This is a genomic window from Candidatus Didemnitutus sp. (assembly GCA_019634575.1).
GTDB lineage: Bacteria > Verrucomicrobiota > Verrucomicrobiia > Opitutales > Opitutaceae > Didemnitutus.
In genome coordinates, this window is sequence record JAHCAY010000004.1 from 213,015 (window position 1) to 270,685 (window position 57,671).

Annotated in this window: 47 protein-coding genes (2 of these 47 cut by a window edge); 35 read left to right on the forward strand and 12 right to left on the reverse strand. The window is 65.6% G+C overall.

Annotated features, from left to right (window positions below):
- Together KF715_20885 and pcp are read left to right on the forward strand one after the other, a co-directional pair.
- A protein-coding gene (locus KF715_20885; protein ID MBX3739156.1) for a DUF979 domain-containing protein crosses the window boundary here: on the forward strand, window positions 1-343 show its 3' portion. Its footprint begins 623 nt before the window's first position; 343 of the gene's 966 nt are visible here — the last part of the coding sequence; the start codon falls outside the window, past its left edge; the stop codon is at window positions 341-343.
- Window positions 344-516: 173 nt separating this feature from the next.
- Window positions 517-1,155 (forward strand): pyroglutamyl-peptidase I, encoded by a 639-nt coding sequence (gene pcp / locus KF715_20890; GenBank protein ID MBX3739157.1) that lies wholly within the window; start codon window positions 517-519, stop codon window positions 1,153-1,155.
- A gap of 141 nt (window positions 1,156-1,296) precedes the next feature.
- On the opposite strand, the gene KF715_20895 is transcribed toward pcp, so the two are convergent.
- The 3 genes from KF715_20895 to KF715_20905 form a co-directional block, all read right to left on the reverse strand.
- Window positions 1,297-2,895, reverse strand: a complete 1,599-nt coding sequence (locus KF715_20895) for a SpoIIE family protein phosphatase (GenBank protein MBX3739158.1) — start codon at window positions 2,893-2,895, stop codon at window positions 1,297-1,299.
- A 215-nt stretch (window positions 2,896-3,110) separates the two neighbouring features.
- Complete coding sequence (gene ychF / locus KF715_20900) at window positions 3,111-4,214, reverse strand: redox-regulated ATPase YchF (protein MBX3739159.1); 1,104 nt, start codon at window positions 4,212-4,214, stop codon at window positions 3,111-3,113.
- A 54-nt stretch (window positions 4,215-4,268) separates the two neighbouring features.
- Window positions 4,269-5,042, reverse strand: coding sequence for a hypothetical protein (locus KF715_20905; GenBank protein ID MBX3739160.1), 774 nt, complete (start codon window positions 5,040-5,042; stop codon window positions 4,269-4,271).
- 209 nt (window positions 5,043-5,251) lie between these two features.
- Between KF715_20905 and rpsP the strand changes: the two genes are divergently transcribed.
- From rpsP to KF715_20950, 9 genes are all read left to right on the forward strand, one after another.
- Window positions 5,252-5,509, forward strand: a complete 258-nt coding sequence (rpsP, locus tag KF715_20910; protein ID MBX3739161.1) for a 30S ribosomal protein S16 — start codon at window positions 5,252-5,254, stop codon at window positions 5,507-5,509.
- A gap of 200 nt (window positions 5,510-5,709) precedes the next feature.
- Entirely contained in the window at window positions 5,710-6,390 is a 681-nt protein-coding gene (gene trmD / locus KF715_20915; GenBank protein ID MBX3739162.1) for a tRNA (guanosine(37)-N1)-methyltransferase TrmD, read from the forward strand.
- The gene (gene rplS, locus KF715_20920; GenBank protein ID MBX3739163.1) at window positions 6,387-6,755 is read left to right on the forward strand and encodes a 50S ribosomal protein L19; all 369 of its coding nucleotides are present in this window, start codon (window positions 6,387-6,389) and stop codon (window positions 6,753-6,755) included. Before trmD ends, rplS begins: the two co-directional genes overlap by 4 nt.
- A 127-nt stretch (window positions 6,756-6,882) precedes the next feature.
- Window positions 6,883-8,877: a transketolase gene (gene tkt, locus KF715_20925; GenBank protein ID MBX3739164.1), complete on the forward strand. Its 1,995-nt coding sequence runs from the start codon at window positions 6,883-6,885 to the stop codon at window positions 8,875-8,877.
- 206 nt (window positions 8,878-9,083) lie between these two features.
- Window positions 9,084-9,656: a MarR family transcriptional regulator gene (locus KF715_20930; GenBank protein ID MBX3739165.1), complete on the forward strand. Its 573-nt coding sequence runs from the start codon at window positions 9,084-9,086 to the stop codon at window positions 9,654-9,656.
- Window positions 9,657-9,692: 36 nt separating this feature from the next.
- Entirely contained in the window at window positions 9,693-10,808 is a 1,116-nt protein-coding gene (locus KF715_20935; protein ID MBX3739166.1) for an efflux RND transporter periplasmic adaptor subunit, read from the forward strand.
- A gap of 138 nt (window positions 10,809-10,946) precedes the next feature.
- Window positions 10,947-14,270, forward strand: a complete 3,324-nt coding sequence (locus KF715_20940) for an efflux RND transporter permease subunit (protein MBX3739167.1) — start codon at window positions 10,947-10,949, stop codon at window positions 14,268-14,270.
- A 14-nt stretch (window positions 14,271-14,284) separates the two neighbouring features.
- Complete coding sequence (locus tag KF715_20945; GenBank protein MBX3739168.1) at window positions 14,285-15,649, forward strand: TolC family protein; 1,365 nt, start codon at window positions 14,285-14,287, stop codon at window positions 15,647-15,649.
- Between the two features lie 109 nt (window positions 15,650-15,758).
- Window positions 15,759-19,325: a hypothetical protein gene (locus KF715_20950; GenBank protein MBX3739169.1), complete on the forward strand. Its 3,567-nt coding sequence runs from the start codon at window positions 15,759-15,761 to the stop codon at window positions 19,323-19,325.
- Here the strand turns inward: KF715_20950 and KF715_20955 are convergent.
- Window positions 19,322-19,678 carry a hypothetical protein gene (locus tag KF715_20955; GenBank protein ID MBX3739170.1) on the reverse strand — a complete coding sequence of 119 codons (357 nt, stop codon included), beginning with the start codon at window positions 19,676-19,678 and terminating at the stop codon, window positions 19,322-19,324. The two genes, KF715_20950 and KF715_20955, sit on opposite strands and share 4 nt — an antisense overlap.
- A gap of 247 nt (window positions 19,679-19,925) precedes the next feature.
- Between KF715_20955 and KF715_20960 the strand changes: the two genes are divergently transcribed.
- The 7 genes from KF715_20960 to KF715_20990 all read left to right on the forward strand — a co-directional run bounded on the left by KF715_20960 (window position 19,926) and on the right by KF715_20990 (window position 28,141).
- A complete protein-coding gene (locus KF715_20960; GenBank protein MBX3739171.1) occupies window positions 19,926-22,031 on the forward strand; it encodes an elongation factor G in 2,106 nt (701 codons plus the stop codon).
- Between the two features lie 163 nt (window positions 22,032-22,194).
- The gene (locus KF715_20965) at window positions 22,195-23,037 is read left to right on the forward strand and encodes an ABC transporter permease (GenBank protein ID MBX3739172.1); all 843 of its coding nucleotides are present in this window, start codon (window positions 22,195-22,197) and stop codon (window positions 23,035-23,037) included.
- The gene (locus KF715_20970) at window positions 23,034-24,056 is read left to right on the forward strand and encodes a spermidine/putrescine ABC transporter substrate-binding protein (protein ID MBX3739173.1); all 1,023 of its coding nucleotides are present in this window, start codon (window positions 23,034-23,036) and stop codon (window positions 24,054-24,056) included. The genes KF715_20965 and KF715_20970 overlap by 4 nt, the downstream gene beginning before the upstream one ends.
- A gap of 105 nt (window positions 24,057-24,161) precedes the next feature.
- Complete coding sequence (locus KF715_20975; GenBank protein ID MBX3739174.1) at window positions 24,162-24,965, forward strand: ABC transporter permease; 804 nt, start codon at window positions 24,162-24,164, stop codon at window positions 24,963-24,965.
- Window positions 24,962-26,050 carry an ABC transporter ATP-binding protein gene (locus KF715_20980; GenBank protein MBX3739175.1) on the forward strand — a complete coding sequence of 363 codons (1,089 nt, stop codon included), beginning with the start codon at window positions 24,962-24,964 and terminating at the stop codon, window positions 26,048-26,050. Before KF715_20975 ends, KF715_20980 begins: the two co-directional genes overlap by 4 nt.
- A 188-nt stretch (window positions 26,051-26,238) precedes the next feature.
- Window positions 26,239-27,243: an AAA family ATPase gene (locus KF715_20985; protein ID MBX3739176.1), complete on the forward strand. Its 1,005-nt coding sequence runs from the start codon at window positions 26,239-26,241 to the stop codon at window positions 27,241-27,243.
- A gap of 253 nt (window positions 27,244-27,496) precedes the next feature.
- Complete coding sequence (locus KF715_20990; protein MBX3739177.1) at window positions 27,497-28,141, forward strand: hypothetical protein; 645 nt, start codon at window positions 27,497-27,499, stop codon at window positions 28,139-28,141.
- Here the strand turns inward: KF715_20990 and KF715_20995 are convergent.
- The gene (locus KF715_20995; protein ID MBX3739178.1) at window positions 28,129-28,632 is read right to left on the reverse strand and encodes a hypothetical protein; all 504 of its coding nucleotides are present in this window, start codon (window positions 28,630-28,632) and stop codon (window positions 28,129-28,131) included. The genes KF715_20990 and KF715_20995 overlap by 13 nt on opposite strands.
- Window positions 28,633-28,745: 113 nt before the next feature.
- Here KF715_20995 and KF715_21000 point away from each other — a divergent pair, with 113 nt between their 5' ends.
- The 3 genes from KF715_21000 to KF715_21010 all read left to right on the forward strand — a co-directional run bounded on the left by KF715_21000 (window position 28,746) and on the right by KF715_21010 (window position 34,510).
- Complete coding sequence (locus tag KF715_21000) at window positions 28,746-32,222, forward strand: MFS transporter (GenBank protein ID MBX3739179.1); 3,477 nt, start codon at window positions 28,746-28,748, stop codon at window positions 32,220-32,222.
- A 72-nt stretch (window positions 32,223-32,294) separates the two neighbouring features.
- Window positions 32,295-33,731, forward strand: a complete 1,437-nt coding sequence (locus tag KF715_21005) for an FAD-binding protein (protein ID MBX3739180.1) — start codon at window positions 32,295-32,297, stop codon at window positions 33,729-33,731.
- A gap of 149 nt (window positions 33,732-33,880) precedes the next feature.
- Window positions 33,881-34,510 (forward strand): LysE family transporter, encoded by a 630-nt coding sequence (locus tag KF715_21010; protein MBX3739181.1) that lies wholly within the window; start codon window positions 33,881-33,883, stop codon window positions 34,508-34,510.
- Between the two features lie 9 nt (window positions 34,511-34,519).
- On the opposite strand, the gene KF715_21015 is transcribed toward KF715_21010, so the two are convergent.
- On the reverse strand, window positions 34,520-35,038 hold the full coding sequence (locus tag KF715_21015; GenBank protein MBX3739182.1) for a hypothetical protein: 519 nt from the start codon (window positions 35,036-35,038) through the stop codon (window positions 34,520-34,522).
- 101 nt (window positions 35,039-35,139) lie between these two features.
- A complete protein-coding gene (gene mnmA, locus KF715_21020) occupies window positions 35,140-36,336 on the reverse strand; it encodes a tRNA 2-thiouridine(34) synthase MnmA (protein MBX3739183.1) in 1,197 nt (398 codons plus the stop codon).
- Between the two features lie 139 nt (window positions 36,337-36,475).
- Here mnmA and KF715_21025 point away from each other — a divergent pair, with 139 nt between their 5' ends.
- The 6 genes from KF715_21025 to KF715_21050 all read left to right on the forward strand — a co-directional run bounded on the left by KF715_21025 (window position 36,476) and on the right by KF715_21050 (window position 44,504).
- Window positions 36,476-37,405, forward strand: coding sequence for an alkaline phosphatase family protein (locus tag KF715_21025; GenBank protein ID MBX3739184.1), 930 nt, complete (start codon window positions 36,476-36,478; stop codon window positions 37,403-37,405).
- A 3-nt stretch (window positions 37,406-37,408) separates the two neighbouring features.
- On the forward strand, window positions 37,409-39,862 hold the full coding sequence (locus tag KF715_21030) for a glycoside hydrolase family 1 (protein ID MBX3739185.1): 2,454 nt from the start codon (window positions 37,409-37,411) through the stop codon (window positions 39,860-39,862).
- 164 nt (window positions 39,863-40,026) lie between these two features.
- Entirely contained in the window at window positions 40,027-41,088 is a 1,062-nt protein-coding gene (gap, locus tag KF715_21035; GenBank protein ID MBX3739186.1) for a type I glyceraldehyde-3-phosphate dehydrogenase, read from the forward strand.
- Between the two features lie 89 nt (window positions 41,089-41,177).
- Window positions 41,178-42,422: a phosphoglycerate kinase gene (pgk, locus tag KF715_21040; protein ID MBX3739187.1), complete on the forward strand. Its 1,245-nt coding sequence runs from the start codon at window positions 41,178-41,180 to the stop codon at window positions 42,420-42,422.
- A gap of 66 nt (window positions 42,423-42,488) precedes the next feature.
- Window positions 42,489-43,283, forward strand: coding sequence for a triose-phosphate isomerase (tpiA, locus tag KF715_21045; GenBank protein ID MBX3739188.1), 795 nt, complete (start codon window positions 42,489-42,491; stop codon window positions 43,281-43,283).
- Between the two features lie 219 nt (window positions 43,284-43,502).
- Complete coding sequence (locus KF715_21050) at window positions 43,503-44,504, forward strand: hypothetical protein (protein ID MBX3739189.1); 1,002 nt, start codon at window positions 43,503-43,505, stop codon at window positions 44,502-44,504.
- A gap of 3 nt (window positions 44,505-44,507) precedes the next feature.
- On the opposite strand, the gene KF715_21055 is transcribed toward KF715_21050, so the two are convergent.
- Window positions 44,508-44,981 carry a hypothetical protein gene (locus KF715_21055; GenBank protein MBX3739190.1) on the reverse strand — a complete coding sequence of 158 codons (474 nt, stop codon included), beginning with the start codon at window positions 44,979-44,981 and terminating at the stop codon, window positions 44,508-44,510.
- 2 nt (window positions 44,982-44,983) lie between these two features.
- Window positions 44,984-45,886 (reverse strand): polyprenyl synthetase family protein, encoded by a 903-nt coding sequence (locus tag KF715_21060; GenBank protein MBX3739191.1) that lies wholly within the window; start codon window positions 45,884-45,886, stop codon window positions 44,984-44,986.
- A 116-nt stretch (window positions 45,887-46,002) separates the two neighbouring features.
- Here KF715_21060 and KF715_21065 point away from each other — a divergent pair, with 116 nt between their 5' ends.
- Genes KF715_21065 through KF715_21080 form a run of 4 tightly spaced genes read left to right on the forward strand, consistent with a single transcriptional unit; the run spans window position 46,003 to window position 48,875 of the window.
- A complete protein-coding gene (locus KF715_21065) occupies window positions 46,003-46,272 on the forward strand; it encodes a zinc ribbon domain-containing protein (protein MBX3739192.1) in 270 nt (89 codons plus the stop codon).
- Window positions 46,273-46,280: 8 nt separating this feature from the next.
- Window positions 46,281-47,018 (forward strand): hypothetical protein, encoded by a 738-nt coding sequence (locus KF715_21070; protein ID MBX3739193.1) that lies wholly within the window; start codon window positions 46,281-46,283, stop codon window positions 47,016-47,018.
- A gap of 7 nt (window positions 47,019-47,025) precedes the next feature.
- Window positions 47,026-48,597, forward strand: a complete 1,572-nt coding sequence (gene murJ, locus KF715_21075) for a murein biosynthesis integral membrane protein MurJ (protein ID MBX3739194.1) — start codon at window positions 47,026-47,028, stop codon at window positions 48,595-48,597.
- Complete coding sequence (locus tag KF715_21080; GenBank protein ID MBX3739195.1) at window positions 48,594-48,875, forward strand: N-acetyltransferase; 282 nt, start codon at window positions 48,594-48,596, stop codon at window positions 48,873-48,875. Before murJ ends, KF715_21080 begins: the two co-directional genes overlap by 4 nt.
- 244 nt (window positions 48,876-49,119) lie before the next feature.
- Here the strand turns inward: KF715_21080 and rpmB are convergent, their stop codons facing one another.
- Together rpmB and KF715_21090 are read right to left on the reverse strand one after the other, a co-directional pair.
- Window positions 49,120-49,350: a 50S ribosomal protein L28 gene (rpmB, locus tag KF715_21085; protein ID MBX3739196.1), complete on the reverse strand. Its 231-nt coding sequence runs from the start codon at window positions 49,348-49,350 to the stop codon at window positions 49,120-49,122.
- A gap of 85 nt (window positions 49,351-49,435) precedes the next feature.
- Window positions 49,436-50,425 (reverse strand): SAM-dependent methyltransferase, encoded by a 990-nt coding sequence (locus KF715_21090; protein ID MBX3739197.1) that lies wholly within the window; start codon window positions 50,423-50,425, stop codon window positions 49,436-49,438.
- Window positions 50,426-50,459: 34 nt separating this feature from the next.
- Between KF715_21090 and KF715_21095 the strand changes: the two genes are divergently transcribed.
- From KF715_21095 to KF715_21110, 4 genes are read left to right on the forward strand one after another with little or no spacing between them, the layout of a single operon-like run.
- On the forward strand, window positions 50,460-51,752 hold the full coding sequence (locus KF715_21095; protein ID MBX3739198.1) for a S41 family peptidase: 1,293 nt from the start codon (window positions 50,460-50,462) through the stop codon (window positions 51,750-51,752).
- Between the two features lie 16 nt (window positions 51,753-51,768).
- The gene (tsaD, locus tag KF715_21100; protein ID MBX3739199.1) at window positions 51,769-52,827 is read left to right on the forward strand and encodes a tRNA (adenosine(37)-N6)-threonylcarbamoyltransferase complex transferase subunit TsaD; all 1,059 of its coding nucleotides are present in this window, start codon (window positions 51,769-51,771) and stop codon (window positions 52,825-52,827) included.
- A complete protein-coding gene (locus KF715_21105; GenBank protein MBX3739200.1) occupies window positions 52,824-54,962 on the forward strand; it encodes a hypothetical protein in 2,139 nt (712 codons plus the stop codon). The genes tsaD and KF715_21105 overlap by 4 nt, the downstream gene beginning before the upstream one ends.
- Window positions 54,959-56,224, forward strand: coding sequence for a hypothetical protein (locus tag KF715_21110; protein ID MBX3739201.1), 1,266 nt, complete (start codon window positions 54,959-54,961; stop codon window positions 56,222-56,224). The genes KF715_21105 and KF715_21110 overlap by 4 nt, the downstream gene beginning before the upstream one ends.
- A gap of 112 nt (window positions 56,225-56,336) precedes the next feature.
- Here the strand turns inward: KF715_21110 and uvrA are convergent, their stop codons facing one another.
- Window positions 56,337-57,671: the 3' portion of an excinuclease ABC subunit UvrA gene (gene uvrA / locus KF715_21115; GenBank protein ID MBX3739202.1), read on the reverse strand. It continues 4,635 nt past the right edge of the window; the window shows 1,335 of its 5,970 coding nt (coding positions 4,636-5,970); the start codon falls outside the window, past its right edge — the gene reads right to left on this strand; its stop codon occupies window positions 56,337-56,339.

A 57,671-nucleotide genomic window follows, 5' to 3' on the forward strand; every position in this document is an offset into this window, starting at 1 on the left:
GTATCCGTTCGTGGCGGTGGCGGCGTATTGCGTGGGTATGGCGCTGTTCACGATGTGCATGGGTAACGCGTTCGCGGCGTTTCCGGTGATCACGCTGGGCATCGGGTTGCCGCTGATCGTGCAACAGCATCACGGCAACGTCGCGATCATGGCGGGCATCGGGATGCTTTCGGGCTATTGCGGGACGCTGATGACGCCGATGGCGGCGAACTTCAACATCGTGCCCGCCATGCTGCTCGAGTTGCGCGACAAGAACGCCGTCATCCGCGCGCAGGTGCCGCTGGCGCTGACGATTCTCGCGGCGAACATCGCGATCATGTATCTGTGCGTCTTTCGCTTTTGAGACGCGAAACGGCAGGAACCACAGATGGACACAAATTCACACAGATGGGCGTGAGGGATGACCGCGTGGCCTTGCATCAAGCTGCAGAGAACCGATGGCGGCAGGGAAATTTCTGAGTTCGTATCCGTGTCCATCTGTGTTCATTTGTGGTTGGTTCCTCTTCGATTACCCCAATGCGAAATATCCTGCTGACTGGTTTTGAACCGTTCGACGGCCAAGCACTCAACCCCTCGGAGGAGATCGCGCGCGAGATCAACGAGGCGAAGATTGCGCGTCACCGGATCGTCGGCGCGCTGCTGCCGTGCGTGTTCGGTTCCGCGATCAAGGAGCTGAAACACCAGATCAAGCTGCACGATCCGGACATCGTGATCTGCCTCGGTCAGGCTGGCGGACGCGCCGAGATCACGCCGGAGCGCGTGGCGATCAACATCGACGACGCGCGCATTCCCGACAACGCCGGGCAGCAGCCGATCGACAAGCCGATCGTGAAGGAGGGACCGGCGGCGTATTTCTCCACGCTGCCGATCAAGGCGATCGTGCAGGAACTGCGGAAACACGACATCCCGGCGGCGGTCTCGCAGAGCGCGGGGACGTTCGTCTGCAATCACGTTTTCTACGGGCTCATGCACGAGCTCTCGATGCATCGCGCGGATGTGCGCGGCGGGTTCATCCATGTGCCGTTCGTGCCGGAGCAGACGACGGATCAACCGAGTTTGCCGTTCGAGAAGATGACAGAGGCGGTGCGCCTCGCGATCGCGGCGTGTGTTGATTATCGCCGCGACATCAAGAGCGTGGGCGGGCAGGTGAGCTGAGCGCGGAGGACCGAGAACTGACTTTCGGAGACCGGGCCTCGTTCCGGGGGATGGTCTTTGTGGGAGCGAGCTTGCTCGCGACGAATCGTGTGCCTAGTCGCGAGCAAGCTCGCTCCCACAAGTGAACGCCTGATTAGCGAACTATGGTTTTCCCGTGACTTCCATCGCGACGATGCACACGTCGTCGGCGAGGGCGCCGGTGCCGCCGGTGTAGTCGCGCACGGTGCGGAGCAGCTGGGTGCAGATGCTGTCGAATTTCGCCGACGCGCATTGCCCGAGCAGGAAACAGAGGCGGTCTTCGCCGAAGAACGAACCGCTGGGATTCGTCGCCTCGATCAATCCGTCCGTGAATGCGAAGAGCCGGTCGCCCGGGCCGAAGGCGATGCGGCCGGAGGTGTAGGAGAATTGAGAAATGAGTCCGGCGGCGGGCTCGGGATCGGGGAGGGCGAGGCGGTCGATTTCGTTGCTGCGGCGGATGACGATCGGCGGCGGATGGCCGGCGTTGGCGTAGTGCAGTGTGTGCGTCTCGAGGTCGACCAGCGCGAAGAACGCCGAGGCGAACATGGCCTGACCGGACTGCTCGGCGATGGGGCAGAGCGCGGCGTTGATCTCGCTCATGACGTGCGCGGGGTCGGCGGCGCGCGGACCCATTTCCTGGAACACGCCGCGGATCATCGCGGTGAGGAGGCCGGCGCGCACGCCGTGGCCCATGACGTCGCAGATCAGCAGGCCGCAGCGCGTGTCGGAGAGTTGGAGGAGATCGAAGAAATCGCCGCCGAGTGTCGTGGCTGGGACGTAGCAGTGGGCAAAGCGGAGCGCGCTCGAGTCCGGCGCGGCGCCGCGCGGAAAAACCGGGTAGGGCCGCGAGAGGAGGATTTCCTGGAGCTGACGCGCCATGAGGACGTCGGCTTCCATTTCCTCGGTGCGGTGCGCGAGTTCCTGCTCGGCGAGTTTGCGCTTCGTGATGTCGTGGCTGATGCCCACGAGTCCGGCGATCTGGCCGCGGAGGTCGCGCAGCGGGACCTTGGTGGTGAGCGACCAGCGGACGGTGCCGTCGTCGAGCGTGGCCGATTTCTCGTTGCTGAGGATCGGCTCGCCCGTGGCCATGACTTCGCGGTCGTCGGCCATGGCGATCTCGGCGCGTTCGCCGGGGAGAACTTCGCGGAGCGTGTGGCCGAGGACCTGTTCCTGGGATTTGTGGCCGAGGCTGGCGAGGTGGGCGCGGTTGTTGAGCAGGTAGCGCGAATCGAGATCCTTGACGTAGATGCGCGCGGGCAGGTGGTCGATGATGGTGCGGAGAAGGTTGCGCTCCTCGGTGAGTTTTTCCTCGGCGATCTTCGTCTCGGTGATGTCGCGCGTCATGCCGAAGGTGCCGATGATGCGGCTGGAGGCGTCGCGCCAGGGGAGCTTGGTGGTGGAGACCCAGCCGGTCTTACCGTCGCGGAGCGTGATGTGTTCCTCCTTGCCGACGATCGCGTGGCCCGTGCGGATGATCTCGAGCTCGTCGGCGCGGGCTTTCTCAGCGTGCTCGCGGGTGAAGTAGTCGAAGTCGGATTTGCCGACGCACTCGTCGGGCGAGGCGGCGCCGAGGAGCTGGGATTGGGCGAGGTTGTTGCGAACGAAGCGACTTTCGAGGTCCTTGAAATAGATGCGGTCCGGCGTCGCATCCATCAGCATGCGCACGATCGAAGAATCGAGGGATTCGATGTTCGCGGGAGCAGGGATGACGGCGTCGCTCATGGGGCTGACAACTTGGCCGGCACGTGCGCGTGGCGCAACAGGAGAGAAAGCGGGAGTCGGGAAGACACGCGCCGAGCAAACCATGCGACGCTGGCTGTGGGAGCGAGCTTGCTCGCGACCCGGACCGCTTGGAGAGTGTCAGTCGCGAGCAAGCTCGCTCCCGCACCGACATCGGAGGCGACGCCGAGGCCTGACTTCAGTCAGTGCGCGCTTGCTCAGTTGTTGAAGCGGAAGAGCGCGACATCGCCGTCCTGGAAGACGTATTCCTTGCCTTCGAGGCGATATTTGCCGGCGTCGCGGGCGGCGGCGGTGGAGCCGAGGCGGACGAGGTCTTCGTAGCTGACGACTTCGGCTTTGATGAAGCCCTTTTCGAAATCGGTGTGGATGACGCCGGCGGCTTGCGGGGCTTTCCAGCCTTTCACGATGGTCCAGCAGCGCACTTCCTTTTCGCCGGCGGTGAAGTAGGTCATCAGGCCGAGGAGATCGTAGGTGCCTTTGATGAGAGAGGACACGCCGGAGTCGTCGACGCCGAGATCCTTGAGGAAGGCTTTCGCTTCTTCGGGTGGGAGATCGATGAGCTCGGCCTCGATTTTGGCGCTGATCGGCACGTAGGCGGCGTCGTGGTGATGAGCGACGTAATCGGCGACTTGGCGGACGAATTTGTTCTGCTCGGCGGTGGCGAGGTCGGACTCGGCGACGTTGCAGGCGAAGAGGACCGGCTTGGCGGTGAGCAGCTGGAAGAGCTTCATCTGCGCCTTTTCCTCGGGCGTGGCGTCGAGGACATTGGCGGTTTTGCCGGAGTTGAGGTGCGGCTCGAGTTTCTGGAGCAGCGCCATTTCGGCGATGGCCTCCTTGTCGCCGGACTTGGCTTTCTTCTGGGTCTTGTCGATGCGTTTGGTGACGGCGTCGAGGTCTGCGAGCACGAGCTCCGTAGTGATGACCTCGATGTCGCGGACCGGATCGACGCCGCCCATCGTGTGGACGACGTCGCTGTCTTCGAAACAGCGGACGACTTGGACGATGGCGTCCACCTCGCGGATGTTGGCGAGGAACTGGTTGCCGAGACCTTCGCCCTTGGACGCACCGGCGACGAGGCCGGCGATGTCCACGAACTCGATGGCGGCGGGCACGACGACGTTGGTCTTGGCGATGGCCTTCAGGACGTAGGCGCGTTCGTCGGGCACGATCACGACGCCGACGTTCGGGTCGATGGTGCAGAACGGATAGTTCGCCGCTTCGGCCTTGCGGGAGCGGGTGAGGGCGTTGAAGAGAGTGGACTTGCCCACGTTGGGCAGACCGACGATGCCGGCTTTGAGCATAAGTCGGGCAACGTCTCCGGCGCGCGGAGGCTGGTCAATGGGAAATCCTGTGGATCAACGCGCGAGGCCGGCACTGACCAGCCGGGCGTAGAGTTCAGGTCGGGTGTCTTTGAGGCTTCGGAAATCCGTCTCGGTCGTCATCGTTTGGAGCGAGGTCGCCGGATCGAATGAAGTGGATCCACGTATCGAGCCCGGACCGCTAGGGCCGAGCGCGCGAACTTCCACAACAGTTTGTCGCAGCCCAAACCCGCCAAACTCCGTGGAGTTCGAACCGTCGAAATCGGAGAGTTTTCGGAAAAACTCGCTTCGTTCCTCCCCGAGTGTGGCGAGCACTTCGGCGCGCAGCGCATCAAGAATCACGCCCCCTTCTCGAGGGTAAGGCTCGATGGTGATACGGATCGTGCCGTCGGGTTGCGGCGCCAGTTGGGCCTTGGCGGCCTCGATCGAGGCCACTTGTGCCCTGACACGTTTGGCTACTCCTTCGAGGCGTTCAATTTCCGCCGGCGACAATTCATATAGCGTGATGAAGTCGGGATTAAGCCGCTCAAACGCAAACGGCGGCACGTGCGAGCCGTTTTGCAGTCGCTTCGTGGCGAGCAACTCCGCGGCTCTGAGAATAGGGAAGGATTGCGTGACGCCAGGACTGCTAACCGCCGGACCCGCGGTGGGGTCGGAGGGGCGCTCTGGTATTTTGCGGACAACGTCTGCTGATCCGGTTGTCGGCGCGATATGGGCAGCGCCTGCGGCGGGTTTGGTGGTGAGCCGCGCGACCAGAAACCCCGCGCCGAAGGCCAGGAGTAGTGCGACAGGCATTAGGACAGTGCGCATTGGGATGATGTTGCGCAGGGGAGCGGCCCACTCCTGAGCGCGACAGTGGAGAAGGTGATTTCCCCTAGCGCTGTGGCAAGTTCGCAGGCTCGGGCAGGAGCCTGCTTGCCGGCTCGTTTTGGGGGCTTGACAAGGCCAAACCGTTTTCGACTCTTTGGACCTTTTCCAAATCAACCACCGCTGTCCGCACAGCATCCCAGCACTACCAAATGGCACTCACGATCCGTCTTTCCCGCTTCGGCACCAAGAACGAGCCCCACTACCGCGTGGCCGTCGCCGAAGCCCGTTCGCGCCGCGATGGCGACGCCGTCGAATACCTCGGCAGCTACAACCCGAACGCCAAGGGCAACCCGCTGACGATCAAGCTCGACCGCTTCGACTACTGGGTTTCCAAGGGCGCCAAGCCGTCCGACACTGTGCGCTCCCTCGTGAAGCGCTCGAAGAAGGCCGCGGCCGCCACGGCCTGAGCCAGTTGAAACACGGAGAACGCGGAGGACGCATAAGTCCGACGCGACCGAATCGAAACCTCGGAGCAATCCGGGGTTTTTGTTTTCCCGAACCAGAAACCACGAATGAACACAAATGGACACGAATGGCACCGCGACGACGAGTTCTTCCGGATTAGTGTTCATTCGTGTCCATTCGTGGTTCAAAAACTCCGCCCCTGATGCGCATCGACATCCTCACGCTCTTCCCCGCCATGCTCGACGGTTTCCTGTCCGAGAGCATGCTCGGTCGCGCGCGCGAGGCGAAACTCCTCGAGATCAACGTCCGCAACACGCGCGACTGGGCGACGGATAAGCACAAAACCACCGACGATCGTCCCTTCGGCGGTGGGGCGGGGATGGTGATGAAGTGCGAGCCGATCTTCGCTGCCTTCGAGGAGCTCCAGACGCCCGGTTGCCGGCGCATTTACCTGACACCCGACGGCACGCCGTTCACCTCCGCTCGCGCCGAGCAGCTCGCGAAGGAGCAACACCTTATCTTCCTCAGTGGACACTACGAAGGCGTCGACCAACGCATCCGCGACACGCTCATCGATGAGGAGATCAGCATCGGCGATTATGTGCTCACCAACGGCACTCTCGCGGCCGCCGTGGTGATCGATGCGCTCGCTCGTTTTATTCCCGGCGTGCTCGGCGAAGAAAAGTCATTGACCACCGAAAGTTTCACTCGCAACTTGCTCGACTTTCCCAATTACACGCGTCCCGCCGTTTACCGCGGCATGTCCGTGCCGGAAGTGCTCCTCGAGGGGCATCACGGCAAAATCGAGAAGTGGCGGCACGCGCAGCAGTTGGAAAAAACCGCCAAGGTCCGACCCGATTTACTAAAGAAACAGCAGCCATGAATCCCATCGTCCAAGAACTCTCCGCCGCCCAGGTGAAGCACGCTACGGCCCCTTTCAAGGTCGGCGACGGCGTCCGCGTCCACACCAAGGTGCGCGAAGGTGACAAAGAGCGCGTCCAGATTTTCGCCGGCGTCGTGATCGCCCACAAGGGCACCGGCATCAACGAGACCTTCACGGTCCGCCGCATCAGCTACGGCGAAGGCGTCGAGCGCGTGTTCCCGGTCAACTCGCCCAACGTCGAGAAGATCGAAGTCGAGCGCGACTCCGAGCCCGGCAAGGCCCGCCTCTACTACCTGCGCGACCGCACGGGCAAGGCCGCCATGGCGGTCAAGGAGAAGCGCGTCGAAGAGACCGCGAAGGCCTGATCTCCTCTCCAGTTTTTCACTCCGAAAGCGAGCCAGCTATGGCTCGCTTTCTTCTTTTAGCACGAAAAAGGATTTTGCACGGCGCGCGCGCGGCGTGTTCGCTGGACGCTCACCCCTTTTGTTTTTCATGAAGCTGAACACCGACATCCTCGCTCAAGCCAGCGCGCAGGCCCGCGGCCTCGCCATCGACGCCGTTCACAAGTGCTCTTCCGGCCACCTCGGCCTCCCGCTCGGCGCCGCCGAGATCGGCGCCGTCCTCTACGGCCACGCTTTGGTGCACAACCCCGACGAGCCCCGCTGGCTCAACCGCGACCGCTTCGTCCTCTCCGCCGGCCACGGCTCGATGTTTCTCTACTCGTGGCTTCACCTCAGCGGCTACGATCTCTCGCTCGACGACGTCAAAAACTTCCGCGTCCTCCACAGCAAGACGCCCGGCCATCCCGAATTTCACGAGACGCCCGGCGTCGAGTGCACCACGGGCCCGCTCGGCCAGGGCATCGGCAATGCCGTCGGCTTCGCCCTCTCCGGCAAGATGGCCGAGGCGCGCTTCAACACCGCCGAACACGCCATCTTCGATCACCATGTCGTTTGCCTCGCCGGCGACGGCTGCATGCAGGAAGGCGTCGCGATGGAAGCCGCCGCCTTCGCCGGCCACCAGGGCCTCGACAACCTCATCCTCATCTACGACGCCAACGACGTCACGCTCGACGCCATGGCCGAGAAGACCCAGAGCGAGAACACCGCCGCGCGCTTCAAGGCCATCGGCTGGGACGTCCAAACGCTCACCGACGGTCACGATCTCGCCGCCATCCTCAAGGCCGTCAACAAAGCCAAGAAGACCAAAACCGGTCGCCCGCAGCTCATCATCGCCAAGACGATCATCGGCAAAGGCATTCCTGAAGTGCAAGGCACCTCGAAGGGCCACGGCGAGGGTGGGGCGAAGTTCGCCGACACCGCCCGTGCCGGACTCGGTCTGCCCGCCGACCAGCACTTTTTCGTGAGCGAGCCGGTTCGCGAGTATTTCGCCGCGCACAAGTCGCGCCTCAAGCGCACCTACAACAAGTGGAAGAAGATCTACGCCGCCTGGGCCGCCGCCAACCCCGACAAGGCCGCGCTCCTCGAATCGCGCGACGCCAAGGTCAGCGCGGCGCACCTCATCGAGCACGTCATCCCGCATTTCCCGGCCGATGCGAAGCTCGCCACGCGCGCCGCCGGCAAGGACGTGCTCCAGCCCGTCGCCGCCGCGCTCCCGCTGCTCATCTCCGGCTCGGCCGATCTCCACGGCTCGACGCTGAACTACATCGCCGCCGACAAGGATTTCGACCGCACCAATCGCGCGGCGCGCAACCTCCGCTACGGCATCCGCGAGCACGGCATGGCTGCGATCAACAACGGCGTCGCCTACGACGGCATCTTCCGCACCTCGTGCGCGACGTTCCTCGTGTTCGCCGATTACTCGCGTCCGTCAATGCGTCTCGCCGCACTGTCGAAACTCCCCGTCGTCTACATCTACACGCACGACTCCATCGGCGTCGGTGAAGACGGCCCCACGCACCAACCGGTCGAAACCGTTTCCGGTCTCCGCGTCATCCCGAATCTCGACGTCATCCGCCCGGCCGACCCCGAGGAAACCGCCGGCGCCTTCGCCGCCGCCCTCGAACGCCACGACGGCCCGACGCTCCTCTCGCTCACGCGGCAAGCCGTGCCGATGCTCAACGACATCCCGGTCAGCGAGCGCCGCGCCGGCGTATTGAAAGGCGGCTACGTCGCCGTGCAGGAAACCGCGCCGCTCACGCACATCCTGCTCTCATGCGGCAGCGAACTGCAATGGGCCGTCGCCGCGGCGAAGCAGCTTGGCGCCGGCACGCGCGTCGTCTCGATGCCGTCGTTTTCGCGTTTCGACGCGCAGCCGCAGGAATACCGCGACGCCATCCTTCCGCCCTCATGCCGCAAGCGCGTCGCGATCGAGGCCGGTGTCACGGGACTGTGGGCCAAATACGTCGGCCTCGACGGCAAGGTCGTCGGCATCGACCGCTTCGGCCTCAGCGCTCCGGGCAACATCGCGATGAAGGAACTCGGCATCACGACCGAGGCCGTCATCGCCGCAGCCCAAGCGCTCTGAGCCGCGCCGCGCATCCGCGCGGGCGTGTTTTTTTCTTCGGCCCGCAAGACTCCTTGCGGGCCTTTTTTTTGCGTTCGGTTTTCTGGTGTTTTCCCGATGGGAGAACGCGATTTTTCCCTATGACTTAGCCGTTCGGCTAAAAGTCACAAAACTCCGCTTGCGAAATTCGTTAGGAAGCTAATCGTCAGCCCCCTTATCTTTTCGCCATGCCGCATCTCATGCTCAAGGACCTGCCGCGCTACGAATGCCTCCTGGAGGCGTCGCGTGAGTTTCCCGAGCTGGTCCCGAGTGCGGCGGAAGCCTATCTGCACCTCCTGCGCACGGCGGACGATGTCTTCGCCCTTTCCGAGAGCCGCTTGGCTGCGCACGGCATTTCCCAAGGCCGGTTCGGTGTGCTGATGCTCCTGTGGCGCAGCTCCGAGCCGCGCACCGGCGACGTGCCGATCACCCAGCCGCCTTGCGGTCCGCGCACCCCGGCCGAATTGGCCGACGCGGCCGGCGTCACCCGCGCGACGATGACCGGCCTGATCGACACGCTGGAACGCGACGGCTATGTCGTGCGCGAGCCCGATCCGAGCGATCGGCGCATGTTGCTCGTTCGCTTGACGCGGAAGGCGGAAAACTTCCTCGTTAAATTCCTTCCCATCCACTTTCGCGGGGCTAGCGAGGTGATGGGTGCCCTCACCGAGTCCGAACGCAAGACCCTCGTTCGTCTACTCGGGAAGATCCAGCATCAGCTTTCGACCTTGCCGGATGAATCCGCGCAGAAAACTGCCTGAGTCCCTTTCTCCCAACCGTCCCACGCCAGTCCTCCCATGATTAAGAAGTTCGCCATCGCTCTCTCCGGCTTCGCCGCCGTCGTCCTTCTGCTGGGCGCCGTCAAGGTCGCGCAGATCAAGGAAATGTCCGCCCAGGACCACTCGCACCCGGCCGCTGCCGTCGCCACCGTCGAGGCTCAGTCCGTCCAATGGCACCCGACCCTCAGCGCGATCGCGTCGCTGGCCCCCGTTGAAGGTGTTACGGTCAGCGCCGACGCCGACGGCACGATCGTTCGCATCGCCGCCGAAAGCGGCACCGCGGTGAAGGCCGGCGACCTGCTCATCGAACTCGACACCTCCGTCGAGGTCGCACAGCTGAAGGCCGCCCAAGCCCGTGCCAGCCTTGCCGCCGTCAACCTCGAACGCGCCAAGGAACTTTGGGGCCAGAAAGCCAATTCGAAGTCGGAATACGACGCCGCCGAAGCCACCGCGCGCCAAGCGCAGGCCGACGTCGCAGCGCTCGAGGCTCAGATCGCCAAGAAGCACGTGCGCGCGCCGTTCGACGGCCGCGTCGGCATCCGCATGGTGAACCTCGGGCAATACATCTCCAAGGGCCGCGCGCTCCTGCCGCTCCAGAAACTCGATCCGATCTACGCCAACTTCAACATCCCGCAACGCCAGCTGCCGAACGTCGCGCTCGACCAGACCGTGCACGTCTCGATCGATGCGTTCGACCATCCCTTCGACGGCAAAGTCACCGCGATCAATTCCGAAGTCGATGCCGCCACGCGCAACGTCGCCGTGCAGGCCACGCTCGCCAATCCGGACGAGAAACTCCGCGCCGGCATGTTCGCGCGCGTCGAGGTGCAGCTGCCGCAGTCGAACGACCTGATCGTCGTTCCCGCGACCGCCATCTCCTACGCCTCTTACGGCAACTCCGTGTTCATCGTCGAAAAAATGAAGAACAAGGACGGCAAGGAGTTCCTCGGCGTGCGCCAGCAGTTCGTGCAGCTCGGCGCCACGCGCGGCGACCTCATCGCCGTCACCGGCATCAAGGCCGGCGACCAAGTCGTTTCCACCGGCGTGTTCAAGCTGCGCAACGGCATGCCCGTGCAGATCAACAACGCCGTCCAGCCGACTACCAACGCGAACCCGAAGCCGGCCAACACCTGAGTAGGACCACCGACCACCAAGGAACAAGGACGACGGACCACCGACCACCCGCCGAGTGAATCCAAACCGCCTGCGTTCGCGGCATTCCCGGTCCCGTTGTCCGTAGTCTCGTAGTCCTGCCTTCCCCCTTTTCTTTCCATGCTCTCGAAAAGTTTCACCGACCTGTTCGTCCGCAAGCCCGTCATCGCGCTCGTGGTCAACATCGTCATCCTCGTCCTCGGCGTGGTGGCTTATTTCCAGCTGAACACCCGCCAATACCCGCGCAGCGACAGCGCGGTCGTCAACGTCACCACGGTCTACTTCGGCGCCAGCGCCGACACCGTGCGCGGCTACATCACCACGCAGCTTGAGCGCGTTATCGCGCAGGTCGACGGCATCAATTACATGGAGTCGACCTCCTCCGCCGGCGTCAGCACGATCAAGGTCTACCTGCGGCTCAACTACGACACCAATGCCGCGCTCGCCCAGATCAGCTCGAAGATCGAGCAGGTCCGCAACGAGCTCCCGCCCGAGTCCGAATCGCCCACCGTCAGCGTCGAGACCGCCGACAACCAGTTCGCGTCGGTCTACATGAGCTTCTACTCGGACTCGCTCGATCAAAACCAGATCACCGATTACCTCAGCCGCATGGTGCAGCCGCGCCTCTCCGCGGTGAAGGGCGTGCAGAAGGCCGACATCCTCGGCGGCCGCGTCTTCGCGATGCGCATCTGGCTCAAGCCTGACGAACTTGCCGCGCGCAACCTCAGTCCCGCGCAGGTCCGCACCGCGCTCGCCGCCAACAACGCGCTCGCCGCCGTCGGTTCCACGAAGGGTTCGATGCTCTCCGTCTCGCTCGTCGCGAACACCGACCTGAAGAACGTCGAGGAATTCAAACGCCTCGTCGTCGCTGAGCAGAACGGCTCCATCGTCCGCCTCTCCGATGTCGCCGACGTCGTGCTCGGTGCCGAAAACTACGACTCCGAAGTCCGCTTCGGCGGCAAGACGGCCACGTTCATGGGCATCTGGGTTCTCCCGACCGAGAGCACCGTCGAAGTCATCAAGCGCGTCCGCGAAGCCATGCCCGAGATCGAGCGCGCGCTGCCCGCCGGCCTCAAGGCCTCCATCGCCTACGACGCCACGAAGTATATCGACGATGCGCTGAGCGAGATTCTCAAGACGCTCTCCGAGACGCTCGCGATCGTCGCCATCGTGATCTTCCTCTTCATGGGTTCGTTCCGCTCGGTGCTCATTCCGCTCGTCGCGATGCCGCTGTCGCTGATCGGCGCGCTGTTCATCATGATGGCGATGGGCTTTACGATCAACCTGCTCACGCTCCTCGCGATCGTGCTCGCGGTCGGTATCGTCGTCGACGACGCCATCGTCGTCGTCGAAAACATCGAGCGCCACATCCGCGAAGGCAAAACGCCCATCGAAGCCGCCATCCTCGGCGCGCGCGAACTCGTCGGCCCGGTCATCTCGATGACGATCACGCTGGCCGCCGTTTACGCCCCGATCGGTTTCCAAGGCGGCCTCACCGGCGCGCTCTTCCGCGAGTTCGCCTTCACGCTCGCCGGTGCGGTCATGGTCTCGGGCTTCGTCGCCCTCACGCTCTCGCCGATGCTCAGCGCCTATCTCCTCCAAGGCCACGACCAGGAAGAGAAAGGCCTTACCGGCACCATCAACCACCTCTTCGACCGCCTGCGCAATCGCTACGAGCGACTGACGGGGCTCATGATCGAACCTCGACAGCACGGTTCCGCTCAGTGGATGGTGCTCGCTTGGTCCCTGATCATTTGGATTCCGGCTCTGCCGATCGTGCTGCTTGTTTTCGGCGCCCTTCTTGGCTTCGGGCCGGTGTTTGCAAGCTGGTGGAAAATCGCCGCCGCTCTGCTCGCCATCTCGGTGCTCAGCGCAATTTTAGTGGTGATTTTTGATCTTCTTCTCGGCCGACGTTTCGCCCGCGTTCAGCACACACTAGCGTTCGCAACGATGGCGACATTGCTGCTGCCCGTTTTCTTCAACTTCGCCCAGCGCGAGCTCGCGCCGAAGGAAGACCAGGGCATCGTGTTCTCCATTCTCCTACCGTCGCCGACCTCGACCATCGATCACAACGTGATCTTCGCGAAGGAAGTTCAGAAGATGTTCGAGAGCGTGCCGGAGTATGCGCAGTCGTTCCAGATCACCGGCAACAATTTCGGCTTCGCTGGCATCCTGCTCAAGCCGTGGTCTGAGCGCACACGCAGCTCGCTCGCCATCGAGCAATCGCTACAAGCGCCCGCGGCCGCGATTCCCGGCATGAACGTCGTCATCACGACGCCCGATCCGCTGCCGTCCGGCGGCTCGCTGCCCATCGAATTCGTCATCCGCTCGACCGCCGACCACAAGGAGATGCTCGATTACGCCAACCAGCTCGTGCTCTACGCCAACACCGAGGCCAACGAGCCGGGCAAGGCGCCGACGTTCTACTTCGCCGACTCCGACCTCAAGTTCGACCTGCCGCAGGTCGAGATCGTGATCGACAAGGACAAGGTCGCCGACATGGGCCTCAGCCTTTCCGATATCGCCCGCGACCTCGGCTCGATGCTCGGCGGCGGTTACGTCAACCGCTTCATCAACGACGGCCGCAGCTACCGCGTCATCCCGCAAGTCGAGCGCGGTCAGCGCCTCAACGCCGACCAGCTCCTCAACTACCACGTCCGCGGCCCGAACGGTCAGCTCATCCCGCTCTCCACGATCGCCACGTTGCAGGACACCGTCCAGCCGCGCACGCTGAACCGCTTCCAGCAGCTCAACTCCGTCAAGATCACCGGCGTCGGCCCCAGCATCGACAACTCCCTCAAGAAACTCGAAGCGAAGGCCAAGGAAATCCTGCCGCCCGGCTACTCGATCGACTACGGCGGCCAGTCGCGCCAGCTCCGCACCGAAGGCGAAGCGCTGTGGAAAGCCGCCGTGCTCGCGCTCGTGCTGATCTTCCTCGTGCTCGCGGCGCAGTTCAACAGCTTCCGCGACCCGTTCATCATTCTGCTCGGCTCGGTGCCGCTGGCCTTCTTCGGCGCGATGATCCCGATCTTCCTCTGGAAGACCTCGCTCAACATCTACTCGCAGATCGGCCTCATCACACTCGTCGGCCTGATCGCGAAGAACGGCATTCTGATCGTCGAGTTTGCGAACACGCTGCAGGAGGAGGGCATCGCGAAAGCCGAAGCCATCCGCCGCGCCGCCGCGACGCGCTTGCGCCCCGTGCTCATGACGTCCGCCGCGACCGTGTTCGGTCACTTGATGCTTATCTTCGTCAAGGGCCCCGGCGCCGCCTCGCGTAACTCCATCGGCTGGGTGCTCGTCGTTGGTATGGCGATCGGCACGGTGTTCACCCTGTTCGTCGTTCCCGCCTTTTACATGCTCATCGCCAAAGACCACGCCAAGGCCCGTGCATCCGCTCCGGTTGTCACACCCGAGGCTGGTGTTGCGGTCCCCGCCAAGTAAGCTCCCTCCTTCCCATGAAACTGGTTCCGTCCTCCCTCGCCGCCCTCGCCGTGCTGGCGTTAGCGCAACCGCTCCGCGCGGAAATGCCCGCGACGCCCTTCAAACCCGACGGCAAAGCCGACCCGTCCTACATGGTCCCGGACGAGCTGACGCTGAATTACGCGCTCTCGTTCGCACTCGATAACAACTTCGCTATCCGTCAGGCGAAGGAGCGCATCCGCCAGCAGGAGGGCATCGTCCTCGAGGTCCGCGCCCAGCAGATCCCGAACGTCACGAGCTCCGCCGGCTACTCCGGCTTCGCGCAGCAGATCTCGACCACCGGCGACGACCGCTCGTGGTCCGTCAACATCACCGCCCGCCAGATCGTCTTCGCCGGCGGCGGCGTGCAGGCCACGGTGAAGTCCCAGCGCCTCGCCCTCGAGGCGGCCACGCTGTCGCTCCAGTCCGTGATCGATGCCGCGATGCTCGATGTGCGCACGAAGTTCTACAACGTTCTCGTCACCCGCGAGCGCATCAAGGTGCAGGAACAGAACGTCGAGCTCCTCCGCCGTCAGCTGCAGGATGTGAAGAACCGCTTCGATGCCGGCACCGTCTCGAACTTCGAGGTCCTTCGCGCCGAAGTCGCCGTCGCCAACGCCCAGCCGCCGCTCATCACCGCACGCAACGCCTACCGCCTCTCCATCGACGACCTGCGCCAGTCCCTCGGCTTCGTCACGGTCGACGGCGCCAACGTCGCCAAGATCCCCGAGTTCGTCGGCAAGCTCGAGTTCTCGCCGGTCAGCTACGAACTCACCTCGGCCCTCGCCACCGCCCGCGAACGCCGCCCCGATCTCCTGCGCCTGAAGAAACTCGAGGAAGTCGCCGAGCAGGTCGTCACCGTCCGCCGCTCCAATTACTACCCGGACCTCTCGCTCTACGCCGCCTACGACTGGCGCAAGCGCCCGGGTTATTCCGACTTCGCCGCCTCGCGCGACGGCCTCACGGTCGGCGTGCAGTCCACTTGGGACATCTTCGATGGCCGCGCCACCCGCGGTCGCGTCGTCCAGGCCGAGTCCGCCCTCGAACAGGCGCGCCTCGCGCTCAACGAAGCCGAACTCTCCGTCTCCGTGGAAGTCCGCCGCGCGCTCTCCTCGTTGCAGGAAGCCACCGAGCTCGCCGAGGCCTCCAAGAAGGTCGTCGAACAAGCCGAGGAAGCCGTCCGTCTCGCCGATGCGCGCTACGCCGCCGGCACCGCCACGCAACTCGACGTCCTCCAGGCGCGCACCGACCTGACGACCGCGCGCCTCAACCAGCTCCAGGCGTTCTACAGCTTCAACGTCGCCTCGGCCAACGTCCGCCGCGCGATGGGCCTGCCGGACGAATTGGTCGCCGGCCGCTGAGTTGTAGACATCCGTTCTTGCGAGCCGCGCGGTCCCACCGCCGCGGCTCTTTTTTCGTCAAAATCCTTCGCAACTTCCTGCCACTTAGATTGTCGTAACGGCTGGCTCCATGAAGCTGGTTCGCCCGCTCCTCCTCACTCTCGCAATCCTGTTCGCGCTGGTGGCGCTCGCCATCGGCGTCGCCCTCGTGCCGGCCGTGCAACAGTGGGCCGTGCGCCGTGCGCTGGCGGGGCACCCGGAACTGAAACTCGACTTCGCCTCGTTGTCGGCCGGCCCGTCCCGCGCCCGGTTGAGCGGCGTCCGTTTCGAGCAGCAGGGCCTCGTCGTCGCAGTCGAGAACGTTGAGGCCGACTTCTCCGCCTGGCAGTTCCTGCTGCACAAACACGTGCAGGTCGATCGCCTCGTCGCGACCGGCATCGCGGTCGACGCCACGCAGCTCGCTCCCGCCCGCGCCTCGCAAGCCGTCGGCGCGTCCGCCGGCGCACCCGTCGTTGCCCCCGGCGCGCTCGGTCGCATCCAGTTGCCTTACACGCTCCAGGTCGGCGAGGTGCAGATCGCCGGCCGCGCCACTCTCGCCGGCGGACCGGGCCGTGCGCCGCTGACCGTCGATTTCCAACTCAACGGCGGCGGCATCGCACCCGCGCAGGAAGGATCGCTCCTCCTCAAGGCGAAGATCGTCGACGCCACGCCCGCCGCGACCGTGACGGCCCTGCGCGTCGACGGTCGCCTCGCGGTGCGCGAGACGGTCGACCGCTCCTTCGATCGCGCCAGCCTCATGCTCGCGCTCGATGCCGAGGGGCCGCAATTTTCCGACGGCCACCAGCTCAAGCTCACCGCCGGCATGGAATCTGCCGCTGGCCAGGAAAACCTGACCCTCGCGCTCGACACCCAGCAGGCCGGCAAGTCCGCCAACGTGCTCAAGATCGCCTCGTCGCTCCCGACCGGCAAACTCGAGGGCGCCGGCTCTTGGGAACTGCACGCCACGACGGCGCAAATCGAGGCCTTTTTCCTTGGCCGCCCCCTGCCGAAATTCGCGACGAACGGCAGCGGACGCTTCACGTTCAACGCCCCCGCGCACGCCGCCACGCTGCAAGGCGAACTCGATGGCAACGTCGCCGCCCTCGAAACCCTCGATCCCACGCTGCGCGCCGTCGGTGCCGTCCGTTTCCAAACCGCATTCGATCTCGCCGCCGACCGCGATGCCGCCCGCCTGAACCGACTCCAGCTCAAGCTCGACGGCGAACAGCCCGTGCTCGCCCTCGAGACCACGCGCCCCATCGCCCTGAGCCTCGGCCAGACCGCACCGCAGATCGCCGCGCCGGGCTCCGGGCCGCTCGCGAAGCTGACGGTGCAACAGCTGCCGCTCGCCTGGGTGCGTCCCTTCGTCACCGGCCTCGACGTGTCCGGCGGCTTTGTGCGCGGCGAGTGGACCTTGGAAGGGCAGGGCAGCGAAATGCAATTGCGCCCGACCTCGCCCCTGCAAATCGACTCGCTGACCGTGGTGCAGGGCGGACGCCGCCTGGTCGATCGCGCCGCGATCTCCGTGCAGACTTCCGCCTCGGTCGCGCCGACACGGGTGACCGCCGCGATGCGCGAACTCTCCCTGCGCACGCCGGCGGGCGATTCCATCTCCGGCGAAGCCGAAGTCGAAATGCCGGCCGACGCGACGAGCGCGCTCACGGTGCGCGGCAAGTTCGCCGCCGATTTGCCGCGCCTGCTCGAGACTTTCGCGCCGGTCGGTCACGTGAAATTGCAGGGCGACATCGACGCGACGCTGAGCCCGCAACAGGCGGAGGTTCGCAGCTTTCACGCCGCGCTCGCCGACGGTGCCGATCGCCAACTCCTCTCTGCGGTGTCCGTGCAGCCGAGCACGCTCGACCTCAAAACCCTGCAACTGCGCGCGGCCGGCGCCGGTGCGGCCGAAGTGGCACGGCTGAAAATCGGCGCGATGGATTTCGCCGCGCTGCCGTTCGTGCAGGCCGTCCTTCCGTTGCGCGGCCAGTTGCTCGCGAGCGAATTCAAGGTTTCCGTCGATGCCGGTCGCGTTGCCGTGCTGCCGCTCGCGCCGGTGCAGTTGCGCGAGCTCACCGTGTTGGGCGAAACCAAGCAGCCGCGCGTCGACCGGGTCTCGATCGCGACGTCGCCTTCGCTCGAATTTGCCGGCCTGGGCGAATGGAAAATCGCGACCGGCGAAACGACTCTGTCCAACCGCGACAAAGCCGTCTGGCTCACGACCGCCGCCGAAGTGAAGGCTACCGAACAGGACGGCATCCGCTCGACGCTCACCTTCAACGCCGATCTGGCCGCCTTGGCCGCGCAGCCCGCGTTCGCGGCGGCGCGAGTGCTGGCGACCGGTCGCGCGAGCGGCGAAATCCGCGGCGCGCTCGCCGGGAAAGCCGTGCAGGTCGAAGGCCGCACTACGTTGAACAATCTCACGCTCCGCGACGGCGACCAGCCGCTGCCGGTCGCGAATCTCAATTTCCGCGCCGCACGCTCGCCGGACGGACGCCTCTCGTTCGAGGCCCCCGTGCTGCTCGACCGCCTCGGCCAGCGCTCCGACATCAAGCTCACTGTCGAGGCCGTGCGCCGGTCCGACGGAGTGCTCTTCGAGGCCAAGGTCGCCGGCGAACATCTCGATCTCGCGGATCTCGTCGCGCTCGCCGCCTTGGCCGGCGCGCCGGTGCAGGCCGCGGCCGCGCCCGAGTCACGGCCCGTCGCGGCGGTCGCCGCGCGCCCCGTCGAGCCCGACGCGCGCCCCTTCTGGCGCGGCGTGCGCGGCGAACTGACGCTCGACGTGAAGTCCATCACGCGCGGCAAGGACTGGGCGATGACGGGCCTAAGCGGCTTCGTCGTCCTCGATGAGCAGCGCGCGGCCGTGCAGCAGCTACAGGGGCTCATCAACGAAAAGAGCCGCCTCGGCGCGCGCGCCGATCTGCGCTTCAGCGGCGGTGCGACGCCGTATCGCCTGACCGGCAATTTCTCCCTCACCGATTTCGACGCCGGTGCCGCATTAAAGGCTTTTGACCCGGGCAAGCCGCCGACGCTCGAGGCCATCGTGACGGTCGCCGGCGGTTTCAGCGGCGACGGCGCGAATCTCGACCAGACGATCGACCGCACGCGCGGACAGTTTCAGCTCACGAGCCGCCAGGGCATTTTCCGCGGTTTGAAGCGCACGAGCGAAAAAGTCTCTGTTGCCACGAAGGCAGTCGATGCCGTCGCGGCGCTCGGCTCGCTTTTCGGCGGCGACAAGATGAAGGGCGTCGCCGAGAAAGTCGCCGGCCAGTCCTATCAGGTCGACCAGCTCGCGCAGTCGCTCGGCGAAATCCAGTTCGACCAGCTCTCGATCCGCGCCACGCGCGACGACGCGCTGAATCTGCGCCTCGACGAGCTCGCGCTGCTTTCGCCCGAGGTGCGCCTGATCGGCAAGGGCAGCGTGACGCATGTCGCCGGCAAACCGCTCCTCGATCAGCCGCTTTCGGTGAGCTACTCGCTCGCCGCCCGCGGCAAAGTCGAACAGCTGCTCGGCAAGATGCGCGTGCTCGACGGCACGAAGGACGATCTCGGCTATTCGAAGATGAAGGACATCGGCACGATCGGCGGCACGCTGAGCAAACCTGACCCGAGCCAGTTCTTCCTCAAGCTCGCACAGTCGAAGCTGTCGGACTTTCTGAATTAGACCTGCGGTGACACCACAAAGAGGCGAACCAGCAGTTCTCCGAAAAGGAGAAAGACGACGATCGCCGAGAGCGGAACGTATTCCCACTTGAAGGACGATTTCCGTTTCAGCGAGTAGTCGCTGATGGTGTTTTCGGTCGCCTCTTTGGTGTCGATTCGCGCGAACAGCCACATCAGCGCCGCGGCGAGCGCGCCGTAGATGACGAAGTTGATCAGCCCCGCCACCAAGCTGCCCGTGGCGAGAAATCCGAGACCGCCTTTGATGACGCCGTAGATTGCCGCGGCGAGGTAGCGGTTCATCTTCTTTTTGCCGGCGCCGAAGATCAGGAAGACGAGGGCGAAGTTGAGGAGCATGAATGGAGCTTAGGGACAGGAGCGGTGCGTTATTCATCCGCAGCGCATGCGATGGGCCCGCGCCGGTTCAACGCGAGGCGCCACGGACACGCAATGCCGAACTGCCCGGTAAATCGGCGCGCACGTCCCGGCAATTTGTGCGGCGGGTTGCCGCTTTACCCGCGGCCCATTCGGAGTAGGGTGCAGCTCCCCAAACCCAACGGCGCGACCCGCCCGGGTCGGCCTCAAAAAAAGGAGACCCAACTCTATGAATGGCACTCGTCCTGGAGACATCAGGAACTTCGCCATCGTGGGGCATGCTACAGCCGGCAAGACGACTCTTGCCGAAGCCATGCTGCTCTGCGGCGGTGCGATTCAACGGCTCGGCAGCGTGGCGGCAGGCACCACGGTGTCCGACTACCATGTGGGCGAACAACAGCGGCACATCTCGATTCACGGCACGCCGCTCAACTGCGAATGGCAGGGGCGGCGTTTCAATTTCATCGACACGCCCGGCTACCTCGACTTCGCCGGCGAGGCGATCCATGCGCTGCACGTTTCCGATTTCGCGCTCCTCGTCGTGAACGCTGGCACCGGCGTCGGCGTCGGTGCGGACCTCATGTGGGATTACGCCGGCCAGTTCGGCATCCCGCGCGTCATCGTCGTCAACGGCTTCGATAAGGAGAAATACGATTTCGACACGATCCTGAGCGAAATCCGCGAACACTTCGGCCAGGGCGTGTTTCCGATGCAGGTGCCGATCGATGCCGGCCCGGGCTTCCATCAGGTCCTCGATGTCCTGCGCAGCGAAGTCTGCAGCTATGCCGCCGACAAATCCGGCAAATACACCGAAGAGCCCGCCGCCGGCGTGTGGAAGGAGAAGGTCGATGCCCTGCACAAGGAACTCATCGAGCACATCGCCGAGAGCGACGACACGCTCCTCGAGAAATTCTTCAATGACGGCGGCCTCTCGGAAGAGATGCTGCGCAACGGCATCCATCCCGCGATCCAGAAACAGGTTTTCATCCCGCTGCTCGTCACGTCCGCCGAGACCAATGTCGGCGTCGCGCGCCTGATGGACTTCATCGCGAAATACGGCTCCTCGCCCGACGACCGCCAGACGGTCGGCGCCGTCGCGACCAACACCGGCTCGCCCTGCCTCGTGCGCCTCGATGGCGCGGAGCCTGTCGCATACGTCTTCAAGACCCTCACCGACCCGCAGAGCGGCGACCTGTCGATCTTCCGCGTCTACTCCGGCACGATCACGCACGGCCAGGACCTGCACAACAGCGAGCGCCGCATCGGCGAACGCATCGGGCAGCTCTACCGGCTCAACGGCAAGAACCGCACGCCGGTCGATGCCTTGCATGCCGGCGACATCGGCGCCGCGGTGAAACTGAAGGACACGCACACCGGCAACACGCTGTGCGATCTCCGTCACGCCGTCGCGCTGCCCAAGGTGACCTATCCGACGCCTTACACCCAGGCCGCGTTGAAGCTCAACTCGCCGGGCGACGAGGAGAAACTAGCCGCCGGCCTCGCCGCGCTGCACGAGGAGGATCGCGCGTTCGAGTATCACACCGATCCCGAACTCCATCAGTTCATCATCTCCGCGCAGGGTGAATTGCACCTCGAGGTGCTCTTCGAGCGCCTGAAACGCCGCTACAAGGTCGATGTTTCCCTCGAGCCGCCGAAGATCCGTTACCGCGAAACCATCCGCGGCAAGGGCGAGGCGCGCTACCGCCACAAGAAGCAGACCGGCGGTGCCGGCCAATTCGCCGAAGTCTGGCTCCGCATCGAGCCGGGCGAGCGCGACAGCGGCATCGCCTTCGAGGAGTCGCTCGTCGGCCAGGATGTCGATCGCGTCTTCGTTCCCTCCGTGGAAAAAGGCCTGAAGACCGCGGCGAACGAGGGTGTCCATGCGGGTTACCGCGTGACCGACGTGAAGATCGACTTCTACGGCGGCAAGATGCACCCGGTCGACTCGAAGGACATCGCCTTCCAGATCGCGGGCTACTTCGCGTTCCGCGAGGCGTTCGCCCAAGCGAAGCCGGTGCTGCTCGAGCCGATCCACGAGCTGGAAATCAAGGTCCCCGAGGAATTCGTCGGCCGCGTGGTCGGTGATCTCTCCGGACGCCGTGGTCGCATCCTCGGCATGGATGTCGCCGGCCGCCTTCAGATCGTGAAGGCCACGGTTCCCGCCGCGCAGCTGTATCACTACGGCACCGTGCTGCGTTCGCTCACCGGCGGCCGCGGCATGCACGCGGAGAAATTCAGCCACTACGAGGAAATGCCGTCCGATCAGGAGAAGAAGCACGTCGAGGAATACCAGAAGGCGCGCGCCGCCGGTAATTCCGCGCACGCGCACCATTGATCGCCCGCCATACCGGAAAAAACCTGAAACCGAGGGCCATCGCGCGTGCGATGGCCCTTTTTGCTTTCGAATCGCCGCGCCCGGTTTTCCCCCTTGTCGCTCGGCGATCTGCAACTCGCCTGTTGCAACACGACGCCACGGCGTCCCACACTGCGCCTCAAACATGGCGGCAGCGAAGCCCACCCGTTCTTCTTTCACCGGCCTGCGGGCGATGGAGTGGTTCCTGCGCGGATGGACCGCGCTGGTGTTCGCGTTTCTCTACGTGCCGATCCTCGTGCTCGTCGCCTATTCGTTCAACGCGTCGCGCCTGAACGTCGTCTGGACGGGCTTCAGCTTCCGTTGGTTCGGGCAACTCTTCGCCAACGCCCCGCTCATGCGCGCGGCCTACAACAGCCTCGTCATCGCGGCCGCGACGACCGTGCTCTCCGTCGTGCTCGGCACGCTGGGCGCGTGGCTGCTGCACCGCTACCGCTACCGCGGCGCGCGCGCTGTGCAGACGCTGTTCACCATTCCGATGGTCGTGCCGGAGGTGCTGATGGGCATTAGCCTCCTCATCCTGTTCGCCGCCGTGGATCTGTCGCTCGGTTTCACGACCGTCATCATCGCGCATGTGACGTTTTGCTTTCCCTTCGTGCTGGTGGCGGTGCAATCGCGCCTGCACGACCTCGATCCGGCGCTGGAAGAGGCCGCGCTCGATCTCGGCGCGACGCCGCTGCAGGCGTTCTGGCTCGTGATCCTGCCGAGCTTGCGCCCGGCGATCATCGCCGGCGCGTTGATGGCGTTCACGCTCTCGCTCGACGAGCTGATCGTGACCTTCTTCACCACCAGCGCGTCTTCCGCGACCTTGCCCGTGCGCGTCTTCGGCATGGCCAAGGTCGGCCTCAATCCGATGCTGAACGCGCTCTCGGCACTGTTCGTGCTCGTCACGATTACAGTCGTGGTATTTTCGCACTATTTGCGCCGCCTGGGCCGCGGCTCTTCGGCCCCTTCCACCCAACTCTCATGAAACTGATCCGCAGCGCACTCGTCCTCGGCGCGGCCTCCGCCGCCGCGCTCTTTGCCTCCGCCAAGGAGGAACTCAACCTCTTCGGCTGGTCCGAATACGTCCCGCAGGAGGTCATCGACGGCTTCACGAAGGAGACGGGCATCGCCGTGAACTTCGAGACCTACGCCTCCAACGAGGAAATGCTCGCCAAGCTCGTCGCCGGCGGCGCCGCCTACGATCTCATCCAGCCCTCCGACTACACCGCGGAAGTGCTGATCCGCCAGAAACTCCTCGCGCCGATCGACGCCGACCTCGTCCCGAACCGCAAGAACCTCGCGCCGGACTTCATCGGCCGCGCCCACGACCCGAAGAATCAGTTCACCGTGCCCTACATGGCCGGCACCGTCGGCATCGTCGTGAACACCGAGGTCGTGAAGGACGACATCAAAGGCTACAAGGATGTCTTCCAGCCGAAGTTCAAGGACCGCATCGTCGTCCTCAACGACAACCGCGAGATCGTCAGTTGGGCGCTCAACACGCTCGGTCTTCCCGTGAACAAGATCGACGCTGCCGCCCTCGACAAGGCCCGCCCCGTCGTCGCCGAGTGGGTGAAGCTCATCAAGCTCTACGACTCCGACAGCCCGAAGACCGCGCTGCTCAACGGCGACGTCGACCTCGGCGTCGTCTGGAGCGGCGAGGCCGCGATTCTCTGGAAGGAGAACAAGAAATTCAAATACGTGCTGCCCGCTGAGGGCGCGCACCAATGGCTCGACGTCCTCGCCATTCCCGCCACCGCGCCGCACAAGGCCGCCGCGCACAAGTTCATCGACTACATCCTTCGCCCCGAAGTCTCGAAGCTCATCTCGGAAAAATTCCCCTACACGAACCCGAACGCCGCCGCGCGCAAACTGCTCAGCGCCGACGAACTCGCCAACTACGCCAGCTACCCGAGCGGCGCGCTGAAGCTCGAATCCTTCCGCGACATCGGCAAGACCGCCGGCGACATCGATCGCCTCGTCACCGACCTTAAGAGCCGGTAACTCACCGCTCCCGCCGCCTCGCACTTGGCCTTTCTGCCCGCCGCATCTTCCGCCCCGTCGAGCCAGCGCCGCCCCGGCTGGCTCGCGTGGCTGTTGCTCTCTCCGATGCTGGTGTGGCTGGCGGCGTTCGTGGTGGTGCCGACCGCGATCCTGGTCGTCTATAGTTTCTGCGAGCGCGACGAACTCGGGCGCATCGTGTTCTCGTTCACGTGGGAAAACTACCACCGCGTCGCCGAGCCGGTGTATATGCGCGTGTTCGTGCGTTCGATCGGCTACGCGGCCCTCACGACCGCGATCTGCGCCGTGGTTGGTTTTCCCGTGGCGTGGACGATCGCACGCGCGCGCGAGGCATGGCGGCAACGGCTGATCCTCCTCGTGATGATCCCGTTCTGGACGAGCTTCCTCGTGCGCACCTACGCGTGGATCACGATCCTGAAGCAGGAAGGTTTGCTCAACGGCCTGCTGCGCCTCCTGCCGTTCGGGCTCGGGCCGCTCGACTTGCTCTACACGCCGACCGCCGTCGTCATCGGCCTCGCCTACGCCTACCTGCCTTTCATGATCCTGCCGATCTACACCAGCGCCGAAAAACTGCCCGGCGATCTCATCGAGGCCGCGCACGACCTCGGCGCCGGCCCGCTCCGGGTGTTTTCCCAAGTCATCATTCCGCTCACCGCGCCGGGCATCGCGGCCGGCACGCTGCTCGTGTTCGTGCCGGCGATCGGCATGTTCGCCATCACCGACCTGATGGGCGGCGCCAAAACCCCGCTCATCGGCAACGTCATCCAAAACCAGTTCACGCAGGCGCGCGACTGGCCCTTCGGTGCGGCGCTCGGTGTCGTGTTCATGCTCCTCTTCGCGCTCGCCTACTGGGTGCTGCAACGCGACCACACCAAGGAGGCCGCGTCATGAGCGCCAGCGTCGAGCTGCGGGGCGTGACCAAGCGCTTCGGCGCCGTCACGGTCGTCAACCAGGTCGATTTGCGCGTCGAGTCCGGCGAGTTTCTCACGCTGCTCGGGCCGTCGGGTTGCGGCAAGACGACCATGTTGCGCATGATCGCCGGCTTCGAGACGCCCGATGACGGCGCCGTGCTCATCGACGGCGCGGACGTCACGACGTTGCCGCCGTATCGGCGGCCAGTGAATCAGGTTTTCCAGAGCTATGCGCTCTTCCCGCACCTCACCGTGGCGGAGAACATCGCCTTCGGTCTGCGCATGGAGCGCAAGCCGGCCGACGAGATCGCACGCCGCGTCGCGGAAGCGATCGACCTCGTGGACCTCGACGGCCTCGGCGATCGCAAGCCCCACCAACTCTCCGGCGGTCAGCGCCAGCGCGTCGCCCTTGCGCGCGCCATCGCCCCGCAACCGAAGGTGCTGCTGCTCGACGAACCGCTCTCCGCCCTCGACGCCAAGCTCCGCCGCGCGATGCAGCTCGAGTTGAAGCGCCTGCAACGCCAGCTCGGCATGACGTTCATTTTCGTGACCCACGACCAGGAGGAGGCGCTCACGCTCAGCGACCGCGTCGTCGTCGTGAAAGGCGGACGCATCGAGCAGATTGGCCCGGTTGTCGACGTCTATCATCATCCCTCCTCGGCCTTCGTCGCGGATTTCCTCGGGCAATCCAACCTCCTCGAAGCCGCGATCACCGGCCGCGATCTGCTCGGCGCCGTCACGTCCGCGCGCCTCGGGTGCGGCCTCGAACTACAGCTCGCCGCTCCAGGCGTGCCGGCGAGCGCGACCAAGTTGCTCGTCTCGATCCGCCCCGAGAAGGTCGCGGTTTCGAAGTCGCGCCCCGACGCCGCCAACACGTTCGCCGCGCTCGTCGACGAGGAAGTTTTCCAAGGTCCGACCGACTACCTCGAACTCCACCTCGACGGCGGCCTCGAGCTGAACGCGCTTCTCGCCAACGAAAGCGCGCTCAACGACTCGATCTGCCGCGGCGACCGCGTCTGGGTCGCCCTGCACGCGAGCGACCTCGTGGTCGTGCACGCCGAGTAGAGTGGGGCGCGGACTCCGTTCCGCGTCGAGCGTTGCCGGTTCATCTGCGTGCTCCGTAGGCAGCGAGCTTGCTCGCGCCTCGCCAGTAACGGTTCACGCGCGAGGCCGGGACGTGCCAGCACGCGACCCACGGTCGTGCCTTCGCACTCCGCACTGGCGAAAGCTCATCGCTCGGCTACTCTCCGGACGTGATCGCCTCGGTCCATTTCAAGAACTTCAAGGCGCTGCGCTCCGCGACCGTGAAGCTGGAGCCGTTCAATCTCGTCATCGGTCCCAACGGTTCGGGCAAGACGAGCCTCATCCAGGCGCTGCTCCGCCTGCGCACGCTCGCCGCACTGCCCGCCGCGCACACGCACGAGCTGAAGAACCCGCGCGTCGGCGGACCGGAGATCGAGTTCCGCTTTCTCCCGCCGTTCGACGGCCTGCGCGTCGTCTCCGCCTGCGCGCAGGACGAACTCGTGTGCGACACCCTCGTCGTGCATCACCCGCCCGGTGATCCCGGCGAGGAGCTGTGGACGCGACTCCGCGCGCGCCTGCTCACCATGCGCGGATTCCTCTTCGACCACTACGCGATGGCCGTGCCGGCCAAACGCGACGAGGGCCGCGAACTCGCCTCCAACGCCGGCAACCTCGCCGCCGTGCTCGCCGACTGGCGTCAGCACACGCCCGAGACGCTCGAGCAGCTCGAAGCGGAATTCCACCGCATCGTGCCCGAGTTCAAGGGCCTCGAGTTCCGCCACCCCGATGCCGCCAGCGTCGAGTTGCTCGCGCGCGTGAACGGCGACGCCGTGCCCGCCGACTCGCTCTCGCAAGGCACGCTCTACCTGCTCGCGGTCCTCGCGCTCGCCTTCGCGCCCGAGCCGCCGGCCGTCGTTTGCCTCGAGGAAGCCGATCGCGGCGTCCATCCCCGCATGCTCCGCGAAATCCGTGACGCGCTCTACCGGCTGAGTTACCCGCGCGATTGCGGCGTGACGCGCGCGCCGGTGCAGGTGATCACCACGACGCATTCGCCCTACCTGCTCGATCTTTTCAAAGACCACCCCGACGAGGTGGTGCTCGCCAACAAACACGGCCGCTCCGCGACCTTCGAGCGGCTTTCGGCCCGCGCGGACCTACGCGAGCTGCTCAGCGAGTCGAACCTCGGCGACCTCTGGTATAGCGGCATCCTCGGCGGCACGCCGGACGAGGCATGAGAGACTCGAGCGAGATGGCCCACGGAACACACCGAAAACACGGAATGATTCCAAACGAGCCGTATTGCTCCGAGCTCCGTGTGTTTCGTGGCTTTTTCGCGTTCGGGACTGTAGGGCCGTCGCAGCGTCGCACGCTCTTCGCGGCTCGGCGACGAGCATCGGCCCTGCGCCGCAGCACCGAACGAGTGCGTGATGCCCGACGGGGCTTTTCCGTGTATTCCGTGTGTTCCGTGGGCGATTCCTTTGCCGCCGCATGAAACTCGCGATCCTCAGCGAATCCCCCGCGGACGAGGCCGCGCTGAGAATCCTCGTCGGCTATGCGCTCGCGGAGCCCTTCGCCCTCGTGACACCGTCGTTGCGCGCGCGCGGCTGGCCGTCGGTGGAGCAAGTGCTGCCGCCGATCCTCCGCCATCTCCATTTCAACACCGATGCGCTCGGGCTCGTCGTGGTCTGCGACTCGGACGACTCACCCGTGCACACGCCGGAGCATGAGGCGCCCGGTTACCACCATCCGCTCTGCCGCATCTGCCGGCTGCGTGCCGCGTTTCGGCGCACAATGAAGAATCTTCCGCCCGCGCACGGCCGGCGTTCGCCCCTGCGCGCGATCGGCGTCGCGGTGCCCGCCATCGAGGCGTGGCTGCTGTGCGGTCGCGACGACGAGGTGACCGAAGCAGCCTGGATTGCGGGGCAGGAGAGCGGTGTGCCGCCGTTCTCGCGCCGCGACCTGAAGGCGCGCGTCTACGGGACGACGCGTCCGTCGCTGCCGTGGGAAATCCAACGCGCGACGGAGGAAGTTTCCCGCCATCGCGGCGACCTGCGCCGCCTCGAGAACGATTTTCCCCACGGCTTCGGCGCGCTCGCGCGGGATTTGCGCGGGTGGAAGGATCAGCGGGCCTGAGCGCCGGTCGACGCAGCCCGGCGCTTCGCGTCGAGGTGGCAGAGCAGCATGCCCGCGAGCGAAAACACGGCCCACGCCCCCGCGACGTGCCGCCACGGCGCGAGCGGTGGCGCTCCTTCGAGCGGCAACTGTCCGTGCACCCAAACGACCGCCAGGGTTTCCGCCCCGCCTTCCAACACGCGCGCCAGGGGACGCAGATCAGGATGGCGGACGAAGCCGTGGATGAACGAACCGGCGACGAGCGCGAACACGCCTGTTGCCGGGATCGCCAGCCAGATGGCCACGGGTTCCCTCCGCCCGGCGGCGTAGCACGCGGCCGCCGTGGCTCCGAGCGACAGCGCCAAAAGCGCCGCGGAAAACGGCGCGACAAAGAACGCAGCGAGCAACCCGGCGGGCAGAGCCAGTCCGAACCACTCGAGGTTCGTTATGCGGCGCGCAGCGGGGCGATCGATCATCGCCCGTGAGCGTGGCCCGGCGCGGCCGGTGCGCAAGCGTTGGCCGAGGGATGGAAACGCTCGCGCGCCGGTCCGCTCTGGCGGAGCTTCCCGGCGAGCGCAGGCTTGCCCGCGGCGTGCGCAACCGTTCAGCTTCCCGGGTCCCCAGCATGAAATCACCCCGCGTTTCGCTTGCCGTCCTGATGGGCGCGCAGGCTCAGGTCACCTTCAACGATTGTGCGGCGAAGATGATGCTGATCTCGCTTTCGCAGCAGCTCGCGCGCACCGCCGGCTGGGATGCGAAGCTGACCACGGCGCTGATCAGCGGTTTGTTGGTGGCGCCTTACGTGCTTTTCGGGCCGGTATGCGGGTGGTTGTCGGATCGCTTTCCGAAGCGCGACGTCTTCAACGCCGCGCTCATCCTGCAAATCGGCGTGGTCGCGTTGCTGATCGCGTCGTGTTGGGCGCACTCGCTCGCGGCGGCGTTGGGTTGTTTCTTCCTGCTCTCGGTGCAGACCGCGATTCTCGCGCCGGCGAAGCGGGGCATCATTCTCGAATACGCGGGAGCGGAAAAACTTTCCCGTTGGGTCGGTATTGCCGAGATGACCAATGTCACCGCGATCCTCGTCGGTCTGTGGGCGGGCGGCGCGCTCTTCAGTCACTGGCTCGTGGCCACGGGGGCGGAATGGACGGCGGCGTTGAACGTCTCGATCCTGCTCGCCGTGCTCTCGGTCGCGGCGTGGTCCGCGTTTCAGTTTGCCGCGCCGACGCCCGCGCAATCGCAGGAACCGTATGCGCGATCGCTCTGGTTCCGGCATTTCCGCGATGTCGCCGAAGTGTGGCGCGAGAAGCCGCTGTGGCGGTCGACGCTGGGCATCTGTTTTTTCTACGGTGTTGGCGGCTACGTCGCATTGCTCGTGCCGCAAGTGGCGCTGGAGCATCAGGCCGGCGGTCCGCAGACCGGCGCGGTGCAGGGACTCATGATGCTGATGGTCGGCGTGGGAACGATGACTGGCAACCTGCTCGCGGGATTGTTCTCGCGGCGCGGCATCGAGATGGGACTCGCCCCGATCGGCGGCGTGTTGCTCGCGGGCTGTCTGGCGGCGTTGAGCATTTCGCAGCCGCCGGCTTCGTTTGCCCTGAGCGGCCGTGAATTCTGGCTCAGCCCCTACATCACGCTGCTCATCGGCGCCGGCTACGCGTCGGGGTTGTTTCTGGTGCCGCTCTACGCGTTCATCCAGAAGAGCGCGGGAGATCACCGCCGCGGCCGCGTGCTGGCGGGCGTGAGCCTGCTGGATAGCGCGGTCGGCTTGCTGGCCTCGGGCGTCTATTGGGTGCTGGCGACGGACGGCATGCTGCGGCTCTCGACGCGGGCGCAGTTCCTCGTGCTCGCGGTGCTGACGGCGCTGATGACGCTCTACGCGCTGTATCACCTGCCGCACCAGACGGTGTGCACGGTGATGCGATTCTTCGGTCCGTTCTTCTATCGGGTGAAGGCGCGCGGCCGCGAGAACCTGCCGACGAACGGTGCTCTCATCGTCTGCAACCACCTGAGCTACGTCGACGCCGTGGTGTTGCAGATCGCCTCGCCGCGGCCGATCCGCTTCGTGGCGTTCGCCGGCCTCGCGAAGAGCCGCGTCGTGCGTTACCTGTTCCGTGCGGCGGGAGTCATTCCCGTGGCGCCGGACAAGCCGATGAAGGGCATCCGCCTCGCCGTCGATGCGATCAAGGACGGGGAGCTCGTCTGCGTCTTTCCCGAGGGCGCGATCTCGCGCACCGGTCAGCTCATGCAGTTGAAGCGCGGCTTCGAGACCATCGCGCGTCAGGCGCACGCGCCGGTGGTGCCGGCGGTGATCGACGGACTTTGGGGCTCGGTCTATTCCTTCGCGGGCAACAAATACCTCTGGAAGTCGCCGCGCCTGAAGCCGACACACGTCTGTGTGATCTTCGGGCAGCCCATCGGCCCGGATCAGCTTTCCGCGGGCGCCGCGCGCCGCGCGCTGCTCGACCTCGGCGAACAGGCGTTCCAGGAACGCCCGTCGCTCAAACGCCACCTGGCGCGCGAGTGCGTGCGCGCACTCGCGAAGCGCCCGAATCACGTCGAGGTCGTCGATCGCACCGCCGAGCGCCGCCCGGTGAAGGCCGCGCAATTGCTCGCCGTGGCCGCGGCGCTCTCACGCCATATCCGGAAGAACGTGCCGGAAAAACGCGTCGGCATCGTGCTGCCGCCGGGCGCGGGCGCGCACATCGCGAACCTCGCCGTCGCCTGCGCCGGCAAGACGCCGGTGAATCTGAACTTCACCGTCGGCCGCGCCGCGGTCGAGGCCGCGCTGCGCATCGGCGAGATCAAGACAGTCATCAGCGCCGACGCAATGCGGGCGAAGATTCCCAATTTCCCGTTCCCCGAGGACACCTGGGATTTCAAGAAGACGGTCGAGGCGATGGGCGGCAAGAAGGCGATCCTGCCGTGGCTCGTCGCGGCCTACGTGCTGCCCAACCAGTGGATCGCCGACCTGCTCGGGTTGCCGCGTTACGGCGATCAGGAAGAGGCCGGCCTGTTGTTCACCAGCGGCAGCGCAGGCGAGCCGAAGGGCGTCGTGCTCACGCACCGCAACATCCTCTCGAACTGCGCGCAGATCTCCTCGCTCTCGATTTTGCCCAACACCGCGACGCTGATCGGCTGCCTGCCGATCTTCCACTCGTTCGGCTTTACCGTGACGGTGTGGTATCCGATCCTGCGCGGCTGCCGCGTCGTCACGCTGCCGAGTCCGCTCGAGACGCGGAAGATTGTCGAGGCGATCCGCGACGAGAAGGCGACGGTATTGGTGGGCGCGCCAACGTTTGTCCGGCCGCTGCTCAAGAAGGCGACCAAGGAGGAACTCGCATCGCTCGACCTCGTCGTCACCGGCGCGGAGAAGCTCCCGATGGATCTCTACGAGGCGTTCCTCGCGCAATTCGACATCGAGGTGCTCCAGGGTTACGGGCTCACGGAAACCACGCCGGTCGCGAGCGTGAACCAGCATCACCCGCCGGTCACCACGTCGACTGCCGAGCATCAGAACGGCAAACGCGCGGGCTCGGTCGGACGCCTGCTGCCGGGCATGACGGCGCGCATCGTCGACCCCGACACCGGCGTCGAGCTGCCGATGGAGTCGACGGGCATGCTCTGGCTGAAGGGCCCGAACGTTTTCCCGGGTTATTTGAAGGATCCGGAAAAAACCGTAGGCGCCATTCGCCCCGGGCGGTGGTTTGTCACGGGCGACCTCGGCCGCATGGACGACGATGGGTTCGTCTACATCGAGGGCCGCCTCTCGCGCTTCTCCAAAATCGGCGGTGAGATGGTGCCGCACGGCACGGTCGAGGCACGCATCGCGGAGCTTTTTGGTTGGGACCAGAACGAGGGTCCGACGGCCGTCGTCACCGGCATCCCCGACATCACGAAGGGCGAGGCGCTCGTGTTGCTGACGACGATGGACGTCTCGGCCGAGGAAGTGCGCGCCAAGCTCCTCGAGGCAGGCCTGCCGAATCTCTGGGTGCCGCGCATTATCCGACGCGTGGACAAGATCCCGATGCTCGGCACGGGCAAGACCGACCTGAAGGGCTGCCGCACGCTCGCCATCGAGCTGGCGAAGGGCGAGACGGGCTGACCGGCACAGCAGCCCGCGTGACGGTGCGAGCGCTTGCGCGGACGCGGCCATGCGCGTATCACTTCGCCCCTCATGAAGGAGAAATACGCCGCCGCCACCCGTCTGTTGAAGCGCCGTCTTGGTGCACGGGTCGATGTCTCGGAAAAGGGCCGCTTCGCGGCGTCGTTCGATAGCAGCAAGGTCTCGTTTCTGCCCGCCGCCGTCATCAAGCCGCGCGCCGAGAAGGAAATCGGCGTCGTGCTCGAACTGGCCAACCAGCATCGCGTGCCCGTGACCGTGCGCGGTCGCGGCACGACGCTCATGGGCTCCGCGGCGCCCGTGCGCGGCGGCTGGGTCGTGGACATGCTGGCGCTGAACAAGATCACGGTCGACGCCGACGCCGGTCTCGCCACCACCCAGGCGGGCGCGACGACGCAGGCGATTCAGGAAGCGGCGGCGAAACTCGGCTGGTTTTTCCCGCTCGATCCGTCTTCGAAGGCGTATTGCACGATCGGCGGCAACATCGCTTGCAACGCCGGCGGCATGCACGGCGGCAAATACGGCGTGACGCGCGACTTCGTCGTGGCGCTGCGCGGGTTCCTGCCGACGGGCGAGTTCGTGGAGTGGGGCACCGCGACGAAGAAGTTTTCCGCGGGCTTCAACCTGCGCGACCTCTGGATCGGCAGCGAAGGCATGCTCGGCATCGTCACCGGTGCCGTGCTGAAACTGCTGCCGCAACCCGCCGCGCGCTGGACGCTGCTCACGTCGTTCGCCGACGAAGTCTCCGCGCTGAAGTCCGCCAAGGCGCTCTTCCGCCAGCGCGTGATGCCGGCGATCTGCGAGTTTCTCGACCGCGAGAGCGTCGTGTGCGCGGAGCGTGCGATGAAGACGACGATTTTCCCGGGCCAGGCCGGCCGTCCGGTGATCCTGCTGGAATTCGCCGGCGGCGCGGCGGAGATCGAGGATGTGAAGGCGACGGTGCTCGCGTGGGCGCAGGAGCACTCGCTGGGTTTCCGCGAAGCAAAGAGCCGCGAGGAGGCGGAACAGCTTTGGGCCGTGCGCCGCAAGTGCTCGGGCGCGATGTTCGAGCTCGGCGATTCGAAGTTGAACGAGGACATCGTCGTCCCGATGCGCAGCTACGAGAAGTTTGCGCGCTTCCTCGCGCAGCTGAAACGCCGCTCGCGGCTGGCGATTCCAACCTTCGGCCACCTTGCCGACGGCAACCTGCACGTGAACATCATGTATCACCGCGCCGATGCCGCTGAGGCGAAGCGCGCGGAGGACGCGGTGCAGACGTTGATGGAAACGGTAGTTGCGCTCGGCGGCGCGATCTCCGGTGAGCACGGCATCGGACTCGCGAAGACGCCGTTCCTGCGCATCCAGCACTCGCCCGCGCAGGTGAAGGCGATGCAGGCGGTGAAGCGCGCGCTCGACCCGCGCGGCATCTGCAATCCGGGGAAAATGTTCGAGCCCGTGCGCATCTGGAAATTCCAGAAGCTGGCCGTCTCGTTCCCGTGGGATCACAAGTGAGCGCTGGCCTGAACGAGTGTATTCAGGTGGGCGCCGACGTCCCCGGCGGCGCCGGTCTTGCGGCATTGGTCCCGCCTCGTGGGTTCGTCCAAGTCGCCGCCGGGACGTCGGCGACCACCTCACGCCGGCTGCACCGGGAATATTGAGCGATGAACTACTGGCCTGAATTCCTGACGATCGTCGTGGCGCACGCGCTCGCGGTGGCTAGTCCCGGGCCGGACTTCGCGCTCGTGCTGCGCCAGAGCCTCGCGCACGGCCGGCGCGTCGCGGTGTGGGCGAGCATCGGCATCGGTTGCGGCATCGGTTTCCACGTTGGCTACTGCTCGCTCGGACTTGGCCTGCTGCTGCGCGACTCGTCCGTGGCGTTGAGCGTCGCGAAATATCTCGGTGCCGCCTACCTCGCGTGGGTCGGCGTGCAGGCGCTGCGCGCGTCGCCGCGCGAAGGCGACCTTGATCTCGCCGAAGGCAACGCGGCGCCGACGAATGGTGCGGCGTGGACGCAGGGCTTCATCGTCAACGTGCTCAACCCGAAGGCCGCGCTTTTCTTCATCGCGCTCTACGCCCTGCGCGTCAGTCCGACCACGCCTTCGCTGCTCAAGTTCGGCTACGGCGCGTGGCTGATGCTGGCGACGATGGCGTGGTTTTGCCTCGTGTCGATGTTGTTCACGCAGACGGAAATCCGCCGCCGCTTCCTCCGCCACGGCCACTGGATCGACCGCGCGCTCGGCGTGGTATTTCTGGCCTTCGCCGCGGCGTTGGTGTTGGCGAAGCTGGGGTGACGTTTGCGGTCAGCCGCGAGGGGCTTTGCTCGGAGTTGGTTGTCCGGATTGGTTGGGCGTTTCTTGGATTGTCTGATAGCGCTTGAAGAACTCGGAAGGGTCGACCGAAGAGAACCCAAGCATGTCCTCGTAGAGGATCTTCTCGCGAGTGTCCGGGTTCACTATCTCCGCGATGATGAAGTCCCAATCGCCTCCGACATAGCTCACCTTGGCGTCCTTCACAGTGATCACCGTGCCAGCGGGAATGCTGGCAACGATGGTCGCTGCAGGATCACCAGAGATATTTGTGAGCTTGTAAGGCACCACGTCGTAATTGTGCCTCTTCATCTTGCATAGCTTCAAATCGTAGCGGGTTGCGAACTGCTTTCCGATGAGGTCACGATACTTGTGAGAGCGATCTTCAATTGAGGCACATCCCACGAATAGTGTCCCGATCACCAACGAGAACAAGAGTGCCGTCGCCTTTATCGTGCTTCTCCGAGCATTCATATGGTGCCGCTGTCGAAAAGTGCACCAGTCTTGGGACAAGGGTGCGAGAAGTATTCGCGGGTCACTGTTACTAACTAACCCCGCTGTTTTCGGGTGTGGCTTTTGCCGCTGGGGTGCGCGGAGTAAATCGTCGGACTGCATCACACGAACACTCCGCCACCCAGCAATTCCTCGCCGCGGTAGAGCGCGAGGATTTGGCCGGAGGCGAGGGCGCGTTGCGGGGTGGGGAAGCGGAGCGTGGCGGAGGTGGGCGCCGACGTCCCGGCGGCGCCTGAAACTCGCGCCGCGGGGGCACGTTCTGTCGTCGCCGGGGACGGCGACGACCACCTGGTCGGATCGTCGGTCGCGTTGAAATCCGGAATGAATTCTACCGGCACGCGCGGGTCGCGGTAACGCACGCGACATTTGAGCATCGTGGGCTCGGTGATCGGCTCGCCGATGAAGCTCAGGCTGTGCACGCGGCACTCGTTCGTCCACAGGCCCGGCGCCTCGGGGCCGTCGAAGGCGACGAGCAGCGCGTGGTCGCTCGCGCGTTTGCCGACGACGACGTAGGCTTGGTTGTCAGTGTTTGACGGAATGCCGATGCCCTTGCGTTGGCCGATGGTGAAGTAGTGCAGCCCGCGATGTTCGCCGAGGACGCGTCCGTCGATCGCGCGGACGATCGGGCCGGGTTGCTCGGGCACGTAGGCGCGGAGGAAATCCGCCATCTTCACTTCGCCGATGAAGCAGATGCCCTGGCTGTCCTTCTTCGTCGCGGTCGGGAGGCCGGCGCGCGCGGCGAGCGCGCGCAGCTCGGGCTTAGGCAAGTCGCCGATGGGAAAACGCGCAAAGGCGAGCTGCTCCTGGTTGAGCAGGGCGAGGAAGTAGGACTGGTCCTTGTTCTTGTCCGCGCCTTCGAGCAGGTGGAATCGCTGAGAGCTGAGCGCTGACAGCTGATCGCTCTCCACGCGGCGTGCGTAGTGGCCCGTTGCCAACCCCGCGAAACCCTCGGCGCGCGCGTAGGCGGCGAAGACGCCGAACTTCACGCGGCTGTTGCACATCACGTCGGGATTCGGCGTCAGGCCGCGTTGGTAGCCGTCGAGCAGGTAGTCGACGACGAGGCGGCGGTAATCCTGCATGAGGTTCACAACGCGAAACTCCAGCCCGAGCCGGTCGCACACCGCGCGCGCGTCGTCGATGTCCTGCATCCACGGGCAATGGCCGATGACGTTGTCCTCGTTGATCCAGTTCTTCATGTAGGCGCACACGACGTCGTGCCCCTGCTCTTGGAGGAGCAGGGCGGCGACGGAGCTGTCGACTCCGCCGGAGAGGGCGACGAGGAGGCGTTCGCGGGCCATGTTTCCGCCAAGGGAATCCACGTTCCGTCCGGACGGAATCCCAAACTTCGGCGGGGTTGTTTTCTGGCGACGCGCAATCGTCACCCATCGCCGCTTCCCTGCGCTCGACAGGGCGGGCGGCGAGTCTAGCGTGGGCGGGATGAAACGACTTCTGTGGCTGTTGGTGATGGGCGCCGCGGTTCTGCTCGCGCGCGCGGAGGAGGCGAAGGAAAAACCCACGCGGCCGATCCCGGCCATCGAACGCGTGCTGATCATCAGCATCGATGGCCTCCGTCCGGACCGCCTGTTGCTCGCCAATACGCCCGTGATCCACGGCATGATCAAGAATGGGGCCTTCACGATGTGGGCGCAGACGACCGCGGTCTCGATCACTTTGCCGTCGCACACGAGCATGCTCACGGGCGTTGTGCCGCGAAAGCACGGCATCGAGTGGAACGAGGACCTGCCGCTCCTGCATCCGATTTATCCGAAGGTGCCGACAGTCTTCGAACTTGCGCACAAGTGGAACTACACTACGGCGCTCATCAGCGGTAAGTCGAAGTTCCACACCCTCGCGAAGCCGGGCACGATCACCTACATGTGGATTCCCGAGGGCAGGGATATCGAGGACGACGCGCCGGTCGCCGACGAGGCGGTGAAGATCATCAAGGAGCACAAGCCCGAGCTGACCTTCGTGCATTTTCCGGCCAACGACAAACGCGGCCACAAATACGGCTGGGGCTCCGCCGAGCAGATGGTCGCGATCGAGCAAGCCGACGCGTGCGTCGGTCGCGTGCTCGCCGCGCTCGACGAAGCCGGTGTGCGCGAGCACACGCTGATCATCCTCTCCGCCGATCACGGTGGCGCGGGCCTGACGCACGGACCGGAAGATCCGCGCAGCCGCAACATTCCGTGGATCGCGAACGGCCCGACGATCAAAAAGGGCTTCGACCTCACGCAATCCATCGAGCTCATGGTGCGCACCGAGGATACCTGCGCGACGGCATGTTACGTGCTCGGGCTCGGCCAATTCCCTTACTTTGATGGCAAGCCCGTGCTCTACGCCTTCGACAATCCGCCGAAGCCCTGACGTTTGAATCAGCCCGAACATCGCATCCTCCGCGCGTGGCTCACATCCGCGACGAGCGGCATCATCGAGCTCGACGCGGATTGGACCGCGGAGCTGTTGCCGCTGCTGGCACCGGGCGAGAAGGCCTTCCAGCTCGCCTCGCTCGTGCCGGCCGCGCCGGAGGTCTACGCCGAGGAAGCGGGCTACTTCGTCGATGAGGCGGGGCAACTGGTCTTCGTCCTCGATCCGGCGGAACACGCCGGCATCGATTTCGAGCGCACCTCGCTCTACGTCGGCGGCGACTTCAACGGCTGGGGCGAGGCGATCGGCCGCCCCGAATGGCAGCTGAAGAAAAGCACGCTGCTCGGTCGTGATTTGTGGACGCTCGCGCTGCCGGCCGGCGATTTGCTGCGCGAGCCACCGTTGCGCTTCAAGTTCGTCACCGGTGACGCGCGCTGGCTCGCGCTTTCGCCGGATGCGACGAATTCGTCGCGCGACGACGAGGGGCATGTCAATCGGTTGCTCCTCGCGCATCGCACGGGGCGGAATCTGTTCGCGTTCACCACGAACGCGCCGCTCGAGCCGAGCCGCGCGTATTCGGTCGTGCACCTGCGCGATGGCCAGCAGTCGCCGAAGATCCGGCTGCGGCTCGGGAAATTCTTCCACGCGCTGGAGAGCGATCTGCCGCTCGGTGCGCTAGTGCGCAAAAACGAGACGACGTTCCGGCTCTTCGCCCCGCGCGCGAAGGCGGTGAAGGTGTCCGTAACCGAACAACTCGAAGCGCCCGTGGGGCCGCACGTCTACGATCTCGACAAGCGGCTCGAGGACGGCGAGTGGCGCGGCGTCTGGGAAGCGCGTCTCGATCAGAATCTGCACGGCTGGTTCTATTGGTATAATGTCAGCGGCCCGCAGAATGTTTTCGGCAATTTTCATCCGAACCAGCGCATCCTTGATCCTTACGCGCTGGCGGCGCTCGGGCGTGACGGTCCGGGCATTGTGCTCGATCGAGCGTGGATAGGGCAGGGCGATCGAGGCTTCCGCACGCCGGCATGGCAGGACCTCGTCGTCGCCGAGGCGCACGTGCGCGATCTCGCAGCTAACGCTCCAGTTGAAATCACCGCCGAGGAACGGCGCGGTTTCGCGGGCTTGAGGAAATGGGTCGAGAGCCCTGAGTTTTACCTGAAGCGCCTTGGCGTGAACGCGGTCGAGCTGCAGCCGGTGCAGGAACACGACAACGCGACGCCCGACGAATACCAGTGGGGCTACATGACCACGAACTGGTTTGCGCCCGCCAGCGCCTACGGCACCGCACCCGTCCGCGCGACGCAGGTGAAGGAATTCCAGGAGCTCGTCGCGGCCTTTCACCGGCAGGGCATGGCGGTGATCCTCGATGTCGTCTACAATCACGCCGGCGAGCCGGCGCACCTGATGTTCATCGACAAGCTCTACCACTTCGAGCTCGGCGACGACGGCGCGCTCTCGAATTGGAGCGGCGTCGGCAACGACCTGCGCTGCCGCTCCGCGATGACGAAGCGGCTGATCATCGACAGCCTCGTGCACCTCATCGAGGCCTACGGCGTGGACGGTTTTCGCTTCGACCTCGCCGAGCTGATCGGTGTCGGCGTGCTCACCGAGATCGAAGTCGCGCTGAAAAAGGTGAAGCCCGATGTCATCCTGTTCGCCGAGCCGTGGAGCTTCCGCGGGCACATCGCCGATGCGCTGCGGCCGACGGGCTTCGCTTCGTGGAACGACGGCTACCGGAATTTCCTCCGCGACTACGTCCACGCGAACGGCGCGGCGGACAAGCTGGAGTATTACCTCAAGGGCTCGCCGTGGCATTTCGCGTATTGGCCGGCGCAGACGGTGAACTACACGGAGTCGCACGACGACCGCACGTGGCTCGATGAGATCACGGAGAACGGCGACAAAAACGGTCTCCGCCCCACGCTGAACGACGTGCGTCGCACCCACCTGATGGCCGCGATCCTCTTCGCGTCGGTCGGCATTCCGATGGTCGCGGCGGGGCAGGATTTCCTGCGCTCGAAGCATGGCGTGAACAACACCTACCTGCGCGGCGACTTGAACGCGCTCGATTACCGACGTCTGCGGCGGCACGCCGGCACGCACGCGTATTTCGCGGAGTGGATCGCGTTCCGCCGTTCGCATGCGGGACGCCACCTGCGACTCTGGACGCGGCCGAGCGAGGGATTTTTCCAGGCTTTCGCCGGGCCCGACGGCAAGTCGCTCGCGCTGATCTACAACGCCGACGGCAGCGCCGGCGCGCAAAAACTCCTCCTCGCCGTCAATCCACAGCAGGAGGACGTCACGATCCCGATCGGCGACAGTGTGGCGCGCGAGTGGCGGCTCGTGGCCGACCAGGCGCGGTTCTACGACCGCCGCACCGCGCCGCCGGCCGCGGTCGCCGCGGAGTTGTTCGTGCCTGCGTTGGGCTGCGGGCTTTGGTGCACGGGCGAGTGATCCGCGCCCGACGACAGGATGCGTGTGCAGCGTAATTTCGCCAGCCCGGCGATTATGTCACTGCAAACGCACTAATGCCGCGCGCTGTGCCGGTATCTCACTTGCCAAAGCAAGCGGGCATTAGTTGATTTGGTTTCCTTAACGTTCTTCAACCCATCCCTCTTATGGCAGTCAAAGTCGCTATCAATGGTTTCGGCCGTATCGGCCGCCTCGTGTTCCGCGCGCTCGTCGAGCAAGGCTTGCTCGGCACCGAGCTCGATGTCGTCGCCGTCGGCGATATCGTCCCGGCCGACAACCTGGCCTACCTGCTCAAGTATGACTCCACGCAGGGCAAGTTCCAGGGCACCGTCGGCTCGAAGAAATCGGCCGCCGACAAGACCGAGGACGACGTCCTCGTCGTGAACGGCAAGGAAATCGCCGTCGTCAGCGCCAAGACCCCGGCCGAGCTGCCGTGGAAGAAGTTCGGCGTCGACATCGTCATCGAGTCCACCGGCCTCTTCACCGAGTGCAAGAAGGACGACCCGAAGAGCGCTTACGGCCACATCGTCGCCGGCGCCAAGAAGGTCATCATCTCCGCTCCGGCGAAGAACGAAGACATCACGGTCGTGATGGGCGTGAACGACGACAAGCTCGACGTCACGAAGCACACGATGATTTCCAACGCCTCCTGCACCACGAACTGCCTCGCGCCGATCGTGCACGTGCTCCTGAAGGAAGGCTTCGGCGTCGAGGAAGGCCTCATGACGACCATCCACTCCTACACCGCGACCCAGAAGACGGTCGACGGTCCCTCGAAGAAGGATTGGAAGGGTGGCCGCTCCGCCGCGATCAACATCATCCCGTCCACGACCGGCGCCGCCAAGGCCACCGCGCTCGTGCTGCCCGAGGTCAAAGGCAAGCTCACCGGCATGTCCTTCCGCGTGCCGACGCCGACCGTTTCCGTCGTCGACCTCACGGTCAAGACCACCAAGGCGACCTCCTACAAGGAAATCGCCGCCGCGATGAAGAAGGCCTCGGAAACCTACCTCAAGGGCATCCTCGCCTACACCGACGACGAAGTCGCGTCGTCCGACTTCATCCACGACAAGCACTCGTCGATCTTCGATGGCGGCTCGGGCATCGAGCTCAACCCGAAGTTCTTCAAGCTCGTCAGCTGGTATGACAACGAGTGGGGCTATTCCAACCGCGTCGTCGACCTGACGAAGCAGATCGCCGCCAAGCTCTAACTCTCAGCACCGGGCTGATGGCCCGAACTCTCACGTTTCTCACGGAGGCGGGGCCATCAGCCCCGCCTTCATTTTTTCCCCTTACTTCCATGGCCAAATTCAAATCGATTCGTGATCTGCAACTCGCCGGCAAGCGCGTCCTCATGCGCGTGGACTTCAACGTCCCGCAGGACAAGGCCACCGGCGCCATCACCAACAACGCCCGCATCGTCGCGGCGCTGCCCACGATCAAATACGCCCTCGAGCAGGGCGCCTCGGTCGTCCTCATGTCGCACCTCGGTCGTCCCGACGGCCAGCGCATCGCCAAGTTCTCGCTCAAGCCCGTCGCGGCCGAGTTGGAAAAACTTCTCGGCAAGCCCGTGAAGTTCCTCGACGACTGCGTCGGCGCCACCGTCGAAGCCGCCTGCGCCAAGCTCGCTGCGGGAGAGGTCGTGCTGCTCGAAAACCTCCGCTTCCACATCGAGGAAGAGACGAAGGTTAAGCTCGAAGACGGCTCCAAGAAAGCCGCCGACAAGACCGCCATCGCCGCCTTCTGCGCCAGCCTTTCCAAGCTCGGCGACGTCTACGTCAACGACGCCTTCGGCACCGCCCACCGCGCGCACAGCTCGATGGTCGGCGTCGCGCTCAAGGACAAAGCCGCCGGTTTCCTCATGGAAGCCGAGCTCAAGGCCTTCAACAAGGTGCTCGATAATCCGGACCGCCCGCTGCTCGCCATCCTCGGTGGCGCGAAGATCGCGGACAAGATTCCCCTCATCAACAACCTCCTCGACAAGGCCAACAAGGTCATCATCGGCGGCGGCATGGCCTACACCTTCCTCCAGGTGAATCGCGGCATGAAGATCGGCGCGTCGCTCTTCGATCCCGAGGGCGCCAAGATCGTCGCCGAACTCGAAGCCAAGGCGAAGGCCAAGAACGTGGAACTCATCTTCCCTGTCGACTTCATCTGCGCCGACAAGTTCGCGCCCGATGCGGCCACGCAACCGGCCACGCTCGCGAGTGGCATCCCTGACGGCTGGATGGGTCTCGATGCCGGCCCGAAATCGACCGAGCTCTACCGCCAGGCCATCCTCGCCTCGAAGACCATCGTGTGGAACGGCCCATCCGGCGTGTTCGAGTTCGACGCGTTCGCCGGTTCCACCAAGGCGATGGCGGAAGCGATCATCGAAGCCACCGCCAAGGGCGCGACGACGGTCGTCGGCGGCGGCGACACCGCCACCGCGGCGAAGAAATTCGGCGCGGCCAAGAAGGTCACGCACTGCTCCACCGGCGGCGGCGCCAGCCTCGAGTTCCTCGAGGGCAAGGTCCTCCCCGGCGTCGCGTTCCTCGAGACGTAATTCTCCGCTTGTCCGAACCGGGCCAGCGAGGCACCGTCCTCGCTGGCCCATTCAATTTCCCATCCCATGTCCACTCCGACCCAGTCCCCGATTCAAATCCGCAGGAAGCTCATCGCCGGCAATTGGAAGATGAACAAAACCGCCGCCGACGGCGCCACGCTCACGAAGGAAATCGTGGAGCAGGTCGGTCGTGAGACGGCGGTCGACATCGTCGTGTGCCCGCCCTTCACGGCGCTCGAAAGCGTCCGCCACGCGCTCGAAGGCCAGTCCGTGAAGCTCGGCGCGCAGAACATGCACGCGGAGAAGAACGGCGCGTTCACCGGTGAGATTTCCGCCGAGATGCTCCGCGCGCACTACGTCACGCACGTCATCCTTGGCCACTCGGAGCGCCGTCAGTATTTCGGCGAGACCGACGTCCTCGTGAACAAGAAGGTCCTCGCCGCGCTCGCCAACGAGCTGCGCCCGATCCTCTGCGTCGGCGAAACCCTCGCTGAGCGCGAAGGCGGCAAGACGCTCGACGTCGTGAAGACCCAGACCGAGGCCGCGCTCGCCGGCGTGAAGCCCGAGCAGATCACCTCCGTCGTCATCGCCTACGAACCGGTCTGGGCCATCGGCACCGGCAAGGTCGCGACGACCGCGCAAGCGCAGGAAGTGCACGCTTTCATCCGCAGCCTGCTCACCGGCCTCTACGGCGCGGCGCTGGCGGCTAAGGTCCGCATCCTCTACGGCGGCTCAATGAAGCCTTCCAACGCGCCCGAACTGCTCGCGCAAGCCGACATCGACGGTGGCCTCATCGGCGGCGCCTCGCTCGAGGCGAAGTCGTTCGTCGAGCTGGTGAAGGCGGCGATGGCCGCGCAGTAAGCGAGAGCCGCGCGCCGTCTGAGGGGTTGCCTGCATCTCTCGACTCGCGCGGCCAGCTGTGCCGACGGTTGCGGACCGCCGCTATGGGAAAATGCCCCCGCGCCAGTGAAGCGCCGGCTCGTGATTCGCATGCAGGGACGAAAAGGCCTACGCGGGCCTGCGTAATTCCCCTGCGTTTGCGCGCTTGCCGGGCGGCACGCCGCCCGTTTCTGTCGCGCCGTGCCCCTCCACGTTCGCGCGCTTTGCTTTGCCGTGCTTTGCCTCGTGACGTCCGTCCGCGCGGATTTCACCTGCGCGCCGGCCGGCTGGGCGATCACCGCAGTTTTCCCGTCAGAACCGAAGATCGATGACCAGCGCACGCCAACGCCACAAGGCGATCAACTGGCCGAACGCCGCTACGTCGAGTCCGCCGGCGAGCACCTGATGGTGCTGCGCGTTACCTATCCGGTCGTGCCGGTCGCGACCGAGCGCGAGCAGCTCTACGTCTCGACGATCGAGGCGTTCATGAACTCGCGTCGCGGCCAGATCAAACAGGACGAGCCGTGGCCGCTGGGCCAATACGACGGGCAACGCCTGCTCGTGGCGCAGCCGGCGCAGAAGACGCATCGCGAGGTGCGCCTCGTGCTGATCGGCGGTTCGCTATATTTCATCAGCGCCGAGTGGCCTGGCAGCGAGCGATCGAGCAAGACGGCGGCGGCGTTCCTCGCCAGCATCGATCTGCGGCCGGATTTCACGAACGCGCGGCTCGTCGAGGACCGCGAGCGCTGGCGCGAGATCAAGCAGGGTAATTTTACGCTGCGTTACGACGGGTGCCGCTGGTTTCGCGACCCGCAGGTCACGGACCCCAACAGCGTGGCGATGCTGCGCGTCGATGAGATGGCGGAGGCGGAGTTCATCACCTCGCCGGAGCGGCATATCGGGCCGATGGAGGACGTCGTGGTCGCCAAGGCGAAGGAACACGCCGAAAGCGTCACGGTGAAAAAGCGCGGCAAGAAACTGCGCGGCGCATCGATGGTGGAGGAGCTTTTCTTCAGCGTGCGCGCGGAAGGCGTGCTCTACGAGAACCACGGTTACTTTTACTCCGGTCCGGAGGGCACCGTGCAATTGCGCGCGTGGTCGGCGGACAAGAATTATGCGCGCGCGGCGGGTGACATCGATGAGCTCCTGGGCGGGCTGAAGATCACGAGGCCGCCGGCGGGCGCGACCGCGGCGGCGCGCTGAGCGTCACGCCTCGTCGTGCTCGAATTCGGCGAGCAGCGCCGCCACCGGTGCGTGCAGCGGCTCGCCGGCGAGGTCGTTCGTGAGCTTGAGCACGAGCTGACGCGTCGCCTCGTCCGGCGGTTGCGGAGCAGCGAGGAGGGTCACGTGCAGGGCGAGCTGGCGGGCGCCGACGGCGAAATCGTTGCGACCGCGCAGCTCGTAGAGAAACGCGGCCTCACGGAGGAGCGCGGCGTAGGTCTCGCATTTTTCGCGGCCCGCGACGGGCGATTCGTTGGCAAGCAGCCGGGACACCTGTTCGTCGGCGTCGAGTGCCAGGAATTCGGCGGCAGGTAGCGGGAAAAGTTTCTCCTGCAGGCTGAGCGCGAGCTGCAAGGCCTCGTCGATGCCGGCGGGATTGCGGTCGCGCACGAGCCGCGCGACGAACTGGCGGAGCAGTTCGGTTTGCTGCAACAGGTAATCGCGGCGTTGCCCGGGCATGATTACTTTCTTCGGTCCGCCATATGGCGGATCAGTTCCACGAGAAATGCGGTGTTGCCGGGGAGGCGGGCGAGGGCGGCGAGGGCGGCGGCGGTCTGGTCGGCGGCGAGACGGCGGGCGGCGTCGAGCCCGTGGAGTTTGACGTAGGTGGTCTTGTCGGCCTTCGCGTCCTTGCCGGCGGTCTTGCCGAGCGTCGCGGTGTCGGCGGTGGCGTCGAGGATGTCGTCGACGATTTGAAACGCCAAACCCATGTGCCGGCCGACGAGGTGGAGAGTGTTCAGGTGGTCCGCTTCGCGGGCTCCGCCGGCGAGACCGCCCATTGCGAGCGCGGCTTCGATCATGGCGCCGGTTTTGCGGCGGTGAATGGCCTCGAGGTCGGCGTGCGAGATGTCGGAGCGTTTCTCGGCGAGGAGGTCGTCCATTTGTCCGCCGATGAGTTCGCGGCTGCCAGCGGCGGCCGCGAGCTCGCGGACGAGCGCGCCGCAGGTGGTGGCGGGATAATGCTCGCTCACGAGCTGGAAGGCGTAGGTGAGCAGCGCGTCGCCGGCGAGGAGTGCGGTGGCTTCGTCGAATTGCTTGTGCACTGTCGGGCGGCCGCGGCGCAGGTCGTCGTTGTCCATGCACGGCAGGTCGTCGTGCACGAGCGAGTAGGTGTGCACGCACTCGATCGCGATCGCGGCCGGAAGTGCGTCCGCGCTCCGGGCGGAGCGGGGATCGGCGGTGCGGCCGAAAAGGTCGGCGGTGGCGAGAACCAGGACGGGGCGCAGGCGCTTGCCGCCGGCTTGCATGCTGTAGCGCATGGCCTCGTGGAGACGCGCAGGACGGGTGGCGGCGGGCGGCAGCAGTTCGTCGATACCGCGTTCGACCTGCGCCACGTAGGATTGAAATTGCGCGTCAAAATCCATGCCGGGGCGCACTGTCCGCCGGGCCGCTGGGGTTGGCAAACGGATAGTGGCCGGCGCGGGGCCAAGAAAGGCTCGCCACCGCCGGGCGCCGGTCTTTTATCCGGTCGACGTTCACGATGCCCACCTACGAATACGTCTGCACCCAGTGCGAGCACGAGTTGGAAGCCTTCCAATCGATGAAGGACGAGCCGCTCAAAAAGTGCCCCGCCTGCAAGAAACCGAAGCTGAAGCGCAAGGTCGGCGGCGGCGCCGGCCTGATCTTCAAAGGCTCCGGTTTCTACATCACCGACTACAAGAAGAAGTCGGGCGGCGGGTCGGAGGGTGGCGAAAAATCCTCGTCCAAGTCCGAAGCGAAACCGGCCGCGGGCAAATCCGCGGCGAACTGATCCCCGCCATGCCCAACAAGAAAATCGAAAAGGCGCTCTACGGTCCCAGCACAGTCGAGGTCGCGATCGGGGCATTGCTCGGGCTGCTCCTCGGCGTCGTGGTGGCGGCCGTCTACCTGGTCTTCAAGCCGGTGCAACAGATCAAGGAAGCGCCGAAGGAAGTAGCCAAGGGCGTCGTCTATTACCTGCCCGGCAAGACCGACGGCACGAAGGCGCGTGCGTGGCAGGACAAGGTCGCGACGTTCGTGAAAGGCGGCCAGCTCGTGGCCACGGAGGACGAGCTCAACGCGTGGGCCACTTCGGTTTCCGGCGGCGGTGCCGTCGCGAAAGCCGACGCGAAACCCGCCAAGCCGGCCGACAAGCCGAAGACGGACGAAAAGAAGGGCGATGCGGCCGCCGCGGCCGGCAGCGGCGATTTTCTCAGCGCGAGCGGGCTGAATTTCCGCGTCGAGGGCGACAGGTTGCACATCGCCGAAAAGGTGGTGTTGAACTACTACGGCCTCGCCAAGGAAGTCGTGTTTCAGGCGAGCGGCACCTTCGAGCGCGGCGGCGAGAGTTTCGTGTTCCGCGCGGACAAGATCTATCTCGGCTCGTGCCCGGTGCACTCGCTGCCGGGCATCGGTGGCGCGCTGACGAAGGCGCTGGTGGCCAAGGCCAAGGTGCCGGACGATTTTCGCGCCGCGTGGGCAAAGATCTCCGCGCTGGCGGTGGAGGGCGGGCTCGTGAAGGTCACGACGCAGCCGTAACGGCGCCGTGTCGAAGAGCCTGAAGAACATCAGCGTCGTCGCGTCGGCGACGGTGCTGTCGCGCGTGCTCGGGCTGGTGCGCGACCAGTTGGGCGCGGCCATCTTCGGCGCGAGCGTGCTGAACACGGCCTTTCTCTCCGCGTTCCGCCTGCCGAATCTCTTTCGCCGGCTGCTGGGCGAGGGCGCGCTGACCGCCGCATTCCTGCCGAACCTCCAGCACGAGTTGCACGAGCAGGGCAAGGAAGGCGCGCTGGCGCTGCTGAACAAGGTCGCGAGTTGGCTGCTGGTGGTGACCGGCAGCCTCGTCGCGGTGCTGATGCTGGTGTTCAGCCAGTCGCGCCGCATTTCCGGACAGGAGGACAAGTGGTATCTGCTCGCCGACCTCAGCGTCGTTTTGCTGCCGTATCTCGCTTTCGTGTGCATCGCCGCGGCGTTCAACGCGGCGCTGAACGTCTTCCATCGTTTCCTGGAGCCCGCGCTTTCGCCGATCTGGTTGAACCTTTGCATGATCGTTTCGCTCGGAGGGGCGGGACTGCATTTCGCCTCCACGCCGCTCGGCGAAATCCACTGGCTGTGCGCGGGCGTGCTGCTCGGCGGGTTCTTGCAGATGGCGGTGCCGGCGGTCGTGCTGATGCGCACCGAAGGCTGGCGGCCCCGCTTCGATCTGGGCCTGACGCCGCGGGTGAAAGAGATCGCGTGGCTGATGACGCCGGGTCTGTGGGGCACGGCGATCTATCAGGTCAACACCTACGTCTCGAGCATGCTGGCGTTCTCGATCGACGATTCGGCGGGGACGCTGATGTTCTACGCGAACCGCCTCATGGAGCTGCCGATCGGCGTGTTCGCCATCGCGGTGTCGACGGTGATCTACCCGCTGCTGGCGCGGCATGCCGTCGAAAGGAATTTCGGCGCGCTGGCCGACGATTTCCGGCGCGGCATCCGGCTCATCCTCGTGATCAATGTCCCGGCGGCGGCCGGCCTTGCACTGCTGAGCGAGCCGATCGTGCGGCTGCTGTTCGAGCGGCACAATTTCACGGCCGCGGACACGCAGGCCATGACGCCCCTGCTGGCGCTCTACGTGATCGGTCTGCCGTTTTTCTCCGTCGTGAGCCTGACGGTGCGGGCGTTCTACGCCGTGAAAAACACCCGGGCGCCGGTGCGGATCGCGACGATCGACTTTCTCGTCAACCTCGCCCTGAGTCTCGTGCTGATGCGCTGGCTCGGTGCGGCGGGCCTCGTGATCGCGAGCACGACGGCCATCGCGGTGCAGACCTGGCTGCTGCAACGGGAGCTGCGGCACGTGCTGCCCGGCGGCTTCACGCTCGCGCCGTTGGTGCCCAGCGTGATCAAGATCGCCGCGGCGACGGTGGCGATGAGCCTCGCGGTCTGGTGCGGTGCGCGCGTGGCGCTGGCGCTGCCGGTCGGCGGCAAGCTCCGCGATCTGCTGCTGGTCGGCGCTCTGATCCCGCTGGCCTGTGCGCTCTACGGCGCGGTGTTGTGGGCCTTGAAGATCGAAGGCCGCGAGGAACTCGCGGAACTTGCGCGGAAGCTCGGTCGGCGTATCGGTCTTTCGACATGAGCGCTTCCATTCCCGTCCGTCACAACGAGGACGAGCATCGCTACGAAATTGCCGCCGATGGCCTGCTGGCGGTTGCGGAATACGAGTTCGCCGACGGCAAGCAGGTGTTCACCCACACGTTTGTGCCGCCGGAATTCCGCGGTCGCGGCTACGCCGAGGCGTTGGTGCGTGCGGCGCTGAACGACGCCAAGGCGGCGGGTCGCCAGGTCGTGCCGGCGTGTTCCTACGTCGCGGTTTTCATCCAGCGGAACAAGGAGTTCGCGTCGCTGGTGGCGTGAGCGAGTGCGGCGCGTGTCGCGGGTGAGCGCGAGGCTTGATCACGGATGGCGCGGATGATCACGAATCGTGCTTTGGAGCGCGTGCCGGCATCCCTAGCCATTTCTGCCATCCGTGGTCAGAAGAGAACGCGGCTGTCCGCGGCATGTGCTGCATCGCCGGACGAGTTGGCAGCGACCGGTTCACCAACAAAAAACCCGCAGCTTGCGGCTGCGGGTCGAAACAGGAATGGGAACCGGATCGGCTTTAGGCCTTGGTGACGAGGCCGGCCTTGATGGCCTTGACCGCGACCCAGACGCGCTTGGTGCCGCCGTTGGGCATCTTGACGCGGATTTTCTGCAGGTTCGGGCGGAACTTGCGGGGGGTCTTCGAGGTGGTGTGCGTGCCGATACCACCGCTCTTCTTGGACTGACCCTTACGGTTGATGATGCTGCCCTTGACCGGGCGCTTGCCAGTGATTGCGCAAATTCGTGCCATGATGTTTGTCGAGTTAAAGGGTCGTGAGTAAAGGTCCGCGGTTGCGCTACGCAAGGGAAATTTCCTCGCGCGCGCAAATCGCCCCTCAGTCGCGCAAAGCGTGGAGTGCCTGAAACTTCTGGCCCATGTTGCCGGGGTGGAGCAGGTGCATCAGGTCGTTCTTGCGGCGGCTGAAACGGCCCGCTTCGGATGTGACGATGGCCTGCATCGCGCGGGCGGCGCGCTTGGTCAGAAACGCTTCCTGCGATTCGACCAAGGCCTCGCCGAAGCCGTTCTGCTGCAGCTCGTCGACCAGCCAGTCCCAGCAAATGTGTCCGGTCAGGTCGATTTCGCCGGGGCGGTCGAGGACGTCGTCGCCCTGCTCCTGGTGCGAGTAGGTGCGGATGCTGCCTTGCGGGAGCTCTTCGGCCAGCACGTTCCAACTGCGACCGTAGTCGAACGCCAGAAAAAGCCCCGTCCATGGCTGCGCGACCATGTGGCGCAACAACGGCACCGTGCGCAGCGGCAGGTCGATGTGGTAACCCTCGGGTGCCTCGCGCGGCAGCCGATCGGCTGCCGCGGCGAGTTCGGCGGTCAGAGCGGACAGCTCGACCTCGCGCAGTTCGTCGCCCTCGAGCGCCACGCCGAGTTCGCGCCAGACGCCGCCGCGGCGGACGACGCGGTGGAATGGCTGCGCATCGAACAGCTCGTTGGAAAAAACGACACAGCGTCCGTGCATCTCGATGGGTTGCGGATACGAGATCGTGCGATAGGCCTTGAAGGGCGTCGCCACGTCGCGAAACGCGCCGGCACCGGGCTCCGCGCCGACTTCGACCAGTTCGTAGTCGGCGGGATTCCTCCCGCCGAGCAATCCCACGGCGGCGTCGGTGACGAGTTCGCCGAATACCGGACTGAAACTCGTGGCGGTGTAGAAATCCGCACCTTTGTCACGGCCGACGCGCCGCCGGGTCGGCGAGGTATAGTAGCCTACCGTCGGGTGAAAGAGCGCGAGCTCCATGTAGCGCGCGAAAGACACGCCGGTGGCGGCGTGTGGTTCGAGGCGGAAGACTTCGCGAAACGCGACAGAGGAACCCATTTGCCAACCAAGGCATTTCCGCACTCGCTTGGCCATGCTCAAAAGGCTTTCCGCCATTCTTGTCGCCGTCGCGCTGGGCTTCGGCCTCGCGCACTTCGCCGCGCGGCAGTTCGGCGCGCCGAGCTGGTGGCCGAATCGCGAGCGCGACCGGAACGTCCGCTATTTCCGCGATGTGCTCGACACCGTGAAGCAATACTACGTCGACGAAAAAAAGGCCGACTACGCCGCCCTCACGCGCGCCGCGCTGCGCGGCATGATGAGCGAGCTCGACCCGCACTCCGAATTCCTCGACGCCGAGGCTTACAGCCAGACCGAGGAGGAGCTGAACAATGAGTTCAACGGCGTCGGCATCCAAGTCGAGGAGCGCGACAACCACATCGTCGTCATCACCACCATCGCCGACACGCCCGCCGAGCGCGCCGGCATCCGACGCGGCGATCGCATCGTGAGCATCGACGGCCACACGATCGACGATCCGAGCACCGAGAAAGCCGTCCGTCTCATTCGCGGTGAGCCGGGCAGCGAGGTGAAAATGGTTTTCTACCGCCCGAGCATCGATCGCGAAGTCACCTACGTTCTGAAGCGCGAACGCATCCGCCTCCGCAGCGTGCGCAACACCCAGATCTCGACCGACGGCATCGGCTACACGCAAATCACGCAATTCAGCGAACGCACCGGCGAGGAGTTCGAGGCGGCGCTCAAGGAGCTCGAAAAACACGACCTGCGCGCTCTCGTCCTCGATTTGCGCAACAACCCCGGCGGCCTCGTCGATGCCGCCGTCGACGTCTGCGATCAGTTTTTCGACAAGAACGAGCTCATCGCCTACACGCAGGGCCGCACCAAGGAGTCGCGCGAGGAGTTTCGCGCCGAGGACAACCACCCGCGCCGCACCTACCCGATCGCGGTGCTGGTGAACGGCGGCACCGCGAGCGCGGCGGAGATCGTTTCCGGCGCCCTGAAAGACACCAAGCGCGCCGTCATCGTTGGCGAAAAGACCTTCGGCAAGGGCTCCGTGCAGAGCATCATCGAGACGCAGAACGGCGAAGGCATCCGGCTCACGACCGCGCGCTACTACACCCCGAGCGGCATCACCATTCACGAGAAAGGCATCCAGCCGCAGGTCGAGATCGAGATGTCCGCTGACGACGAAGCGCGCCTCCGCATCCAGCAATCGCGCGACGACCTCGCCGGCGAGACCGAGTTCAAGGAGCGCTTCGGCTTCGCGCCCGTCGAGGACACCCAGCGCAACGCCGCCGAGGAGGTCCTGCACGGTGTGCTTGTCGCGCGACCGGCGGCGGCTCCGTCGCCGACGGCGCCGAAAAAGTGACCAGCCGAGATCGACCATGATTTTCGCGCTCGAGAGTTCCTGCGACGAAACGGCCGTGGCGGTTTTCGATCCGGCCCGTGGCTTCGTGGGCGAATGGGTGCACAGCCAGATCGCGCTGCACGAGGCTTACGGCGGCGTTGTTCCCGACCTCGCCAGCCGCGAACACCTCCAGCACTTCGCGCCACTCGTGCAGCGAGCGCTCGGTGTCGTCGCGCCGCCGCAAGTCACCCAGATCGCTGTCACGCAAGGTCCCGGCCTCGCGGCGTGCCTCGCGATGGGTGTTACCGTCGCCAAGAGCCTCGGCCTCGCCTGGCGCGTGCCGGTCGTCGGCGTGAATCATCTCCGGGCGCACGCCTTCTCGCCGTTCATCGCGCTCCACGAGCAGGCGCCGGCGGAATTCGATGCGGCGTTCGCGCGCCTGTTGCCGCATCTCGGCCTGCTCGTCTCGGGTGGCAATACTGCGCTGTTTGCCATCGACGAAGAGCGCCGGATCAAGCTGATCGCCTCCACGATGGACGACGCCGCGGGTGAGGCGCTGGACAAGGGCGCGAAGCTCCTCGGTCTCGGCTACCCTGGTGGACCGCAGGTGGAAAAACTCGCGCGCACGGGCGACGCGAAGGCGTTCCAATTCCCCAAGGCGGTCGCGCAGAAGGCCACGCTCGATTTCAGCTTCTCCGGCCTGAAAACCAGTCTGCGCTATACGCTCGAGAAAATGGCGCCTGAGGAAATCGAGCGCCGCAAAGCCGACCTCTGCGCCAGCTACCAGCACGCCGTGATGGACGCGCTCGTGCGGAAGGCGAAGCTGGCGTTCGACCAGGGCGCGTTCCGCAGCGTCGGCCTCTCCGGCGGCGTGGCGAACAACAAGGTGTTGCAGGGGGAGATCGAAAAGCTCGCCGCGCATCGCCACGTGCCGTTTTTCCGGGCGCGTCCGCAGCACACCGGCGACAATGCCGGCATGATCGCCTTCGCTGCGTGGGCTGAGCGCGAACCCGGTGGCATCGCGCGAAACTCGGACGGGACGACCGGAGCGGGCTTTGACTTGGAAATCGCGCCGAGCTTGGCTCTGGCGCGATGAAGTTTCCCGTTGCGACTGCGGCCTGGGTCTTGGCTTCCAGTTCGGTTTTTGCAGCGCCGATCGACCGCGAAGCGCTCGTCACGCGCCACAATCCGGTCGTGCGCACGGTCGACTACGACTCGCCGCTGACGGTCGGCAACGGCGGCTTCGCCTTCACCGTCGACGCGACGGGCCTGCAGACTTTCCCGACCGAGTATCACCGCAATGGCATCCCGCTGGAGACACTGTCGCGCTGGGCCTGGGTGCAGGACGAGAACCCGGCCGGTTACCAGCTCGCGGATGCGAACCGAAACTTCACCCATCCCGACGGCTCGGTGCACGGCTATCCGACCAACAGCAGTTCGCCCGCCGGCGACTGGCTGCGGCGCAATCCGCGCAACCACCCGCTCGGGCAGATCGCGCTCGACTGGCGAAAGCCCGACGGCACGGCGTTCATCCCCGCCGACGTGCGCGACGTCGAGCAGACGCTCGACCTCTGGCACGGCGTCATCCGCAGCCGGTTTTCGCTCGGCGGAAGACGGGTGACGGTGACCACGGCGTGCCTGCCCGACGAGGACACGGTGGCGCTGCGCATCGAGTCCGACCTCGTCACGTCCGGCGAGCTCGCGGTCCGGCTCGCCTTTCCCCGCGGCCACGATCCGAAGGTGAAAAACACGCCGGGCTTCGACTGGACGCATCCGGAGACGCATGTGTCCGAGCTGAAGACCCCGCAGCAGATCGTCCGGCGCGTGAGCGGCCTGGCGTATGCGGTCTCGCTCAGCCGGCCGGCCGAGCCGACGGAAAAGCCGCACACGTTCCGTGTGCACGGCGAGCGCGGCGCCCGTGTGATGGAGCTGGCGGTGAACTTCGGCCCGTCCCCACGCGCGCACGTCGCGGCCGACTTTGCCCGGGCGGAGGGCTACTGGCCGGAATTCTGGCGGCAGAGCGCCGCGGCGGACTTTGCGGTCAGCACCAATCCGCTCGCCCCGAAGCTCGAACGCCGGATCGTCCTCTCGCAATACCTCATGGCGGTGCAGATGGCCGGCGACGTGCCGCCGCAGGAAAGCGGGCTCACCTGCAGCACGTGGTATGGGAAGCACCACACCGAGATGCTCTGGTGGCACGCCGCGCATTTTCCGCTCTGGGGCCATCCCGAGCTGCTGGCGCGCAACGTCGACTGGTATCGGCAGAAGCTCCCGGTCGCGCGGGAACTGGCGCAAAGCCGCGGCCTGCGCGGGGCGCGTTGGGCGAAGATGGTCGGACCGGACCTGCGCGAGAGCCCCGGCGGCAATCCGCTCATCGTCTGGAACCAGCCGCACCTCGTCTACCTCTGCGAGCTGCTCTACCGCGCCGCGCCGACGCGCGCGACGCTCGAGCGCTATGGCGAACTCGTGCAGGAAACGGCCGACTGCATGGCGTCGATGCTCTGGCTCGACGCGCAGCGCGACCGCTACGTGCTCGGTCCGCCGCTGTGGATTGTGCAGGAAATCTACGACCAGGCCACGAGCCGGAATCCGACCTTCGAACTGGCCTACTGGCGCTGGACGCTCGGCCTGGCGCAGCAATGGCGCGAGCGCCGCGGTCTGCCGCGGGAGCGATCCTGGGACGACGCCATCGCGCGGCTCTCGCCGCTGCCCGTGAAGGACGGCAAGTATGTCGCCCTCGAGTCGACGCCCGACACCTGGGACAACATCGCCAGCCGCCACGATCATCCGGAAATGCTGATGGCGCTCGGCCTGATGCCCGAGACCCCGGCGGTCGACCGCGCGACCATGAACCGCACGCTCGATGCCGTGCTGCAGCACTGGGATTGGCAGACCAAGATCTGGGGCTGGGACTACCCGATGATCGCGATGACCGCCGTGCGACTCGGCCGGCCGGAGGTCGCGCTGGAAGTCCTGCTGCGCGACGGGCCCAACAACGTCTACCTGCCCAACGGCCACGCGCCGGTCCGCAGCGACGAGGCGCTGTCCGCCAACGCGCCGCTCGGCGCGCGGCGTCGCGAGATCGCGGTCTACCTGCCGGCGAACGGCGCATTTCTCGCCGCCGTTTCGCTCATGCTCGGCGGCTGGGATGGCGCGCCGGGGGAGCACCCGGGCATCCCGCGGGACGGCACCTGGGTCGTCAAAGCCGAAGGCTGGAAACCTCTGCCATGAATAACGCTTTTCTGAAACTCGCCGGAACCGCGTTTTTGCTCGCCTCGGTTTCCGCTGCCGCGCGCGACTTTGCCGTGACCGACTTTGGCGCCATGCCGAACGACGCCGGGCTTGATACCGCCGCGATCCAGCGGGCGCTCGACGAGGCCGCCGCGGCCGGTGGCGGGCGGGTGGTGGTGAGCGGCGGCACGTTCCGCAGCGGCGCGCTGTTCCTCCGCCAAGGCGTGGAGTTCCACGTTGCGGCGGGCGCGACCCTGCTCGGCTCGAACCGGATCGAGGATTACCCGCGTGCGCCGACGCGCGTCGAGGGCAGGCGCCAGGAGTGGCGCGTGGCGTTGCTCAATGCGGCCAATCTCACCGGCGTGCGCGTGACCGGCGCGGGTGTGGTCGATGGCAACGGCATCCTCTTCTGGGCCGCGTTCTGGCAGCGCCGGAAGGAGAATCCGAAGTGCACGAACCTCGAGGTGGAGCGTCCGCGGCTGATGTTCCTCGATTCGTGCCGCGACGTGCGGATCGATGGGCTGACGTTCCGCGACTCGGGATTCTGGAATTTGCACCTCTATCGCTGCCGCGATGTCACCATCGACGGCGTGACGATCAAGGCACCCGATTCGGGCCCGATACGCGGACCGAGCACGGATGGCATCGACCTCGACAGCTGCCGCGATGTCGTGGTGCGCCGGACGAGCATCTCGGTGGGCGACGACTGCATCGCGCTCAAGGGCACCAAGGGCCCTCACGCCGACCAGGACGCGGACAGCCCGCCGGTGGAGAACATCCTGATCGAGGACTGCACGTTCGGGGACGGCGCGGGCCTCGTGACGTGCGGCAGCGAGGCCACGCTCGTGCGCAACGTGACGGTCCGCCGGTGCAAGCTGACCGGCCCGAACAACGTGCTCAGCCTGAAACTGCGTCCGGACACGCCGCAGCGTTACGAGGACATTCTCGTCGAGGACATCGAGGTCGCCGTGCCAAACGGCGGGCGGATTCTGAAGGTCCAGCCTTGGTCGCAGTTCTTCGATCTCGCCGGCGAGGCGCCGCCGCGTTCGCACATCAAGAACGTCACCGTGCGCAATGTGCGCGGAACGATCGGGAGCATCGGCACGCTGTTGACGCACGACACGGCCACGATCGAGGGGTTCACCCTCGAGAACATCGACGTGAAGGCGGCGGACGCGAAACTCGTGGTCGGCAAGAACGTCGATCTCACCGTGCGCGATGCGACGGTGAACGGCGCGCCGTTGGAGCGTAGCGTGAAGTGAAAGGGCCGTTGGGACAACGGCGCCTACCACCAAAGCGTGTGAGTGCGTCTCTCACAGGTCGGGGCGCTTGTCCTCCAGCGCCCCTGGATCGCGTCGCGCGAGTGAGGTTGAGCTACTTCTTCAGCTTCTCGCGCAGGTAGGGCGCGGTGGGGCTGCGTTTCACCTTCTGGATGCCGGACAGCGGGCCCTGGTAGAGGATCTCGCCGCCGTTCGGGCCGCCGCTGGGGCCGAGTTCGATCAGCCAGTCGGCCTCGGCGAGGAGGTCGAGGTGGTGCTCGATCACGACGACGGTGTGGCCCTGCTCGACGAGGTTGTGCAGCACGCGGATGAGTTTTTCGCAGTCGCTGAGGTGCAGGCCGATGGTCGGCTCCTCGAGGAGGTAGAGGTTCTTGATCGCGATGCCGCGCGAGCGCTCGGTGTAACTCTGCAGGCCCTTCGTCAGCTCGGTCACGAGTTTGAGGCGCTGGGCCTCGCCGCCGGAGAGCGTCGGACTGCTCTGGCCGAGCGTGAGGTAGCCGAGGCCGCACGCGACCATGAGCTCGCAGACTTCCTTGAGCTGCGCGTGGAAATCGAAGAACGCCGCCGCTTCCTCGAAGGACATCTGGAGCACCTGGCCGATGTTTTTCCCCTTCCAGGTCAGGTCGGAGAGTTCAGGCCCGAAGCGCGTGCCGCGGCACGAATCGCAGGGCTGATACGAGTCGGGCATGAACGCCATCTCGAGCTTGATGCGGCCGGCGCCGGAGCAGGCTTCGCAGCGCCCGCCGGCGGTGTTGAAGGAGAAACGGCTGGCGTTGTAGCCGCGGACCTTCGACTCGGGCAGCGAGGCGAAGAACTGGCGGATGAGGTCGAAGATGCCGAGGTAGGTCGCCGGCGTGGAGCGCGGCGTCTTGCCGATGGGCGACTGATCTACCTCGATGACGGACTTGAAACCGGCGGCGCCGCGCAGCTCGGCGAAAGGCACGTGGTCGCCGTCGGGCTCGAAGCCGGTCGCGCGCACGAATTCCTTGCCGGTGAGCTTGCCCTTCGCCGCTTTGATCGCCGCGCTGACCGCGGGGTGCAGCACGTCGCGGAAGAGCGTGGATTTGCCCGCGCCGCTCGGGCCGCAGACCATCACGAGGCGGCCGAGCGGTAGCGCGAGCGATTGGTCGGCGAGGTTGCGGTAGCGGATGTGGTCGAGTTCGAGCCAGGCGTTCTTCGCGCCGGAGGCGGGCAGCGCGCGGTAGTCGCCGCGCAGCGGATGCGCGATGCCCTTGGCGAGGAAGACGCCGGTGAGCGAGCTGGCGTTGGCCTTGATCTCGTCCGGCGTGCCGTTGGCGAGGACGTTGCCGCCGTGCAGGCCGGCGCCGGGGCCGAGGTCGATGATGCGGTCGGCGCGCTCCATGAGGACGTCGTCGTGCTCGACGACGAGGAGCGTGTTGCCCTTGGTGCGGAGCGCCTGGAGCGTCTC

Coding starts and splice junctions, on each gene's coding strand:
- pcp (MBX3739157.1), top strand. CDS start 517: ATGCGAAATATCCTGCTGACTGGTTTTGAACCGTTCGACGGCCAAGCA.
- KF715_20895 (MBX3739158.1), bottom strand. CDS start 2,895: ATGAGCGACGCCGTCATCCCTGCTCCCGCGAACATCGAATCCCTCGAT.
- ychF (MBX3739159.1), bottom strand. CDS start 4,214: ATGCTCAAAGCCGGCATCGTCGGTCTGCCCAACGTGGGCAAGTCCACT.
- KF715_20905 (MBX3739160.1), bottom strand. CDS start 5,042: ATGCGCACTGTCCTAATGCCTGTCGCACTACTCCTGGCCTTCGGCGCG.
- rpsP (MBX3739161.1), top strand. CDS start 5,252: ATGGCACTCACGATCCGTCTTTCCCGCTTCGGCACCAAGAACGAGCCC.
- trmD (MBX3739162.1), top strand. CDS start 5,710: ATGCGCATCGACATCCTCACGCTCTTCCCCGCCATGCTCGACGGTTTC.
- rplS (MBX3739163.1), top strand. CDS start 6,387: ATGAATCCCATCGTCCAAGAACTCTCCGCCGCCCAGGTGAAGCACGCT.
- tkt (MBX3739164.1), top strand. CDS start 6,883: ATGAAGCTGAACACCGACATCCTCGCTCAAGCCAGCGCGCAGGCCCGC.
- KF715_20930 (MBX3739165.1), top strand. CDS start 9,084: ATGCCGCATCTCATGCTCAAGGACCTGCCGCGCTACGAATGCCTCCTG.
- KF715_20935 (MBX3739166.1), top strand. CDS start 9,693: ATGATTAAGAAGTTCGCCATCGCTCTCTCCGGCTTCGCCGCCGTCGTC.
- KF715_20940 (MBX3739167.1), top strand. CDS start 10,947: ATGCTCTCGAAAAGTTTCACCGACCTGTTCGTCCGCAAGCCCGTCATC.
- KF715_20945 (MBX3739168.1), top strand. CDS start 14,285: ATGAAACTGGTTCCGTCCTCCCTCGCCGCCCTCGCCGTGCTGGCGTTA.
- KF715_20950 (MBX3739169.1), top strand. CDS start 15,759: ATGAAGCTGGTTCGCCCGCTCCTCCTCACTCTCGCAATCCTGTTCGCG.
- KF715_20955 (MBX3739170.1), bottom strand. CDS start 19,678: ATGCTCCTCAACTTCGCCCTCGTCTTCCTGATCTTCGGCGCCGGCAAA.
- KF715_20960 (MBX3739171.1), top strand. CDS start 19,926: ATGAATGGCACTCGTCCTGGAGACATCAGGAACTTCGCCATCGTGGGG.
- KF715_20965 (MBX3739172.1), top strand. CDS start 22,195: ATGGCGGCAGCGAAGCCCACCCGTTCTTCTTTCACCGGCCTGCGGGCG.
- KF715_20970 (MBX3739173.1), top strand. CDS start 23,034: ATGAAACTGATCCGCAGCGCACTCGTCCTCGGCGCGGCCTCCGCCGCC.
- KF715_20975 (MBX3739174.1), top strand. CDS start 24,162: ATGCTGGTGTGGCTGGCGGCGTTCGTGGTGGTGCCGACCGCGATCCTG.
- KF715_20980 (MBX3739175.1), top strand. CDS start 24,962: ATGAGCGCCAGCGTCGAGCTGCGGGGCGTGACCAAGCGCTTCGGCGCC.
- KF715_20990 (MBX3739177.1), top strand. CDS start 27,497: ATGAAACTCGCGATCCTCAGCGAATCCCCCGCGGACGAGGCCGCGCTG.
- KF715_21000 (MBX3739179.1), top strand. CDS start 28,746: ATGAAATCACCCCGCGTTTCGCTTGCCGTCCTGATGGGCGCGCAGGCT.
- KF715_21005 (MBX3739180.1), top strand. CDS start 32,295: ATGAAGGAGAAATACGCCGCCGCCACCCGTCTGTTGAAGCGCCGTCTT.
- KF715_21010 (MBX3739181.1), top strand. CDS start 33,881: ATGAACTACTGGCCTGAATTCCTGACGATCGTCGTGGCGCACGCGCTC.
- mnmA (MBX3739183.1), bottom strand. CDS start 36,336: ATGGCCCGCGAACGCCTCCTCGTCGCCCTCTCCGGCGGAGTCGACAGC.
- KF715_21025 (MBX3739184.1), top strand. CDS start 36,476: ATGAAACGACTTCTGTGGCTGTTGGTGATGGGCGCCGCGGTTCTGCTC.
- gap (MBX3739186.1), top strand. CDS start 40,027: ATGGCAGTCAAAGTCGCTATCAATGGTTTCGGCCGTATCGGCCGCCTC.
- pgk (MBX3739187.1), top strand. CDS start 41,178: ATGGCCAAATTCAAATCGATTCGTGATCTGCAACTCGCCGGCAAGCGC.
- tpiA (MBX3739188.1), top strand. CDS start 42,489: ATGTCCACTCCGACCCAGTCCCCGATTCAAATCCGCAGGAAGCTCATC.
- KF715_21055 (MBX3739190.1), bottom strand. CDS start 44,981: ATGCCCGGGCAACGCCGCGATTACCTGTTGCAGCAAACCGAACTGCTC.
- KF715_21060 (MBX3739191.1), bottom strand. CDS start 45,886: ATGGATTTTGACGCGCAATTTCAATCCTACGTGGCGCAGGTCGAACGC.
- KF715_21065 (MBX3739192.1), top strand. CDS start 46,003: ATGCCCACCTACGAATACGTCTGCACCCAGTGCGAGCACGAGTTGGAA.
- KF715_21070 (MBX3739193.1), top strand. CDS start 46,281: ATGCCCAACAAGAAAATCGAAAAGGCGCTCTACGGTCCCAGCACAGTC.
- KF715_21080 (MBX3739195.1), top strand. CDS start 48,594: ATGAGCGCTTCCATTCCCGTCCGTCACAACGAGGACGAGCATCGCTAC.
- rpmB (MBX3739196.1), bottom strand. CDS start 49,350: ATGGCACGAATTTGCGCAATCACTGGCAAGCGCCCGGTCAAGGGCAGC.
- KF715_21090 (MBX3739197.1), bottom strand. CDS start 50,425: ATGGGTTCCTCTGTCGCGTTTCGCGAAGTCTTCCGCCTCGAACCACAC.
- KF715_21095 (MBX3739198.1), top strand. CDS start 50,460: ATGCTCAAAAGGCTTTCCGCCATTCTTGTCGCCGTCGCGCTGGGCTTC.
- tsaD (MBX3739199.1), top strand. CDS start 51,769: ATGATTTTCGCGCTCGAGAGTTCCTGCGACGAAACGGCCGTGGCGGTT.
- KF715_21105 (MBX3739200.1), top strand. CDS start 52,824: ATGAAGTTTCCCGTTGCGACTGCGGCCTGGGTCTTGGCTTCCAGTTCG.
- KF715_21110 (MBX3739201.1), top strand. CDS start 54,959: ATGAATAACGCTTTTCTGAAACTCGCCGGAACCGCGTTTTTGCTCGCC.